This is a genomic window from Streptomyces sp. NPDC000345 (genome assembly GCF_042898825.1).
Classification (GTDB): domain Bacteria; phylum Actinomycetota; class Actinomycetes; order Streptomycetales; family Streptomycetaceae; genus Streptomyces.
This window is the reverse complement of the sequence record NZ_JBIAZE010000015.1, coordinates 1-56651: the sequence shown is the minus strand read 5'-3', so window position 1 is coordinate 56651 and position 56651 is coordinate 1. Positions and strand designations below refer to the sequence as shown.

Genomic DNA, 56651 nt, shown 5'->3' with positions numbered 1-56651 from the left:
GACGTGGAGGAGCGGGGCAAGCTGTGGCGGACCGCGACCGCGGGCAGGCGGCTGCTGGTGATGCTGGACGACGCGGCGTCGGCCGAGCAGGTGGAGCCGCTGCTGCCCGGCTCGGGGAGCTGCGCGGTCCTGGTCACCAGCCGGTCGCACGGGCTCGCCGGAGCCGCGCTGGTGTCCGTCGAGCCGATGGAGCCGGCCGACGGCCTGGATCTGCTGACGCATGTGCTCGGCACCGGGACGATCACGCGGGACCGGGCGTCCGCGAAGCGGCTGGTGGAGCTGTGCGGGGGGCTGCCGCTCGCGCTGCGCGCGGTCGCCGCGCGGGCTTCGGCCACCGGGGGACGGTCGCTGCGCTCGCTGGCCGACCGGCTGGCCGCCCCGGAGACCCTGTTGAGCACATTGCGCTTCGGCGGGCTGGACGTGTCCAGGAGTTACGACCTGGAGCGGGGCCGGCTCGCGGACTCCGAGTGGTCCGCACTGCGGCTGCTGAGCCAGCTCCCGGAGCACACCTTCACCGCTCGGCAGGTCGCCGAGGCGTTCGGCTGCAACGACAGCACGGCGGAACAACTGCTGATCCGGCTCGCGGGGAACCATCTGATCCGGGTCGAACCGCGGCACGACCGCCGTCCTCACCTGCGGTACACCATCCACCGGATCACCCGGGCGTACGTGGCCCAGCGGGTCCGCCCGCCGGTTCCGCAGGCCGCGTGAGTCACCTGTAGGCGGGCAGATGGGCGTCGAGGACCCGGCGGGCGTACTCCTCGTCCGCCGGGCGGGAGGCCAGCTCGGGGACCAGCCGGTGGAGCCGGTCGACGCAGACCCGGTGCGGCTGCGGGCGGTCCGCGTACTCCCGTACGGCCAAGACGCCCAGGCCCGCGGCCAGGTGGTCCACGATCAGCTCGACGGGGACGGCGACTCCCGAGGCCACGTTCACGACCGTGCGCGACGTGCCGCGGGCCATCAGCCGGTCGACGGCCGTCACCACGTCGGCGACGTCGACGAGGTCCCGCCAAGCGCCCCGGTGCACCCGCACCCGGCCCGAGCGGAGCTGCCGCACCAGCGCGGGGAGCAGCTGGTGCGGTGGCTGGCCCGGGCCGACGACGTGCGAGAGGCGCAGGATCAGATGGTCGGCCCCCGAGGCCGCGACGACCGCTTCGAGGCCGAGCTTGTGGCGGCCGTACGCGTTGGCCGGGAAGACCGGCCCCGACTCGCGGCCGGGCTCGTGCGGATCGGTGTACATCGCGGCCGAGGCGGTCGAGAGGAACAGCAGCTTGCGCCCCTCGCGCAGGCACTCGCGCAGGAGCCGGTGGACGAGTTCCGCCTCCCGGGCGTAGGCCCGTTCGGGGATGTCGCCGGTCCCGGAGACTCCGGCGGCGACGGCCACGACGTCGGGGTACGCGCCTTCGAGGGGAGCCAGCGCACCGGCCAGGAAGCCGGTCCCGACGATCTTCATCGGTGGGCCACCGGTACCCGGCTGTCGCCCAGCACCAGGCTGAGACCGCCCGCGCCCGCGCTGCCGGCCGAGGCGCCGTACGAGCCGCCGATCAGCAGCCGGGAGACGCCGTGCACCTGCCGCACGGAGGCGCCGTCCAGCACGATGGACTCGTCCAGGCAGGCGCCCTCCAGCAGACAGCCCGCGCCGACCGTGGTGAACGGGCCCAGCGTGCTGTCCCGGACCACCGAGCCCGGGCCGACGATCGCCGGACCGTGTATCTCCGAGCCGAGGATCCGGGCCCCCTCGCCGATCAGGACCGGGCCGGTCAGTTCGCTGGCGGCGTCCACCGAGCCCTCGACGCGCGGCTCCAGCGGGGCGAGCAGGGTGCGGTTGCACTCCAGCAGGTCGTCGGCGTTGCCGGTGTCCTTCCAGTAGCCCTCGTAGGTGCTGCCGCGGACGTCGTGGCCGGTGGAGATGAGCCACTGGATGGCATCGGTGATCTCCAGTTCGCCCCGTGCGCTGACGTCGACGGCACGCACGGCTTCGTGGATGCGCGGCCCGAACAGGTAGACGCCGATGACGGCCAGGTCGCTCGTCGAACGCTGCGGCTTCTCCTGGACGCCGGTCACCCGGCGCTCCGCGTCGAGCGTCGCGATGCCGTACTCGCTGACGTCGGTGACCTTGCCCACCGCCAGTTGCGCGTCGGGGCCGACCGTGGCGAATTCCGCGACCAGTTCGCCGATCCCGCCCGCGAGGACGTTGTCGCCGAGGTAGAGCACGAAGTCGTCGTCGCCGAGGAAGTCCCGGGCGATGAGCACCGCGTGCGCCAGGCCGCGCGGCGCGTCCTGGCGGAGATAGGTCACGCGCAGGCCGAAGGCACTGCCGTCTCCGACGGCTCCGCGGATCACGTCCTCCCATTCGCCGACGACGATCCCCACGTCCGTGATCCCGGCGGCCCTGATGTTCTCCAGGCAGTGGAAGACGACCGGCCTGCCACCGACGGGGATCAGCTGTTTGGGCATGGTCCGGGTGATCGGCCGGAGGCGGGTGCCGCTGCCGCCGGCGAGTACGAGGGCCCTCATCTTGTCTCCTCACCACCGGGTGGCTCCGGCCGCCCTGCGTGAACGACGCCGTGTGGACGCGGAGAGCATGGCCACGGGCGCTTGACGGCTGCTCGACCACCGGCTGAGGGGGCGGCCGCGGGGCCTCGGGCCTCACTCGACGCGGGACGTCAGGGAACCGCCCGGAGCGGGCCGCCCCGGCCGTCCGGCACACGCCGGATCCCGCGACGCCGCCTGCGGACCGCCGCGCGTCCCGGCCATGCCGTGTGCTCCGCCGGCCCCGACGTCGCCGAGCCCGCGCTGTCGGCCCACGCCCACGGCAGCGGAGGGCCGGCGACCGGCTGCCCCGGCTGCGGCGCCGCGCGCGTCCCGGTCGACTCCGGTGTCCCTCCGAGCCGGTGCCTTCGTACCGCTCGCCGTCGGCGGGGGCTCGGTCCGGGTGCGGAGGCCGTCCGCCGGACGCGTCCGGCGGCACGGCGCGGGGCGCCGGCCAGGCGGCTCTCTCACGAGCGCCCCCGAGCCGACCGCCGCAGGCGTGCCCGAGCCCGGAAGCCACCCCCGGACCCGCTACCGGCGCACTCCGCAGCTCGACGGCGAGCCGGCCTCCGCAGGCGCCGCCGTCGGCTGGGAGGACAAGCCCCCGGCGGGCGTCAGTCCTCGGCCACGCCGGAGGGAGCAACCGGGCCCGGCCCGCCGCCCACCCTCGCCCGCCCGCTCACACGCGCCGTCCAGCGCCGCGACAGGGACCGCCCTCATGGACCACCCCGGATCCGGCGGGACGCCCGGCCTGGCGTCCTCCCCGCAGGGGAAGCCCTCCGGGTACGAGCCGCCCCGCCGCCCGGCGTTCCGCGTACGAGTCCGCCCGCACCGCCCGCGTCCCGCACACGAGCCGCCCGCACCGCCCGCGCGTCCTGCCCCCGGGGTCCGGCACCGAAGTCCCGGGGCTCCAGCGCCGACGGAGCGGTCCCCGCGCCGAGGGACCGTGGTCCGGCGCCGAAGGACCGGGGTGCCGCGCCGCAGGCCCCGCCCCTGCGCCGAAGGACCGGGGTGCCGTGCCCCCCGCCCGCGCGGCACTGCCGGTGGTCACCAGACGGGGTTGAGGCGGGCGAACTTGTCGGCGAGCCGCTCGGTGGCGTAGAGGCGGGCCAACGCGGAGTAGCCGAAGCGCACTTGTGCCTCGGTCGAGAGCACCGGCTCGATCAGGTGCTGGTCGAGGATCGACTCCAGTGCCGACTCCACGGTGGCCAGGTCCCAGCCGAGGAAGTCGGCGGCCATCTCCGCGGTGAACTCCGCGCTGGGCAACATGCTCAGCAGCCGGAAGGCGGCCTGCTCGCTGCGGGCCAGCGACTCGTAGCTGAGGTCGAACATGGCACGGACGTCGTGGTCGCCGTAGCGCAGCTCGCTCAGCGGGGTGCGGGAGCGCACCAGTTGGTCCGCCATCTCGGCGAGCGGGAACTGCGGCATGACGGCCAGTCGGCTGCCGAGCGCGCGCAGTGCCAGGGGCAGCGCGCCCGCCAGGTCGACGAGGCGCTCGGCGGCGGGGCGCTCGCGCTCCACCCGGTCACGGCCGAGCACCTTGGCCAGCAGTTCGACGCCCTCCTCCCGGGTGAGCGCGCCGAGTTCGAGCGTGGTGGACCCCCCGTAACCGTGCAGCCCGCGGCGGCTGGTGACGATGACGCCGCAGTGCGGGTCGTTGGGCAGGAGGGCACGCAGCAGGCCGATGTCCGGAACGTCGTCGAGGACGATCAGGATCCGCAGTCCGACGGTGACCGAGCGGAAGAGTTTGGCTCGTTCCTGCTCGCCCTCGGGTATCTCGCCGTTCGGTACGTGCAGGGCGCGCAGGAAGTTCCCGAGGATCCCGCAGGGTTCGGCGGGTCCGGCACCCGACGGCAGACGCGCGTAGAGCTGGCCGTCGGGGAACCGGTCGCGCAGCCGGTGCGCGGCCCGGGTGGCCAGTGCGGACTTGCCGCAGCCCGGGGCGCCGGAGATCACCACCAGGGGCGCGGTGGTCCGGCTGTCGTCGGGGCTGAGGCGCCGGGTCAGCTCCTCCACGTGCTCGGCACGGCCGACGAAGTCCCAGATGTCGCAGGGAAGCTGGGACGGCGGGGTGAGCACCTCCGGCTCGGCCGTGTCGGGCGGGAGCGCGCCGGCCGGGGAGGGGGCGGGGACGGAGTCGGAGGACAGCATCTTCTGGTGCAGCGCGGTCACCTCGGGCCCGGGCTCCAGTTGCAGCTGCCTGACGAGATTGGCCCGCAGGGTCCGGAACACCTCCAGTGCCTCGTAGCGGCGGCCCGACTGGTGCAGGGCCGTCATCAGCGCGGCGTGGAACCACTCGTGCAGCGGGTGCTCGGAGACCAGCACCTTCAACTCGCTGACCAGCTCTATCTGCCGGCCCGTGCGCAGGTCGGCGTCGATGCGCAGTTCCAGCGCCTGGAAGCGGACCTCCTCCAGCCGGACGGCGTAGGCGTACAGCAGCTCGCCGGACTCGACGTCCATCAGGGCCGTACCGGTCCACATGTCCAGGGCCTGGGCGAGCCGGGCGCCGGCCTCCTCGGCGCGGCCTTCGGCGAGCAACCCCTTGCCCTCGTCGACGAGTTCACCGAAGCGGTGGACGTCGGTGGCGGCGTCCGGGATCGTCAGGGAGTACCCGGCCGCGCTGGTGCGCAGCAGCTCGTCGGCGCCCTGCTCGGCGAAGATCCGGCGCAGCTTGTAGATGTAGGTCTGGAGCGTGGTCATGGCGCTGCTCGGGGGATTGTCCCCCCACAGTTCCGTGATGAACTCGTCCACCCGCACGATGCTGTTGCGGCGCAGCACGAGCAGTGCGAGGACCTGCCGCTGCTTGGGTGCGGTGGGCGTGATGTCCTGGTCGCCCGCGAGCACCTGGAGGGATCCCAGCACCGTGAAGCGTAATCGTGCGGCGACCGGAGAAGTAGCCCCGTTCATATCGTGCCCCCTTCAAAGCTAGGTCAGTCCGTAGTAGATCAGTCCCGGGCCACCTCCGGCAGTTCGAGCGGGCGACCCCAGCCACCGACGTCGCTCCGGGCGTACGGTCCCCGTGGCGCAAAGTGCGAACCCCCTGGCCGGCAGCCGTCACAGGACCGACGCACGAGCCCGGACGGCGTCCACGACGCGGGCCTGTTCGGTCACCGCCCACGGGTCGCTGCACCGCGCTCCGCGCACCGCGCGCACGAACGCGCTGGTGCTGCCGTCGAACTGATCGAAGGCGTTCAGTATCAACTCCTCAGTATGGTCCTGTCGTTCGAGGCGCACGACCGGTCGCAGGGTGCCCGGCGGGCTGTAGACCCGGTCGACGCTGAGCCGGCCCTCCGAACCCCACAACGCGTACGTGTTCCGGTATGCGTGAGCGAAGCCGAAACTCACCTGCGCGGTCACGCCGTCCTTCCGCGCCAGCAGCGCCCCGCCCGCCACGTCCACGCCGCTCGCCGGGTCCGTGCGCAGCACCGCGCCCGCCACCTCAAGGCCCGCGCCGAGGAACTCCAGCGCGGCCCGCACCGGGTAGACCCCGACGTCGAGCAGCGCGCCCCCGCCCAGCTCCGGGCGGTAGCGGACGTCCTCGGGGGGGCGTGGCGGAATGCCGAACGCCGCCGACAGTTCGCGCAGTTCGCCGATGGCGCCGCTCTCCAGCAGCCGGCGGACCTCGGCGTGCAGGGTGTGATGGGGGAAGGTCATGTTCTCGTGCAGCACCAGCCGTCGTTCCCGGGCGAGCGCGAGCAGTTCCTCCGTCTCCGGCCGGCTGACCGTCGTCGGCTTCTCCACCAGGACGTGCTTGTCCGCCAGGAGCGCCCGCTCGACCCACTCGCGGTGCAGTCCGGTCGGCAGCGGCACGTACACGGCGTCCACGTCGTCCCGCTCCAGCACCGCCCGGTAGCCGTGGACGGGTGCGCCGCCGAAGCGCTGCGCGAAGTGCGCGGCCCGGTCGGGGTCACGGCTGCCGATGGCGGTGATGCGCGCCTGCGGTGCGGCCGCCAGCACGGGCAGCGTGCGCCGCCAGGCGATGTCGGCGCAGGAGATCACCCCGAACCGTACCGGCCGCTCACTCATACCGCGCCTCCGTCGCCTGCAGGCACGCCAGCAGGGTGCGGGCCTGCATGTTGAGGTGGTACCCGTACTGGACGAGTCCGGTCAGTTCTCCCAGGCCGGTCCACCGGAAGCCCTCCCCCGGCTCGTCCGGCCCGTCGGCCGCCTCCACCAGCAGGAAGCGCTGCACCGCGTGGTGGAATCTGCCGCCCTCGTCCGACAGCCGGGTGTCGAACCGGATCCGTGCGGGTCCGGCGGCCAGCACCTCGTCGAGGAAGCGGGGCGGCCGGGTGTAGTTGGTGGGGGTGCACTGCACGGTGGGGGCGAGTTCGAGCAGGTCCAGCGACCCCGCCTCCGCCCTGGCCTGCACCAGCACCTGGGTCTCGCCGGCCCGTTCCCGCACCAGGAACGCCACCAGTCCCTCGCCGGCCGGGCGCAGCAGCGGCTGGGTCCAGGCCGGGACCTCGCGGCTGTCGGCGCGCACGTCGGCCGCGACGATGGAGAAGTAGCGGCCCTGCTCGTGGGCGATCGCGTCGGCCGTGCGGTGCCAGCCGGGCAGCCCGGCGAGCGGCACCCGGCGGCGCCGCACCAGCGTGGCCGCCTTCCTGCCGGTGAGCCAGCGGCGCAGTTCCGCGGTGTCGCGCCGCCCGGCGAACGGGAAGCAGGACAGCACGCTGCGCGCGTTCATGTTGACGACGTTGTCACGGTGCAGCAGGGCCCGCAGCTCGCCCGCGGTGAGCCAGCGGAAGTCCTCGTGCTCGGGCACCTCGCCGGTCGTCTCGACGACCATGTTGCGGTTGCGCTTGCCGAGGAACCAGGAGCCCGGCTCGGACTGGAGGACGTCGACCAGCACCCTGTCGCGCCCGGGGCGGAAGTGCTCCAGGTACCGCACCCCGCGGCCGCGGTGCACCCCGGTGAAGTTGCTCCAGGTGGCCTGCACCGTCGGCGAGAGCTGGACCGAGTTGATGTTGCCCGGTTCCATCTTGGCCTGCATCAGGAAGTGCAGGACGCCGTCGAACTCCTTGGCCAGGATGCCCAGTACGCCGATCTCCGGCTGGTCGATGACCGGCTGGCACCACTCGGCCGCCGGGGTGCTCACGGCCAGCCCGCGCACGCCGAAGAACTGGCCGCTGCGGTGCACGAGATCCCCGTACGAGGGCTCGAACGACCAGCCGTCCAGGTCCGCGAAGGGGATCAGGCAGACATCGGCGCGCTGTTGCGCGGACCGCTGCCGGAACCACGCGTCGAAGTCCCCGGCGGTTCCCCGCGCGAGGGCCGCGGACTCCTCGAAGCGGCGGACGGTGTCCAGGACCGGTGCCGGTCCCGGCGGCGGAAGGGAACGGGTCGTGGGCATGGCACCTCCAGTGACGAACCGGGCAGGCCTGCGGTGACCGATCAGGTGATCGAGCCTCGGTCGAAGGGCTCAACGGTCACTTGACGCTCCCTCCACACCCGCACCGGGCGCCCGCTCCGGTGGCGAGGCCCTCAAGGGCTCTTCGAGACGGCGCGGCGATCCTGCGCCGGACCAGAGGCTCTCTCAGGGAGGCATCGGCCATGCGATTCCGCCGGCTCGGCAACAGCGGTCTCCAGATCAGCGAGATCATCCACGGCACCATGCGGCATCCCGCGGGCGCGGTCGACGAGGCCGAACTGGCCCATCACGCACGTGCCGCGCTCGACGCGGGCATCACGACCTTCGACACGGCCGACATCTACGGCATGCACGCCTGCGAGCGGTCCCTCGGCAAGGCCCTCGACGGCGTACCGCGCGACACCGTCGAGCTGATCTCCAAGGTGTCCATGCCCGTCAGTCTGAGCCCCAACGGGCAGGGCCTGTCCCGCAAGCACATCATGGAGTCCATCGACGGCTCGCTGCGCCGGCTCGGCACCGACCACCTCGACGTCTACGTGGCGCACCGCTACGACTACGCGACCCCGCTGGAAGAGACCATGCGGGCCTTCGCCGACCTCACCCGCGCGGGCAAGATCCTCTACATGGGCTGCTCCGAGTGGCGGCCCGAGGAGCTGCGCCGCGCGGTGCCGCTGGCGCGCGAGTACGGCGTGCAGCTGATCGCCAACATGATGCGCTACTCGATGCTGTGGCGGCTGCCCGAGCAGGAGACGATCGGCGTCTGCCGGGAACTCGGCCTGGGCGTGGTGCCCTACTTCGGGCTCGAACAGGGCGTGCTCACCGGCAAGTACCGCCCCGGCGAGCCGTATCCGGACGGCAGCCGCGCCCACGACGCCAAGGGCGGGCGGGCGGCGCTGATGCGGCAGATGCTGAACGAGGACGTGCTCTCCCGGGTGGCCGGGCTCGGGCCGGTCGCCGGGGAACTGGGCATCACCACCGGACAGCTCGCGACCGCCTGGCTGCTGAGCCGTCCGGCGGTCTGCGGCGTCACCGTGGGCGCCACCCGCACCGAGCATCTGCAGCAGGCCGCCGCGGCCTCCGGCGTCGTCCTGGAGCCCGGGGTGCTGGAGCGGATCGAGGAGATCCTCGGCCCCGTGGTGGTGCGCACCGAGGCCGATCTGCCGCGGACCGAGGGGGCGTGACCGCGATGACGGACGTCCTGATCGCGGGGGCCGGTCCGGTCGGGCTGACCCTCGCGCACGAACTGCTCCGCCGCGGTGTGCGGGTCCGCCTCGTCGACGCGGCGGCCGGCCCGTCCCCCACCAGCCGCGCGCTCGCCACGCACGCCCGGACCCTGGAGATCTACGACCAGATGGGCGTGGTCGGCGGCATCCTCGCCCGGGGCCGCAAGGCGCAGCACTTCAGCATCCACCGCGGCGGACGGCGGCTGGTCCGGTTCGGCCCCGAGTACTCACGGCTGCCCACCCGGTACCCGTACACCCTGGTCATCGACCAGGCGCTGACCGAAGAGGTGCTGCGGGAGGCCGTGGCCCGGCAGGGCGTACGGGTGGAGTGGGGCACCCGGCTGGTCTCGCTCGACCAGGACGGCACCGGCGTACGGGCCGTCCTGCGGCACACCGACGGCACCGAGGAGACGGCGGACGCGGCCTGGCTGGCGGGCTGCGACGGCGGGCACAGCACCGTGCGCGAGGAGCTGGGGCTCACGCTGACCGGCGACTCCACCGAACGCTGGCTGATCGCCGACGCCGTGGTGGACATGGAGCTCCCTCCCGACAGCCTGCATCTGATGCACGTGGGCGGCGGCACCGTGATGGCGGTGCCCTTCCCCCAGGCGGGCAGGTGGCGGCTGCTGGACACCGTGGACACCGACCACGCCGACGATCCCCGGCTGGTCGCGGCGCGCTTCTCGCGCAAGATCACGGCGGGCAGCGGGATGCGGGCCCGGGTGCACCAGCCCACGTGGGTCTCGGTGTTCGACATCCAGCAGCGCATGATCGACCGGATGCGGCTCGGCCGCTGCCTGGTCGCCGGGGACGCCGCGCACGTGCACAGTCCGGCCTCCGGGCAGGGCCTGAACACCGGTGTGCAGGACGCGTTCAACCTGGCCTGGAAGCTGGCCATGGTGGTGCGCGGCGAGGCCGCCGAGACCTGCCTGGACACCTACGGCGCGGAGCGTGTGCCGGTCGGCGCGCGACTGCTCAGGGCCACCAGGACGGCGACCGGGCTGGTCGCGCTGAAGAACGCGGTGCAGGCGATGGCGATGCCCGTGGCCTTCGCGGTGATCCGGAACGTGCCGGGGCTCCAGGCGGGCATCGAACGCAAGATCATGCGGAGCATGACCGCGCTCGCCCTGGACTACGCGGACGGTCCCCTCACCCGCCCGGCCCCCGACGGCCCCGGCCCCCGGCCGGGGCAGCGGGCCGCGCAGGTCACCGAGGAGGAGGCGCGCGCCCCGGGATGGCAGGCGTTCCTGGAAGAACTCCGCGACCCCCGCTGGACGTTGCTGACGCACGGCGCGCCGGAAGGTGACTGGCTGGAGCGCGCCGCGAAGGAGCACGGCGGCTGGCTGTCCGTGCGCACCGCCGGCGAGGACGCGGCCACGGGCCCCGGCGCGCTGGCCGACCCGGGCGGCGTCGCGCGCCGCGGTCTCGGGCTGGAGCCGGGGGGCTGGCTGCTGGTCCGGCCCGACGGCTATCTGGCGGCCCGGGGCGACCGGCTCACCGAGACGGGGTGGGGCTCCGCGCTCGGCGCGCTGCCGCTGGCGGAGCACGCCTCGTGAGGGGCGCCGCCGTGCCGGGAGCCGCCGTGCGGACCGTGGCGCGCGAGTGGTCGTCGAGCGGTCTCCTCCAGGACGGGGGGCGGGCGTGGATCTGGGTCTGAAGGACAGGACCGTGCTCATCACCGGCGGCAGCCGGGGCATCGGCCGGGCCGTGGCGCTGGCGTTCGCCGGGGAGGGAGCCCGGGTGGCCGTCACGTACGACACCGGGGCCGCGGCGGCGCACCAGGTGGCCGCGCGGCTGGGCCCGGACGCTCTGGCGCTGCGCCACCCGCTCACCGACCCCGGCGCTCCCGAACGGACCCTGCGGGAGCTGCGCGAGCGGTGGGGAGGCGGCCCGGACGTGCTGGTCGCGAACGCGCTGCGGCGCACCCGGCGGCGCGCGCCCGGGGAGCACTTCGAGGACGTACCGCCCGCCGAGTGGACCGCGTTCCTGGACGACAACCTGGTGCGCACGCTGCGCACGGTCCAGCTCGCGCTGCCCGGTATGCGGGAGCGGGGCTGGGGCAGGGTGGCGCTGATCTCCTCGCACATCGCCGCCGGCGGCGCCGCGGGCCAGGAGTTCTACGGCGCCGCCAAGGCGGCCCTGCACGGCCTGGTCCGGAGTCTGGCGTGGGACGTACGGGAGGCGGGGGTGCTGGTCAACGCCGTGTGCCCGGGGCTGACCCTGACCGAGGGCGTACGGACCGAACTGCCGGAGCGGGTGCGGGCGGAGGCCGCCGCGCGCACCCCGGGCGGCCGGCTGAGCCGCCCGGAGGACGTCGCCCGCACGGTGCTGTTCCTCTGCTCAGCGGCCAACGGGAACGTCAGCGGACAGTCGGTCACGGTCGACGGCGGCCGCTGACGTCCCCGCCCGCACGGGCCCGGCTCTCACCGCAGCGTGGAGCAGCCCTCTAGCGCAAGGCGCCATCGTCACACCGGGAGCCGGCAGCCGCCGGTCCGGAGCCCGACAACAGGTGGAGGAACCGCGCATGGAGCCGCGGATCACGGTGAGCCTGGTGCAGCAAGGTGTATGGGACATGCCCCTGGAGTCCATGCCTCTCGCGGCCGGCTACATCACATCGACAGCGCTGGCGGACGACCGCATCAGTGAGCGCGTGACCATCGACATCCACAACTACAAGGGTGAGGTGACGCTCGCGGCCATGGCGAGCGACCTGCTGGAAGGGCAGCCACCCGACATCCTCGCCTGCTCGGTGCTCGGCTGGAACGTGCGCACCTTCGGACTGCTCGCCGAGACCTACAAGCAGCTCAACCCCGACGGTCTGGTCGTGTTCGGCGGCACCCACGTCGCCAACCAGGCCGAGCGCATCTTCCGCATGTACCCGCACGTCGACGTCATCGTCAACGGCGAGGGGGAACTGACCTTCCGCGATCTGATCCACGCCCGCCTCGACGGCCGGGACGGCACCGGCCTGCACGACGTCCAGGGCATCTCCTTCCGGGACCGCGAGGGCACCGTGGTGACCACCGAGGACCGGCCCCGGATCGAGGACCTGGACATCATCCCCTCGCCCTTCCTGACCGGCGCGATCCCGCTCACCGACGACGACGGCCGGTTCCGGTACGACGTCGCGCTGATGGAGACCAACCGCGGCTGCCCGTACAAGTGTTCCTTCTGCTACTGGGGCGGTGCGGTCGGCCAGCGGGTGCGGGCGTTCTCGCGTGAGCGGCTGCGCCAGGAGCTGGAGCTGTTCGCCAAGCTGAAGGTGCACACGATCGTGCTGTGCGACGCGAACTTCGGGCTGCTGCCGATCGACGAGGAGTTCGTGGACGACCTCATCGAGGTGCGCAATCTGTACGGCTATCCCCGCGCGCTGGAGACCTCCTGGGCGAAGAACAAGTCGAAGGTCTTCTACTCGATCGTGCACAAGATGAAGGAAGCGGGCATGCGCAGTTCCTTCACCCTGGCACTCCAGACGCTCAACCAGGACGCGCTGAAGCTGATGAACCGGCGCAACATGAAGGTGAACGCCTGGGAGGACCTCGTCGAATGGCTCGACGGGGAAGGGCTGGACTGCTACGCGGAGCTCATCTGGGGCGCGCCCGGCGAGACCGTCGAGACCTTCATGGAGGGATACGACCGGCTGTCGAAGCACGTCTCGCGCATCGCGGTCTACCCGCTTCTGCTGCTGCCGAACACGGAGTACGCGGAGCAGAAGGACGTGCACGGCATCATCTCGGTGCGCGGCGATCACGACGACTTCGAGTACGTCCTCGCGCACCGCACCATGAGCTACGAGGACAACCAGCGGATGCAGAGCTTCCTGTCCTGGTCGCGCATCCTCTGCGAGAACGCCGTCTTCCGGCACATCTGGGTGGCGCTGCGGGAGTTCGCCGGCCTGCGCCAGTCCGAGGTCCTCCTCGACATCGGGGCCTGGATGGCGCAGACCGACGACCCGGCGGCCGAGCCGCTGCGCAACACCTTCGAGAAGATCGCGGGCGGCGCCGACCTGTACGGCATCGCCGTGAGCTACCTCTACGGCTCCCCGGACGCCAAGCGGATGCTGGGCCGCTGGTGGAACGAGTCCATCCGTCCCCGGGTGCCCGAGGAGCACCGGGAGGTGCTGGACGAGGTGTTCCGCTACGACATCGTCACCCAGCCCGTCTTCCCGCAGGAGGAGACGGCCCCGGCCGAGGAGGAGCTGCCGACGGTCGTGCTGAACGGCGAACCGTTCTTCCTGCGGGAGGGCATCCCGTTCCGCTACGACGTCCGCCGGATCGTCGCCGACCTGCGGGCGGAGCGCACCCCCGACCTCACCCCCGGCTCCCACCTCGTGGACCTGCACTACCGCAAGGGATTCGAGAACTTCGCGACGTCCACCAACCACGAGGAGATCGTGCACTTCATGGGCATGACCCGGGCCCAGGTCGACCTGGAACTGGCCGGTGCCGCCGCGGACGGACAACCCGAGGTCGCGGCGCTGCTCGGCGACCGGGGCGGCTGCGGCTGAGGACGCGGCGCCCCCCGAACCCACTCACCGATCACAGGAGGAGCCGAGACGTGCCGAACCGTCGGAGGACCATCGCGCGGACGGTGACCGTCGCCGCGCCCGCGGCCACCGTGCACGGCGTGCTGCGCGACGTGGAGAGCTGGCCGCAGTACCACGCGCCGGCCGTGCACGCCGAGTACGAGGAACGCGGCCAGGAGCAGGACACGGTCCGGATCTGGTCGCTGCACGGCCGGGACGCGGTGCGCAGCCGGCGGATGCGGCGCACCTTCGACCCGTCGGGGCTGCGCATCACCTTCGAGCACCTGGACCCCCGGCCGCCCGTCACCGCGGTGTCCGGCGGCTGGCGGCTGACCGCGCGGGGCGAGGAGTCCACCGAGGTCGAGATGTGGCACGACATCGAGGTGGCCGGGGACGAGGCCGCCGTCGAGGAGACGGCCGCGGCGATCACCGAGGGCACCCGCGCCCATCTGGAGACGCTCACGGCGACGGCGGAGAACTGGAAGGAGCTGGAGCAGCGGGTCGTCGACTTCGAGGACCCCCTGTTCATCGCGGGCTCCGCCCAGGACGCCTACCAGGTGCTGTACGAGGCCGACAAGTGGCCCGAGCGGATGGCGCACGTCGACGCCATCGACATGACCGAGGACGAGCCGAACGTGCAGTTCTTCGACATGGAGACCAGGACCGCCGACGGCTCCTCCCACACGACCCGCTCGGTGCGGCTGTGCTTCCCGCACCATCTGATCGTCTACAAGCAGATCGAACTGCCCGCGCTGCTGGACGGGCACCGGGGCTCCTGGACGTTCACCACCACCCCGGAGGGCGTGGTGGCCGCCGCCCGGCACATCGCCACCGTCAAGCCGTCGGCACTGCATGTGCTCGGCGAGGGCACCACCGTGCCGAAGGCCAGGCGGTACCTGCGCCGGGTGCTGAGCGCCAACAGCGTGAGCAACCTCTACGTCGCCAAGAAGTACGCGGAGGAACGCGCCGATGACTGAGCCGGGCCCGCCGCCGCCCGCCGTGGTGCGCGGACCGCTGCCGGCCACGGCGGAGCGGCTGGACGGCCTGGTCCGGGACGCCGCGCGCCGGCATCCGGACCGGGTCGCCGTCCGGGGTGTCTCCGGCGCCGTGACCTTCGGCGAGCTGGACCGGCTGGTGAGCCGGTGCGCCCGGGCGCTGACCCGGCTCGCCGGCGGGCCGGGGGCGGTGATCGGCCTGACGGCGGCGCTCGACCCGGCCTGCGCGGTGGCGTACTACGGCATCGCGCGCGGCGGTTGCACCGTCGCGCTCGTCAACCCCCTGCTGGGCGACGACGAGTTGACGCGGGCACTGCGGGTCGCCGGGCCGCGGGTGCTGGTGGCGCCCGAGCGGGTGGCCGGGCGGCTGCGGGACCTGACCGGGCGGCTGGACGGGCCACCCGCGGTGGTGACGCTGCACCAGGGTCTGTCCGGCCTGATGGCACGGGAGGAGGACGCGGCCGAGCAGGTGGCGCCGCCCGCGGAGCGCGCCTGCGTCCAGTTCACCAGCGGCACCACGGGCGAGCCGAAGGCGATCGTCCTCAGCCACCGCAATCTGTGTGTCAACGCGGCGCAGACCGCTCAGGCGCACGGCCTGGACACCACGTCGGTCACGCTCAACCACCTTCCCAACTACCACCCCATGCACCTGAATTCGGCGATGTGCGCGGGCGCGGAACAAGTGCTGTGCACCTCCCCGGACAGTGCCGACGCGATCGCGCTGGCCAACCGGCACCGGGCCACGCACTACTACAGCCTGCCCGTACGGCTCGCCCGGCTGGCCGCGGACCCGGGACTCGGCGGGCTCGCGCTCGACACCGTCCGGGCCGTCTACTCCGGCGGCTCCGCGCTGCCCGTCGCCGCCGCCGAGAAGCTCTCGGGGCACTTCGGGATCCCCGTGGTGCAGGGGTACGGGCTGGCGGAGACCTCGCCGCTGGTCCACTGCGACCTGCCGCAGCGGTCCAGACCGGGCTCGGTGGGCGTGGTGGTGGCGCAGACCGAGTGCCGTGTCGTGGACGTCACCACCCGGGCCGAGCTGCGAGCGGGCGAGGTGGGTGAAGTGCTGGTGCGCGGACCCCAGTTGATGACCGGCTATCTGGACGGCCCGGGCCCGGTGGACGCGGACGGCTGGTTCGCCACCGGGGACGTGGGGCGGGTCGACGAGGAGGGCTATCTGTTCCTCGTCGACCGCCTGAAGGACGTCTTCAAGCACGGCAACTGGCTGGTCTCGCCCACCGAGATCGAGCGGGTGCTGCTCACGCACCCGCAGGTGGCGGACGCGGTCGTGGTGGACGGGCCGGACGAGTTCGCCGGCTCGGTGGCGCACGCGTACGTGGTCGTGCGCGGTGACGCCTCGTGCGCGTCGGTGCGCGACCACGTCAACGAGCGGGTGGCGCCCTTCCAGCGGCTGCGGACCGTCACCGCCGTGGCGGAGATCCCCCGCACCGCGACCGGCAAGATCCGCCGCCGCGAGATCCGGGACGGCCTGCTGGGCCGCCCGGACCCGAGAAACCCCAGCATCCTGTCGACCAGGGAGGAGACAGCGCCGTGATCACGCTGATCAACCGGTTCACCGTGACCGAGGGCCGCAACGCCGAGTTCGAGGACATCCTGTCCGGGATCACCGCCTACATGACCAGCCGTCCCGGGTTCCTGGGACACACCCTGTACCGCTCCACCAAGAACCCCGAGGTCTATGTGGAGACCGCGCGCTGGACGGACGCCGCGTCGCACCGCGAGGCGATGAGCGCGGAGGACTTCCGCTCGCGCGCCAAGTACCTGATCCAGGTGGCGAAGCCGGACCCGGACCTCTTCGAGGTCGTCGACGAGAACTGACACGGCACGGTGAGGGGGCCGGTCCCGTGGGACCGGCCCCCTCACCGTGTGCCGCCGTCCCTCAGGACAGGTCGTCGCGGGTCACCGTGCGCCGGCGGATCAGCCAGCCGCCCGCCGTGTGGTCGCGCACCATCTCGTCCTCGCACACACAGGTGCGGTGGAGCACGGGCGAGCCGCCCCGGACGGTGAGGAACACCAGGGCGTAGCAGCGGACCCGCACCGTGCGCCCGTCCGGGTCCGGGCGCACGCAGACCATGCCGTGCCAGTGCCGCTGGATCTCACCGCGCTCGGCGCGCTCGGCGGCCGCGCGGGCGACGGCGGTCGTCAACGCCTCGCGGCCGCGGGCCGGTTCGGTCATCAGCGGCAGCAGCACCTCGGCGTCCTCGGTGAAGGTCGCCGCCCATTCCCCGGCGGCGCCGGCGTCGAGCAGGTGCATGTGGTGGGCGTAGAACTGCTGCACCTCGGCGTAGAGCCGCTCGAAGGCGACGGGTGTGGTGGTGGAAAGCATCGTGTGGCCTCTCTTCGGGGCAGGGGTCGGTCAGTTCTCGGGGATCTCGGCGACCGCCCGGCACCAGCCGGCGCCCGCGCCCGCGACCTTGACCGGATAGCAGCTGACGGTGAAGCCGTACGGGGGCAGCGCGTCGAGCCCCGTCAGACGTTCGATCTGGCAGAACTCGCGGTCCCGCCCCAGGAAGTGCGCGGGCCACAGCACTCCCCGGTCGCCGGACTCCTGGTAGCGGCGGATCATGTCGGTGAACGGGGCGTCCAGGCTGAAGGCGTCGGTGCCGATGACGCGCACGCCGAGGTCCAGCAAAAACGCGGTGGCGCCGCCGTCCAGGCCGCGGAAGTCGGTGAAGTACCGCTTGGTGCCGACCAGTTCGTCGGCGCCGGTGAGCAGCAGGGCGATGTCCAGCGGCTGCGGGGTGTACCCCGTGCGGGCGAGCTCGGCGCGCAGGTCGTCCGCGCCGGCCGTGCTCGCCTCGACACCGCGCACGTCGAGCACGAACGCGGGCCGGTGGAACCAGTCCAGCGGCAGCTCGTCGACGGTGCGCGGCGGCCGGCCGGCCGGTCCCCGCGTGCCGTAGTGCGAGGGCGCGTCGACGTGCGTGCCGGTGTGGGTGGTGAGGCCGAGGGTGTCGATGGAGAGCAGTTCGCCGTCGGGCAGCACGGTGTGGTCGAAGTCGAGCCCGAAGTGGAGCTTCATCTCCTCGCTCATGTGCCGGGCGCCCTCGGCGGGAGAGACGATGTCGTGGGTGACCTTCTCCGGTTCCCACTGCCCGGCGTCGATGGGGGTGGACAGGTCCAGCATGCGCATCACGCACCTACTTCCTGGTCAGGCTCTCTCGACGGTGGTGAACAGTTCCTCGGCGACCCGGACGGGCCGCCGGCCGTAGGCGATGGAGCGGGTGATCCGGTCGAAGAGCGGGGTACGCCGCAGGAGCGCGGTGACGCGCGGCCGGATGACGTCCTGGAGCCCGCCGCGCGACAGCATCCCCTTGCTCTGCATGACCTGGGTGCGCATCACCGCGTCGATGTCGGGGCGCCGGTCCGTCTCGTACGGGCGGAGCACCTCCGCGCGCGCGTCGCCCCGGCGCACCGCCTCCACCAGGAAGGGGTGGGCGAGGGCCGCGTCCTGGAGGGCGAGGTTGATGCCCTGGGCGCCGAGCGGTCCGTGGGTGTGCGCGCTGTCGCCGAGGAGCAGCAGCCCGTCGCGGGTCCACTCCTCGGCGCGGGCGGCGAAGGTGTCGAGCAGCGAGAGGTCCGTGAGGCTCGTCAGGTGTGCCTCGATGCTCTCGGCGTACTGCGGCACGGTGGCCGCGACGCGCTCCTTCACCCGCTCGACGCCCGCCGCCGCGATCTCGGCGTAGCGGCCGTGCGGCAGGGTCCAGCCGAGCTGGACCCTGCCGGGCCAGGAGCGGTAGGCGAGGACGGGGCCGCCCGGGCCGCGGTGGATGGTGACGTCCTGCGGCGGGTCGCCGTCCGGGGGCAGCCGGAACCAGAGCAGGTCCAGGTCGAACACGTCGGACCGGTGGTTCTCGATCCCGGCCAGGTGCCGCACCTTGGAGTACCGGCCGTCCGCCCCGACCGTCACCGGAGCGTGCACCTCCCAGGGACCCTCACGCCCCTCACCGCTCACGCCGCGCACCGCCCCCCGCTCGGTGAGCAGTCCGGTGGCCCGGCACCCCGCGAGGTACGCGAAGCCGTCGTGGCGGTGGCAGTGCGCGAGGAGTTCTTCGAGGAGATGGCGTTGCGGAAGGCTGAGCAGATGGCCGTACGGCGCGGGGAGGCGACCGTAGTCGACGTCGAGCAGCGGCCGCGCGCCCTCCACCAGCCGGAACCGGCGCAGTTCGTGGGCGCCGCGCTCCCGGGCGCCCGCGAGCACCCCCACCTGGTCCAGCAGGGCCTGACCGCCCGGTTGAAGGATCTCGCCCCGGTACGAGCGGTCCAGGGACGGCGAGCGCTCCAGGACGGCGACCCGCACCCCTGAGCGCAGCAGCAGCAGCGCCGTCATCAGGCCGGCGGGGCCACCGCCGACGACGCAGACATCGGTTCTGAGCTCACGCACGCGCGCCTCCGGTCTCGGGCCTGCTCCTGGCGGTGCGCCCACCCTCGCCGGGCCGCTTCGAGTCCGGCTCGACCTGCGGACAAGAGCCGGTGCGCGCAAGCGCGGGTGGACCGGGCGTCCAACCACGGTTGAGCGGCGCGCGGGAGGATCCGCCGCATCCGCCGGCCACGAGGGGAGAGACCACGTGACACCTTCGCAAGCGCCCTTTCTCACCAGGCAGGAAATCGTCGGCACGCTCATGGAGGTACGGAAGGCCGCGGTGATCCGCGCCGCCGTGGAACTGGGGGTCTTCGAGCATCTGGCCGGGGAGCCGGTGGACGCGGCGACGGTGGCCCGGGCCGTGGGGGCCGATCCGCGCGGGACGCGGATCCTGCTCTGCGCGCTGGCCGCGATCGGCGTACTGCGCGGCGAGGGCGGCCGGTTCACCCTTCCGCCCGACCTGGTCAAGGCCCTGGTGCCGGCCGAGGGCAACTACGAGTACATCGGCGCGGCCGTCAGGCTCACCTCGACCGACGCCGAGTGGCAGGGGCTCGCACGGCTCGCCGAGGCGGTCCGACACGGCGGCTCGGTGCTGGACATCGGCCTGGAGAACCCGGAGGCCGCCTATCTGGAGGAGTGGGCGGAGCTGGCCGCGGGCGGCAGCGACACCATCGCCCTGGCCGGTCGCACGGCGGAGGTGCTGCGCCCCTGGACCCGCACCCGGCCGCGGCTGTCGGTGCTCGACCTCGCCTGCGGTCCCGGCTGGTACGGGTACGCGCTGGCCGCCGCCAACCCCGGATCGCGCGTGCACGGCGTGGACTTCCCGCACATCCTGCCGTACGCCGAGCGCAACGCCCGCGAGCGCGGCATCGCGGACCGGGTCACGTTCACCGCGGGCGACATGTTCGAGGTGGAGCTGGGCGGCCCGTACGACGTGGCGCTGGTGGCGGGCGTGCTGCACCACTTCTCGGCCGGGCGGGTGCGCGCGCTGCTGGGCAGACTGGCCGAGGCGGTGGTCCCCGGCGGCCGGCTGGTGATCTCCGCGCCCGTCATCTCGGACAGCGATCCGGCGCGCGATCCGCGCGCCCATCTGTTCTCGGCCCTGATGCTGGTGCTCACCCGGGAAGGCCAGGTGTACACGCTGGACGAGTACACGGAGATGCTGGCCGGCCACGGCTTCGGAGCACCCGAGCTGCACTCCAAGCCGGGGTCGTCGATCCGGATCCTGGTCGCGGAGCGGCACTAGACACGCAGGGCGCGGCGGTGCCCCGGGTTTCGGACCCGGGGCACCGCCGCGCGCCGGCCTCAGCCCACCAGTTCCTCCAGCACCCGCACGATCCGCACCGGTGAGGGCTGCTGCTCGATCTCCGCGCGGATCCGCCGCGCGGCTCGGTGGTACGCGGGATCCCCGCGCAGGGCCTTGAGCGCGTCCCTCAGCTCCGGTACGTCGGCGCGCTCGGCGGGCAGACAGATGCCCGCGCCGGTCGCCGCGTGCGCCTCGGCGTCCTGGATCTGCTCGTTGAGGTGCGGCACGGTCAGCTGCGGAACCCCGTAGGAGGCGGCGGTCAGCATGGTGGAGGCGCCGCCCGGGTGCACCAGGAGGTCGCACGAGGGCATCAGGAAGTGCAGCGGCACGTTCTCCACCAGCCTCACCCCCGGCGGCAGTTCGCCGACGAGCGCGCGCTGCTTGCGGCCGACCGTGATCACGGTCTCGCCGTCGCTGTCCGCCAGCGCCTCGACGACCTGCGGGATGCGCACCGTGTGCTCGCCGGCCGACCAGGCCGAGGAGGTCCCCCAGGTGACCACAGTCCGCGGCCGCTCCGCCGGCTCCAGCAGCCAGGGGGGCAGCTCCGCCGGGCCGTTGTACGGGATGTACCGCATCGGCAGCCGGGCGGGGGCGGCGGGCTGCATGCTCGGCGGGAAGGGGCTGAGCGTGAGGTGCGCCGGGTCACCGGTGGCCTCGACGCCGTACTGGCGGAACCTGTCGTGGTAGCCGGGCAGCATGCCGAGCAGTCCTTCGCCCGCCTCGGTGCCCAGGATGTCGATGCCGAACAGGTGCCGCACCGCCGGGACTCCGACGGCACGCCCCGCCACCAGGCCGCCCGCCACCAGGGAGTCGCTGACCACCAGGTCGGGCCGCCAGGAACGGGCGAAGCCGACCAGGTCCTCGGTGGCGGAGAAGGAGATCTCCTGCCACACGGCCATGATCCGGCTGCCGTCCTCGCCGGCCAGCCGGTTCCTCACCTCGTCCTCGTCGGCCGGCTTCTCGTTGCCGGCCGTCTCATAGCGGGCCGCGCGCCTGCGCAGCTCCAACAAGTCGATGTCGGGGCCGAGTTCGACGGCGGGCAGTCCGGCCCGGACGACGGCGTCGATGCCGGAGGGCGGGCTCGCCACCCGCACCTCGTGGCCCTGCACGCGCAGCGCCCAGGCCAGCGGGACGATCATGAAGACGTGGGTCGGCCAGCCGGGAGTGACCAGAAGTACCTTCATGCGCGGCGTCCTTCACACGGTCGGGGTCAGGGTCGGGTTCTTCAGGGCGAGCGCTTCGAGCATGCGGACGACGTCCGCGAGGGGGGTCTGGGCCCGCATCTCCGCCCGCAGCCGGGCGGCGGCCCCGGTGTGTTCCGTGCGCAGCGCGCGGACGGCCGCGCGCAGGGTTGCCACGGTGGCCCCGGCGGCGGGCAGACAGCGCCCGGCGCCGGTCGCCGCGTACGCCTCGCTGTCCGTGACCTGCTCGGGCAGGTGCGGGAGGCACAGCTGGGGAACGCCGTGCAGGGCGCCGGTGAGGATCGTCGCCGAACCCCCGTGGTGCACGAGGAGTTCGGTGTGCGGCAGCAGCAGATGCAGGGGGAAGTTCTCCAGCAGCCGGCCTCCCTCGGGCACGCCGTCGGGCAGGAAGCGGTCCTGTCCGGTGCCGAGGGTGACCACCGGGTCGAGGCCCTCCGCGGTGAGCGCCTCCAGTACCCGCGGCACCAGGAAGGTGCTCTCCCCCGCCGCCCAGACGGAGGACGCGCCCCAGGTGACCACGGCACGCGGCCCGGCGGGCGGGTCGAGCAGCCAGGCGGGCACGGTGCCGGGGCCGTTGTAGGGGACGAAGCGGATCTGCCTGCGGGTGGGCAGGGGAGGCCGCTGCATGCTGGGCGGGCAGGGGTCCAGGGTGAGCGCGGCCGGGTCGCCGTCGAGCGTGACCCCGAACTCGGCGAAGTGCTCGGCGAAGCCGGGCAGGATCTCCCACAGCCGTTCGCCGCCCGGGCTGCCCAGGATGTCCACGCCGAACAGGTGCCGCACCGCCGGGACGCCGGTCCGCAGGGCCGCGACGAAGCCGCCCACGGACATCGGGTCGGCGACCACGATGTCGGGCCGCCACGCGGTGGCCAGACGCACCACGTCCTCGGTGGGCGCGAAGGTGGACTTCTGCCACTCGGCGAGCACGGAGCCGTCGTCGTCCTGCCCGGACCGTTCGTCCTCCACGGTGCGCCGCCGTACCTCGGCGAAGTCGATGCCGGGTCCGACGGGCACGTACGGCAGCCCCGCCTCGAGCACGGTCCGGGCGCCGGACGGGGGGCCGGCGACGCGTACGTCGTGTCCCGCGGAGCGGCAGGCCCAGGCCAGCGGGGCCACCAGGAAGAAGTGGGTGCGCCAGCCGGAGGTGACGAACAGAACTCTCATCGGGGGTCCTTTCCGATCGTGGCCAGCCGCGCGACGAGCTGCGCGGGCGCGGGCCGGGACAGCGCCTCACGGCGCAGCTCCTCGGCGGCCTTGCGGTAGGCGGGCTCCGTCAGCAACGCCCCCGCCTCGTCGCGCAGCGTGCCGATCGCGTGCGGATCGTTCTCGACCCGGCTGTGGGTCAGGTGCCGTCCGACTCCGGCCGCCGCCAGCCGCTCTCCGGCCAGCCCCGGCTCGGGACGCCGGGTCACGGTCAGCTGGGGCACGCCGAAGTTCACGGCGGTCATCGCGGTGCCGGAGCCGCCGTGGTGCACGATCGCGGCGCAGCCGGGCAGCAGCGCGTGCAGGGGCAGGGAGAGCGCGGCACGGGTGTTGTCCGGCAGGTCGCCCAGTTGCCCGGCCTGCTCCGCGGTGGTCACCAGGACCACCTCGGCGTCCAGTTCGCCCAGGGCGCGCACCGCCTTGCCGAACACGGTCAGGCCGCCCCGGCCGAGCAGCTGGGCCGTGGTCTGCCCCCAGGTGAGGCAGATGCGCGGTCGCTCCGGCCGGGCGAGCACCCAGGGGGGAATGCGGGCCGCCCCGTTGTGGTGGACGTACCGGGACTGCCAGGCCGGCAGCGTGTGCGCGTACTGGAGACTGCCGGGGCAGGGGTCGATCCAGGCGACGGGATCCACGACGGGGGCGCCGAACCGGGCGAACAGGTCGGCGTACCCGGGCAGCGGCTCGGTGCCGAGCCCGCGCATCTCCAGCCGGTGCACACCGGGGCTGCCCCACAGCTGGCTGACGCAGGGCACTCCCAGGACGGCGGCGGCCACCGGTCCCGCGTACGTCACCGCGTCGTTCACCACGACGTCGGGCCGCCAGACGCGCGCGAAGGCGACGAGGTCGGGGGCCATCGTCGCGGCTATCGCGAACTGCAGTCCGGCCAGGTTCTCCAGCAGCTCCAGCCGCCTCGCGCCGAGGAGTCCGGGCCGCTCCGTCCAGCCCTGCGGCCAGCCGTCCGCGTCGTGCCAGGCGGCGAGCCGCGTCCCGGTGGACAGGGCGGCGAGGTCCACGTCGCGGCCGACCGGTACGGCGGGCAGGCCGCAGGAGACAATGGCCGGCGCGAGCGCGGGGGTGGAGGCGACGATCACCTCGTGGCCGGCGGCCCGGCACGCCCAGGCCAGGGGGACCAGCGCGTGGAGGTGCGACTCGGAAGGAAAGGTCGTGAACAGCACGCGCATCAGGTGACTCCCGTCCGGTCGGCTGCGGTGCGCCGCCATGCTGCGCCGCGCCGTTGGACTTCCGCTCCAGCGCCGGTGGAGTCAGCCGGCCAGCTCCTCCAGGACGGTCACGAGCCGGTCGGGTCCCGGCAGCCGGGCCAGATCGCGCGAGGCCCGCGCGGCGGCGGCCCGGTGGCGCGGGTCGGTGAGCAGCGGGACGGCGTGCGCGCGCACGGCCTGTGCGGTTGCCTCCGCGGGGTCGAGTCCGCGGCCCGCGCCCAGTGCGGCGAGCCGGTCGGCGTGCTGGGCGTCATGGCCGGCCAGCGGCAGACACAGCTGCGGCACCCCGTGGTGCAGCGCGGTCAGCAGGCTCCCGATACCGCCGTGGTGCACCACCAGGGCGCAGTGGGGCAGCAGCAGGTCCAGGGGCAGGCGTCCGACGGGACGCACCCCGGGCGGGCAGCCGTCCGCCGTCTCGGCGGTGACCAGGATCTCGGCGTCCAGCCCGGCCAGCCCTGCCAGGACGGCGTCGAGCAGCGCGCGGTGCGACGCGGCGGCGGCGAAGCTGCCCAGGGTGACGCAGATCCTGGGCAGGGCGCTCTGCTCGCCCAGCCAGTCCGGAGCCGTCGCACTGCCGTTGTACGGGACGAAGCGCATCGGGCGGGAGCGCGCGCGGGGTGCGGTGGTCCCCCTGATCCCGGGCGGGCAGACGTCCAGCCGCAGGTGGGGCTCGGGCATGGCGGCGAGTCCCCGTCGCGCGCGCTCGGGCGTGAGTTCGTCGTGGGCGCCGGCGGTGAACGCGGGGAGCACGACCGGCCCCCAGTCCAGTTCGGCCCACGGGACGCCCTCCTGGGCCGCGACGAGTCCTCCCGCGAACTCACTGGGCTCGCTGACGATCAGCGCGGGCCGCCACGCGCGGACGAGCGCCGCGGTGGCGGGCAGGGCGTGCGCGGCGAGCCGCCCGAAGCCGTGCCCGGAACGGCGGGCCTTCTCCTCGGGGCCGGCCACCCAGGGCACCGGGCGGCCGGCCCGGTCCCGGCCGATCATGTCGGGCAGGGCGGCGCCCGGCGCGAGCGGCGCGGCCGGCAGTCCCGCGGCGGTGACCTGCGCGGCGAACTCCTCCTGCGCCGCGACGAGGACCTCGTGTCCCGCGGCGCGCAGGGCCCAGGCGAGCGGCACCAGATGGAAGAGATGACTCGGCAGGGGCGCGGTGGTCAGCAGAATGCGCATGCACGGCACGGTAACCCGGTGTCCGTGACGTACGGGAAAGCACCGGAGCCGCCCGCGAGCGAGCCTCGAATTCCTCTTCTCCCACCGTCGCTCCAGTGGTTGTCGAGACCGGCCCGGCACGCTGGAACGGCCATCACGTCGGTTCCGTCGAACACATTGAGGGGCGACCGAATGCCGGAAAGCGTAATTGCCTCGGAACGGGTCTCCGCCGCACGGTCCATGAACCGGGTGAGCACCGCGTACTGCCAGGCCCGGGTGGTGCACAGCGCGGTGGAACTCGGCCTGTTCCCCTTCCTCACGGGCCGCTCGGCGACCGCGGCCCAGATCGTCGAGGGGCTCGGCCTGCACCCCCGGTTGACCGGGGACTTCCTCGACTCGCTGGTCGGGCTCGGCTTCCTGGAACGGGACGACGCCGGGGGCGGCTACTGCAACAGCGCCGGCGCCGAGGAGTTCCTGGTTCCCGGCTCGCCGCTGCACCTGGGCGGCAGCATGTACAGCCACGCCACCATTCACTACCACGTATGGGGAAAGCTCACCGAGGCGCTGCGCGACGGCCACGCCAAGTCCGGTGTCATCGCGGACGCCTCGTTCCAGCGCTCGTACAAGGACCCCGACCACATTCGGCAGTTCATGGACCACATGGACGGCTACACCAGTTTTGTCGGCCATGAACTGGTGAACTGCGTCGACTGGGCCTCCTATCAGTCCTTCGTGGATTTCGGCGGCGCGCGCGGCAATATCGCGATGCGACTGGTCAAGGCCCATCCGCATCTGGCGGGCGGTGTCTTCGACCTGCCGGAGATCAAGCCGTTGTTCGACGAGCACATGGAGAAACACGGCACGGCCGACCGGATCGCCTTTCACGAGGGGGACTTCTTCGAGAGCCCGCTGCCCGCGACGGACGTGGCGGTCGTCGGGCACGTGCTGCACGACTGGCCGCCGGCGGCGCGGGAGAGGCTGATCGGGCGCCTCGGCGAGGCGGTGCGCCCCGGGGGCATGCTCGTGATCTACGACGCGATGATCGACGATGCCCGCCGCGACCCCGAGTCCCTGCTGCAGAGCCTGCGCTGCCGCATGATGCGCGAGGGCGGCTCCGAGTACACCGCCGCCGAGTGCGGCGCCTGGGTGGAGGCCGCCGGGTTCGAGGTGCGGCGGCTGCTGCCGGTCGACACGCTGACCGACGACCGCATCCTGACGGCCGTGAAGGTCGCGGCATGAGCGAGGAGCCCGCCTACGACGTGATCGTCGCGGGGGGCGGCCCGGTCGGGCTGATGACCGCCGCCGAGCTGTCGCTGGCCGGTGTGCGCACCCTCGTGCTGGAGCGGCTGACCGAGCCGAGCCTGCACGACCGGGCGGGGGTGCTGCACACCCGGACGGTCGAGACCCTCGCCCTGCGCGGCCTGCTGGACCGCTTCCGCGAGGGGCACGCCACGACGGACGGACTTCCGTTCGCCGGCATCTTCAGTCACGGACTGCGCTTCGACCAGCTGGACACCCGGCACCGGTACTCGCTGCTGGTGCCCCAGTCCCGTACCGAGCGGCTGCTCGCCGAGCGGGTGGCCGAGCTGGGCACCGAGGTGCGCCGGGGCCACGCGGTGGTGGGACTGGCCCAGGACGACGACGGGGTCACCGTCGAGGCCGACGGGCCCGACGGGCGGCGTTCGCTGCGCGCCCGCTACCTGGTGGGCTGCGACGGGGGCCGCAGTACGGTGCGGTCGCTGCTCGGCGTGCCGTTCAGCGGCACGGACGCCTCGCTGAGCGCGGTGATCGGCTACGTCACCTGCCACGAGAAGAACCTGCCGATGAAGTGGGAGCGGGCCGAGAACGGCATCATCATTCTCGGTTTCCCGCCCGAGGGTGGGATGGGCCGTGTCGTCACGATCGAGTACGGCAGGGCCCTCGCCGACAGGGACGCGCCGGTCACCCTGGAGGAGATGGCCGAGTCGGTGCGCCGGGTCTCGGGACGGGAGATCGAGTTCACCGAGCCCGTCCACTGGATGTCCCGCTTCAGCGACATCAGCCGTCAGGCCGAGCAATACCGCACCGGTCGGGTGTTCCTCGCGGGCGACGCCGCGCACATTCACTTCCCGGTGGGCGGCCAGGGGCTCAACACGGGCCTCCAGGACGCGGTCAACCTGGCCTGGAAGCTCGCCGCCCGGGTGCGCGGCTGGGGCACGGAGGAGCTGCTGGACTCCTACCACGCGGAGCGGCATCCGGTCGGCGAGCGCGTCCAGATGAACACCCGGGCGCAGCTCGCCCTGATGAACCCCGACCGGCAGCACATCACCCCGCTGCGCGCGCTGTTCGAGGAGCTGCTGGCCCTCCCCGAGGCCAACCGGCACATCACCGAGATGATCAACGGGCTGAGTGTCCGCTACGACCTGGGGCGCGCGGGGGACACTCCGGCGCATCCCCTGGTCGGCCGGTTCGCACCCGACCTCACCCTCAAGTCGGCCGACGGGGACACCACCGTCGCGCAGTGTCTTGCGGACGGCCGGGGCGCCCTCTTCGTCCTGGCGGACCGGGCCGACCTGGCGGCCGCCGCGCTGGGCTGGGCGGCCCGGGTGCGCACGGTCACCGCGGCGGCGGGCGACCGGCCGGCCGCCGCGATGCTGGTCCGCCCCGACGGCTACTGCGCCTGGGCCACCGACACCGAGGACGCCTCCCCCGAAGACCGCGCCTCCCTCATTTCATCCCTGACCCACTGGTTCGGCCCCCGAACCTGACCCCCACACTGCCGACCCCACCCGCCCCGACACACCCGCCCGCCGCCCCCGTTATCTTCTTCGCGGTCCTGCAAGAGGTCCGCTGGCCTCCGGGCCCGCCCCCCTGGCCCAGACCGGCCACGGGCACGGGCACGGGCACCCGTACCGGCCCGGGACCGCCGGGCCAAGGGGCCACGGGGCCGGGGGCCAGGACCTCCGGGCCGACGCGCGGCCGACGGGCTCGGTGTCTCCCGTCCCCGGCCGAGCACGGGCGCAGTGGCTCCCGTGCTCGGCCGACGGGCCCGGTGGCTCCCGTGCCCGGGGTCCTCGGGTCAGGGGCGTCTCACAGCAGGGCGCGCAGGTACGGGGCGGTCGGGCTCTCTCCCTGGGCCACCTGGTGGGGTGGTCCCTCGTTGATGATCCGTCCTCCGCTCTCCCCCGCGCCGGGGCCCAGGTCCAGGATCCAGTCCGCGCTCGCCGCCATGTGCGCGTCGTGTTCCGCGATCACCACCGTGTGGCCCTGGTCCAGCAGCAGGTCGAAGACGCCCACCAGGCGCTGGGCGTCCGCCGGGTGAAGTCCGGTCAACGGCTCGTCCAGGACGACGAGTCCGCGTTCCCCGGACGTACGCCCCGCCGTGAGGGCCCTGGCCAGCTTCAGCCGCTGCGCCTCACCCCCGGAGAGGGCCGTCGCGCTCTCCCCGAGCGTCAGGTACTCCAGTCCGACGTCGGTCAGCGCGCGCAGGATCCTGTCCAGCGCGGCGTGCCCGCGGAAGTGCTCGGCGGCGTCCCCGATGGTCAGCCCGAGCACCTCGTCGACGGCCAGCCCCCGCTGGGTGACGGCCAGCACCTCCGGCAGGAACCGGCGCCCCGCGCACGTCTCGCAGGTGAGCCAGGTCTCCCCCAGGAACGCCAGATCCGTCCTGACGCTGCCCAGCCCGGCGCACTCCTCACAGCGTCCGCCCGCGGAGTTGAACGAGAAGGCGCCGGCCTTCAGCCCGCGCCGCCGCGCTTCCTCGGTGCGGGCGAAGAGTTGGCGTACCAGGTCGTACGCCCCCGTGTACGTGGCCGGGTTGGAGCGCGGGGTGCGCCCGATGGGGTCCTGGTCGACGACGGTGACCGACCGCAGCGCGGCCAGGCCCGAGATCCGGCTCACCGTCTCCGGCCGCCGCCCGGCGAGAGCCGCGGCCACCGAGTCGGCGAGGATCCGGTGCAGCACGCTGCTCTTGCCGCTCCCGCTGACCCCGGTCAGGCATGTGAGCCGGTTGAGCGGGACGCGGATCCGCTCCTCGCGCACGTTGAGCACGGCGGCGTCGTGCAGCACCAGCCAGTCCCGCGGTGCGCCGCGCGCCGCCGTACGGGAGGGCACGTACGACGGGTCGGCGAGGTAGCGCCCCGTCACCGAGTCGGGGTGGGCGGCGATCTCGGCGGGTGTGCCCGTCGCGACCACCGTGCCGCCCTTGGTGCCCGCGCCCGGCCCCAGGTCGACAACCCAGTCGGCCCGTGCGACGAGGTCCGGGTCGTGTTCGACGAGCAGCACCGTGTTGCCCGCGTCCCGCAACTCCCGCAGGATGGCGAACAGATGCTCCTTGTCCGCCGGGTGGAGCCCGGCCCCCGGCTCGTCGAGCACGTAGGTGATCCCGGTCAGCGAGGCGCCGATCTGCGCGCAGAACCGGGCGCGTTGCAGTTCTCCTCCGGACATCGTCCGCGCGCTGCGCCACAGTTGGAGGTGGCCGAGTCCGAGGCGGGTCAGCAGACCGACCCGGCTGCGCAGGTCGGGCAGGATGACGGCCGCGACCTCGCGCTGCGCGGGCCCGAAGTGCTGCCCGGCCGACTCGGTCCACGCCGTGATCCGGTCGACGCGCAGGTCCACCACGTCGCGGAAGGTCAGTCCGCCCAGCGTGACGGTCCGGGCGATCTCACCGAGCCCGGTGCCCGCGCACTCCGGGCAGGGGCGCTGCCGTACGAACTCGGCGTAGATCTCGCGGCTCTTCTCGCTGTTCGCCGTGGCGTAGAGCCGCTCGGCCTCGGCCAGCGCGCCGTTGAGCGCCTTCGAGGCCGTGTAGGTCACCTGGGACTTCTTGCCCGCGCCCGCGATGGTGATCTCGATCTCGGTGCCGCCGGTGCCGTACAGCACCGCGTGCCGGAACGCCTCCGGCTGTTCCTGCCAGGGCAGGTCCAGGTCGGTGCCGTGGTGCCGGGCGAGCGACGGCAGCGCCGCGGCCTCCGTGGACCTGCGCCGCTCGAACCACGGTGAACCGCCCGCCAGCAGCGGCAGTCGCGGCCTGGGCACGATCAGCTCCGGGTCGGCGGTCGCCTTCTCGCCCGATCCCTTGCAGGCCGGGCACATGCCCTCGGGCGAGTGCGGGTCGAACTGCGCGGGGCGCAGCGCCCGTGACGGGCCGCCGCCCAGCGGCGCCAGGCGGGAGAACAGCAGCCCGACCACCGCGTCCAGCCCGGTCAGCGTGGCGAGGGTGGAGCGCGGGTTGCGGTTGAGCTTGCGCTGGTCGACGGCGAGCGTCGCGCCGAGCCCGCGGATCCGGTCCACCTGGGGCCGGTCCCCGGGGGCGAGCAGCTTGCGCGCGTAGGGGTCGAAGCCCTCCAGGTAGCGCAACTGCGCCTCGGTGTGCACGGTGTCGATGACCAGTGAGGTCTTGCCGCTGCCGCTGACGCCGGTGAAGGCCGTGATGCGGCCGTGCGGGACCGTGACGTCGATTCCGCGCAGGTTGTGGGTGCGGGCCCCGGTCACCTCCAGCGGCCCCGGTACGGGGGTGGCGAACACCCCCGTACCGGCATCGGTGGCGCTGCTCACGCGTGCTCCTTCCGGAAGCTGCGGGCGCCCAGCACCAGGGAGAGGACCGCCAGCGCGAGGGCCACGCCGAGTCCCGCGTACAGTCGAGGAGCGCCGAAATCGCTGCGGAAGGCGAACCGCATGCCGTCCACGATGTGCCGGAACGGGTTGGCGTACGACACCACCTGGAGCCAGCGGGGCGCCAGGTCCATCGGCAGCAGGATCCCGGACAGCAGCATGATCGGGAGGGTGAGGCCGCTGATGAACGGCGCGTACGCGTACTCCATCTTCAGCCGCAGGGCCAGCGTGTAGGACAGCGAGGCGCAGGCCACGGTGATGAGCACGACGAAGAGCATCCCGACGAGCAGCCCGCCGGCCGAGACCCGGAGCCAGAACAGCACCGAGATGACGAGGATCAGTGCGGCCTGGAGGGACTGCACGACCACGTCGTGCGCGATCCGGCCGAACAGCAGCGCCTCGCGGCTGACGCGGGTGACGCGGAGCCGCTCCTGGAAGCCGGAGTGCAGGTCGGGGAAGATGGCGAAACCGGCGAAGCCCGCGCTGAACAGGCCGAGCATCACGAGCATGCCGGGCACGTACAGCTGCCACGCGGTGCCGCCGTGCAGGTCGGCCCCGGTCAGCACGTTGTTCATGAGCGGGCCGAACAGGACGAGGAAGAGCACCGGCTGCAGCAGGCCGATGACGAGGCCCACGCGACTGCCGACGGTGAGCCGGAACTGGCGCTGGGCGAGAACTGCGGTGTCACGAACGAGGTCCATCGGCTCTCCTATTCGGGCACGGCGCCGGACGCGACCCGGGCCGTGGACAAGTGGTCGTCGGCCGCCGGGCCGTCCGGTTCGGCCGGCTCCGCGGGCCGTTCGCCGGTGACGGCCAGGAACACGTCGTCCAGGGTGGGCCGGGTGACCTCGACGAAGGTCGGGTCGACGCCCACCGCGTCCAGCGCGCGCACGACCTTGGGGATGACCGCCTCGTCGTGCACGGCGGAGAACCGCAGGGAGGTGCCGGTGAGCGTCAACTGGTGCACGCCCCGCTGGGCTGCGAGCGCGGCGCGGGCCTCCTCCGCGTTCCCGGAGACGCGCACGGTGACGATGTCACCCGCGACCTTGGCCTTGAGCGACTCGGGGGTGTCCTCGGCGACGACCTGCCCCTTGTCGAGGATGAGGACGCGGTCGCACAGCGAGTCGGCCTCGTCGAGGTAGTGCGTGGTGAGGAAGAGGGTGAGGCCCTCCTCGTCGCGCAGCCTGCGGATCTGCTGCCACAGCAGGGCGCGGCTCGGCGGGTCGAGGCCGGCGGTGGGCTCGTCCAGGAAGAGCAGTTTCGGCCGGTGCACCAGGCCGAGGGCGATCTCCAGCCGGCGCCGCTGGCCACCGGAGAGGGTGGCTCCCGGCCGGTCGAGTAACTCCGTCAGGCCGAAGATGCGGGACAGTTCCTCGGCCCGTGCGGCCGCCTCCTGCTTGGACAGCCGGTTGAGGCGGCTCTGGAGCACGAGTTCCTGGCGGACGGTGGCGCTGGGGTCCGCGCCGCCCTGCTGCGCGACGTAGCCGATGTCGCGGCGGACCGCGGCGGGGTCGGCGAGCAGGTCGTGGCCCGCGACGGTGGCCGAGCCGGAGTCCGGGCGCAGCAGGGTGCCGAGCATCCGCATGGTGGTGGTCTTTCCGGCACCGTTGGGGCCGAGGAAGCCGAAGATCTCACCGGTCCGCACGGCGAACTCGATGCCCCGGACGGCTTCGACCTTCTGCTCGCCCGCGACGAAGCTGCGGGCGAGGCGGCGGGCTTCGATGGCGTGGTCAGGCATATGCGTGTCCTTCTTCCGTGGTGTCCCGGCCGGTCGAGGTGTCCTGGCCGGTCGAGGTGTCCTGGCCGGTCGAGGTGTCCCCGCCGCCGGAGACCTGCTCGACGAGCACCGGGTCGAACTCCTCGTGCCAGCGCAGCTCGGCCTCCAGGAGCATCGCCTGGCGCCGGAAGAGGGCCGCGTCCAGCGCGGTGATGCTGCCTTCGGATAGGTGCTGTTCGCGTTCCGCGTCGATGCCCGCGGCCATCTCGGCGAGCCGCTGCCGTCTGCGGCCGAGCAGCCGGGCCATCTCACCGGCGTCCTGGACGCGGCCGAACATCAGGGCCACGGCGAAGGAGTCGGGCCCCAGGCGCAGGTCGCAGATGGCCTTCTCCTGGAGGTCGCGGAGCGCTTCGCGGCCGGCGTCGGTGATCTCGTAGACCGTGCGCTGCGGACGGTTGCCCACCTGGGTGACGGAGACCGTGCGCACCAGGCCGTCCGTGTTCATCTGGCGCAGTTCCCGGTAGAGCGCTCCGACGCTGATGCCTCCCCAGCTCTCCACCTCCGTCCGCGTGGCCGTGAGCTTGATCTGGTGGCCGTGCTGCGGTCCGTGGTTGGCCAGCAGGCCGAGGACCATGAGTCTGCTTAGGGACATGCGATTAGTCTCATGTTTCTAGTCGCATGTTGTCAATCTGATCCGGACGCGGCTGCCCGGCCTCCCGCGGCGGCGGGTACCGGCTACGCGCGCCGCGACGCGGTGACGTACCAGAACTTCAGCTCCTCCCAGATCCTCGGCACGGGCGAGGAGTCGACCGTGTAGCCGTGCCCGCGCAGCAGCCGTTCCACCTCGGCCAGCCGCCCGTCCAGGTCCGCCACTTCGAGCTGGAGCGCGCCGATACGCGGCCAGTCCGCCGCGTCGATGCCCGCCAGCACCTCGGCCTCCGCACCCTCCACATCGACCTTCAGCAGGTCGATCGCCCCCTGCGGACACGCCTCCCGCAGCACGGACGACAGCCTCTCGACGCGCACGGGGATCTCCTCGGCCGTGAACAGCTCGGCCGCCTCCGCCACCCCAAGCCGCTCCTCCATCAGCCGCCGGTGCAGCACCTTCTCCTCGGGGTGCAGCGTGGAATTCCCAGACATCCCCGGGTAGTAGGTGAGCTTCGCCCGCGCCACCTGCTCGGCCCCCAGCCCGCACTGACGTACCGTCACCCCGTCGGCGGCTCCGTGCAGCCGCAGATTGCGGTGCAGCGCCTCCGCGTTGCCGGGCGCGGGCTCGAAGGCGAGGATGCGCGCGTCCGGGTGCCGCCGCTTCATCCACAGGCAGTACAGACCGATGTTGGCGCCGACGTCCACGACGAACGGCGCCTTCGGCAGGGCCGGCAGGTCGTACGTGCCGTCCTCGAAGATCTCCGCGTAGATGAACGCCGCCTCCAGCTCGCCGGTCACCCAGCAGCTGAACCCCTCCGCCAGCTCCATGAGACGCAGACCCATCACTCGCTCCCCTCTCCGCCGGGCCGCGGCCGGCCGGCCGTCGCTACGCAGCCTCCGGCCCGGCGCTCGAACCTCGGACCAGCGCCGCTCCACCGGGCCGCGAGCCACGTCCCGCACCCTGCCGCCCAGGAGGTGCGTGATGCGCGGGTGGTGGATGTCCCTCCGGCGGTGCTTCCTGGGCCGGCGGGCGGCGGTGGCCGAGGCGAAACGGGCCGTCTGGCGATGGGGCGGCGACTGGTTCGGGGCCGCCCAGTTCCATCCCGAGGCGCTGGTGGCGCACAGCTGGTACGTCCCGCCGGCGCCCGAACCGCCGGAGCCCGCGGCCCGGGAGCAGGTGGCCCCGCCCCGGTCCGCGCCGCCGCCGTGGTCCGCTCCCCCGCCCGGCTCCCCCGAACGACTGCGGCCCGACCAGCCCCTGACCGCCCTGGAACGCGCCCTGGCCCGCGAGATCTGGCCGGGCTGAGGGCCCGTGCCCAGCCCGCCTCGACCGGCAGTTGACGACCGGGGCCGACCATGCGGCCATGAGGATCTTCGTCACGGGCGGTGCCGGCTTCATCGGCTCGCACTTCGTCCGCACCCTGCTCGCCGACGGCTACCCCGGCCTGGAGAACTCCCGCGTGTGTGTGCTGGACAGCCTCACCTACGCGGGCAACCCGGCCAACCTCCCCCCGGACGCGGAGCGGCTCGCCTTCGTCCGCGGTGACATCACCGACCCGGACCTGCTGCACCATCTCCTCCCCGGGCACGACGCGATCGTGCACTTCGCGGCCGAGTCGCACGTGGACCGTTCCGTGCGGCCGCGCGGCGGGTCCGCGTTCGTCCGGACGAACGTGCTCGGCACCCAGACCCTGCTGGAAGCCGCGCTGCACACCGGCATCGGGACGTTCCTGCACGTCTCCACCGACGAGGTGTACGGCTCCATCGACGAGGGGTCGTGGACCGAGGAGCACCTCCTGGAGCCCAACTCCCCCTACGCCGCCTCCAAGGCGTCCGGCGACCTGCTGGCCCGCGCCTACCACCGCACCCACGGCCTCGACGTGCGCATCACCCGCTGCGCCAACAACTACGGCCCCCACCAGCACGTGGAGAAGCTCATCCCGCACTTCGTCACCCGCCTGCTGCGCGGTCTCGACGTACCGCTGTACGGCGACGGCGGCAACATCCGCGAGTGGCTGCACGTCGACGACCACTGCCGGGCCCTCGCCGCGGTGCTCACCCGCGGTGCGCCCGGCCGGATCTACAACATCGGCGGCGGCACCGAGCTGACCAACAGGGAACTCACCGGAATGCTCCTGGAGCTGTGCGGTGCCGACGCCGGCCGCGTCCGGCACGTGGAGGACCGCAAGGGCCACGACCGGCGGTACGCCACGGACGACACCCGGATCCGCACCGAACTGGGATACGCGCCCCGCTGGTCCTTCCCCGAGGGCCTGGCGCGGACCGTCGCCTGGTACCGGGACCACCCGCAGTGGTGGAAGCCCCTGGTCGCCTCGTGAACCCCGGGCTCCAACGGGGCGTGCCCCGTCGTCGACCGGGAATCGAGCGGCACCGGCGAACGTCGTGCCCCGCCACCCGAGGGCACACGGAGGGAGCTGACATGCAGGACGGCCGGCCGATGAGGCTGTACTGCTTCCCGCACGCCGGCGCCGGCATCGCCGCTTTCGGCCGCTGGTCCCACGGCACGGGCCCCGGCATCCGGACCGAGCCGGTGCTGCTGCCGGGACGGGAGGCCCGCCGCCGCGAACCGCGGATCACCTCCGTGCGCCCGCTGCTCGTGGATCTGCTGCGCCGCCACGGCCGCCCGCCCGACGGGCGGTACGTGCTGTACGGCCACAGTCTGGGCGGTCTCGTCGCCTACACCGTGGCCCGCGCCGTGCACCGGGCCGGTCTGCCGGAACCCGCGCTGGTGGCCGTGGGCGCCTGCCCGCCGCCGGACCGCGACCCGTTCCCGGACGGCCTGGCCGACGACCGGCTGCCGGAGCTGCTGACGGGCCTGGGCACCAGGCTGCCGCGGACGACCCCGCACAGCTCGGTGTGGCAGCGGACCGTGCTCGGCGTGCTCCGCGACGACCTGTGTCTCGCCCGCGCGATGCGCCGTGGCGCGGACGCGCCGCTGTCCGTACCCCTCCTGGTGGTGTCGGGCCGGGACGATCCGCTGGCCGGGCCCGAGGTGATGGCCGGCTGGGCACGCTGGGGGACCGACCGCGTGGTGCAACGCACCCTGCCGGGTGACCACTTCTTCGTACGGGGCCCGGAGCTGCCCAGGCTGATGGGCAGGGCGTGCCGGGTCATGGGCCGCGCGGCGTGCGCGGCGCGGCCCGCCGTCGAAGGGACCGTACAGAGAGGGAGTCGATGAACCGCCGCGTCGTCATCACCGGGATCGGAGTGGTCGCCCCAGGCGGCCTGGGTACCAAGGAGTTCTGGTCCCTGCTGACCTCCGGCCGGACCGCGACCCGCGCCATCTCGCTGTTCGACGCCGGGCCGTTCCGCTCCCGTGTCGCCGCGGAGGTGGACTTCGACCCGGCCGCGCACGGGTTCTCCCCCGAGGAGGCCGAACGCCTGGACAGGGCGGCGCAGTTCGCCGTCGTCGGCGCCCGCGAGGCGGTGGCCGACAGCGGTCTCGCCGGGGAGGCCGACCCGCTGCGCACCGGCGTGGCGCTGGGCAGCGCGGTGGGCTGCACCACGGGCCTGGACCGCGAGTACCGCACCGTCAGCAGGGACGGAAGCAGCTGGCAGGTCGATCACCGGCTCGCGGTCCCCCACCTGTTCGACTACTTCGTCCCCAGCTCGATGGCGGCCGAGGTGGCGCACCGCTGCGGTGCCCAGGGCCCGGTGTCCCTGATCTCCACCGGCTGCACCTCCGGCATCGACGCGGTCGGCCACGCCGTCGGCCTGATCCGCGAGGGCAACGCCGATGTGATGGTCGGCGGCGCCACCGAGGCGCCCATCTCCCCCATCACCGTCGCCTGCTTCGACGCCATCAAGGCCACCTCACCGCGCAACGACGATCCCGCGACGGCCTCCCGGCCCTTCGACGCCACCCGCAACGGCTTCGTGCTCGGCGAGGGCTCCGCGGTGCTCGTCCTGGAGGAGTACGGGCACGCCCGGCGTCGCGGGGCGCACGTCTACGCCGAGATCACCGGCTACGCCACCCGCTGCAACGCCTACCACATGACCGGCCTGACCAGGGACGGGAAGGAGATGGCCGAGGCCATACGGGCCGCGCTCGACGAGGCACGCACCGACCCCGGCGACGTCGACTACGTCAACGCGCACGGCTCCGGCACCCGCCAGAACGACCGGCACGAGACCGCCGCCTTCAAGCTCGGTCTCGGCCATCACGCCTACGACGTGCCGGTCAGCTCGGTGAAGTCCATGGTCGGGCACTCGCTCGGCGCGATCGGCTCCCTCGAGATCGCCGCCAGCGCCCTGGCCATCGAGCACAACACCGTGCCACCGACCGCGAACCTGCACACCCCCGACCCCGAGTGCGATCTGGACTACACCCCGCTGACCGCGCGGGCGCAGCGCACCGACACGGTGCTGAGCGTGGGCAGTGGCTTCGGCGGCTTCCAGAGCGCCATGGTGCTCACCGCTCCGCGCACGGGGGACGCCGTATGAGCACCCGTCCGGCAGCCGCCGTCACCGGCATCGGGGTCGCCGCGCCCAACGGTCTGGGCACCGCCGCGTGGTGGCGCGCCGTCCTGGCCGGGGAGAGCGGCATCCGTCCCGTCAGCCGCTTCGACGCCGCCCGGTACCCGGCACGGCTCGCGGGTGAGGTGCCGGGCTTCGAGGCGGCCGAGCACGTCCCGGCCCGGCTGCTGCCGCAGACCGACCACATGACGCGGCTCGCGCTGGCCGTCGCCGCGGAGGCCCTGTCCGACGCGGGCGCGACGCCCACCGGGGAGGGCTACGACACCGGTGTCGTCACCGCCTCCTCGGTGGGCGGCTTCGAGTTCGGACAGCGCGAGTTGCAGGCGCTGTGGAGCAAGGGCGGCCGGTACGTCAGCGCGTACCAGTCCTTCGCCTGGTTCTACGCCGTCAACACCGGCCAGATCTCCATCGCGCAGGGCATGCGCGGCCCCGGCGGGGTGCTCGTCAGCGAGCAGGCGGGGGGTCTGGACGCCGTCGCCGAGGCCCGGCGGCAGTTGCGCAGGGGCACCCGGCGGATGCTCTGCGGCGGCGTGGACTCCGCGCTGTGTCCCTGGGGCTGGGCGGGGTACCTCGCCGACGGCCGGCTCAGCACCTCGGACGATCCGGCCCGCGCCTTCCTGCCGTACTCGGCGCAGGCCGGCGGCCAGGTGATCGGCGAGGGCGGTGCGCTGCTCGTCCTGGAGGACGCGGCGCGCGCGGAGCACGCGTACGGGGAGATCGCCGGCCATGCTGCCACCTTCGATCCGCCCGCCGGGCCCTCCCGGCTGCGCGCCGCCGCGGAACTGGCCCTCGCCGACGCGGGGGCCGTCCCCGCCGACGTGGACGTGGTCTTCGGCGACGCGGCGGGCGTACGGGCCGACGACGTGGCGGAGGCCGAGGCGCTGGCCGGGATCTTCGGCCCGTACGGCGTTCCGGTGACCGCGCCCAAGACGATGACCGGACGGCTCTCCGCCGGGGCCGCCTCGCTCGACCTGGCCGCCGCCCTCCTGGCCCTGCGCGACCAGCTGATCCCGCCCACCGTGCACGTCGGGGGCGTCGCCGACGACTGTCCGATCGACCTGGTGACCGACGCTCCCCGCCCGGCCCGGCTGCGTACCGCGCTGGTGCTGGCGCGCGGCCGGGGCGGCTTCAACTCCGCCATGGTGGTGCGCTCCCCGGGAGGCGCCGCCGCATGCCCGTCCCCCCGACGAGAGGAACCACGATGACCGCACTGCGCCTCGACGACCTGACGCGGCTGCTCCGGGAGTGCGCGGGCAGCGACGAGTCCGTCGACCTGGAGGGCGACGTCCTCGACCTGACGTTCGCCGACCTCGGCTACGACTCCCTCGCGATCCTCGAGCTGACCGGGGTCGTCGAGCGGGAGCATCACATCCGGCTGGACGAGGAGGCGGTGCCCGAGGCGGACACCCCCCGCCGCTACCTGGACCTGGTCAACGCGGCACTCGCCGCGCGACGCTGAGCATCCCGCGACGCGCCGGCCGGCGGGTCTCCGCGGAGCCGACGAGAGCACGGCGCCGGTACCGGGAGCCGCGCGGCTTCCGGTACCGGCGCCGCCGCCCGACCGCCCGTCAGCCGACGGTCACCTTGAGGATCATGTCCTGCCGGTCGCCCCGTCTGTCCGTGGCCAGCCACAGTTCACTGGCGCCGGGCACCTTGGCGATGGCGCGGAACCGCCCGTACACACCGCCGTAGTACTCGGTGGGGGTGCCCACGCTTCGTCCGTCGCCGCTGATCGGCAGGCGCCACAGGCGCTGGCCCAGCATCGACGTCACGTACAGGACGTCGCGGTTGACCGCGACCTGACCGGGGACGCCGCCCCGGTCCGGGTTCCAGACGAACTGCGGGTTCGTCATGCCCTCGACTGCGCAGGAACCCTCGCAGACGGGCCAGCCGTAGTCGGCCCCCGGCTCGATGAGGTTGAGTTCGTCCCACGTGTCCTGGCCGATCTCGGTCTCCCACAGCCGGCCCCGGTCGTCCCACACGAGGCCCTCGGGGTTGCGGTGGCCGAGGCTGTAGACGGGGTTGCCGAAGGGGTTGCCGGGCGCCGCCTCGCCGCTCCTGGTGATGCGCAGGATCTTCCCGTTGAGCGAGTTCCTGTCCTGAGCGCGAGCGCCGGTCTGGCCGTCGCCGGTGGCGACGTACAGGTAGCCGTCGGGGCCGAAGGCGATCTTTCCGCCGTTGTGGTCCCCGCCCCGGGCGATCCCGCCGAGCACGACGGCGTAGTCGCTGAGCGAGGTGCCGTCGAAGCGCATCCGCACGACCCGGGTCTCGTCGGCGGCCGTGTGGACGAAGAAGACGTCCTGGTCCGTGGTGCCGTTCCAGGTCGGGGAGGGGGCGACGCCCAGCAGCCCGCCGTTGCCCACCCCGGGCCCGGTGGTGCCGTTGACCGTGTCCGGCACCGCGCCCACGGCCTTCTTGGAGCCGTCCCGCGCCACCCGCCACACCTGCGAGGTGTGCCGCTCGGTCACCAGCGCCGTGGCTCCGTCGGGCAGGAAGGAGATGGCCCAGGGTTCCGTCAGCTCGCCCGAGAGGGTGGCGACGGTCTGCGGAGCGCTGTCGTCGGACGGGACGCCCGTCCGGAGGTCCGCCGTCCGGGGGGCGGGGTGCCGCGCCGCCCCGGCCGCCGTCGCCGGCTGCAGGGCGCAGACGGTGAGGAGAGCGGTGGCGGCGGTGATCGCGGCTGCGCCCGGTCGGACGCGCCGCAGCGCTGCTTGCGCCAAGCGTGACATTCGGAGGGCCTTTCCTGTCGTGGGGGGAGCCGCGTGAGCCCTGGCCAGGGGCGTCCACCGCAAGCTGCGGCCCAGGAGATGTCCCGAGTATCGAGCGCCCGGCGACGGGAGAGCCACTCGGATACGTCCGTCCTGCTGACGGGTGCGCCGCGGCGTGATCGGCGGCGCGGCCCCGGGCGCCGGACCCGTCCCGGCCGCGGGACGCCGTCAGCACGTCGTCGCGAGGTCCCTGAGCGCGATGTCGAGCTCCAGGACGTCGACGCGCGGCTCTCCTGGACGAGCAGCTCCGATGTGCCCCGCCGGGTCTGGCCGTCTTCGCTGACCCGGACGCATGACGGACGATCTTGGCAGGCAGGCATCATGGGAGTCCGACCATGAAGGAGTGACGCCCGTGAGACTGGTCTCCGACCCCGGGTACGGCGAAGTGGATCTCTCCGCATCGGCGGAAGAACTGATGCACTTGGCACGCGCGGTGGCCCAGGGCGAGGGACGGTTCAGCTCCACCGCTTCGCCGGGCAGCAACGCCCTGGCCGGGGTCGAGGTCAGGAAGACTTCCGGCCCGGGGGTCCTCGTCCACCGGGACGCCGAGCGGCGGATGCTCGTGATCAGTGGTGACTCCGCCGGCAGGGCCGTGCTCGCGGAGAATCTTCAGGCCATGGCCACCGCCGAGGACGGCGGTCACCTTCACATCGACTACTTCCCCGGGCATTTCTACCTCGCCGAAGGGTCGCTGCCCTTGGTGGTCAACAGCCCGCACGGAGGCATGCCTGCCCGGTGAGTGGGCAGTTGGTCGTCGCGATCAGTGACCGTGGGCGACCAGCGATCGGGGAACCGGTGCGCCGCGGGGGTCGAGCGGGAATCCCTCGTCCGAGACCGCGTCCGGGCTCCGGGCGCTTCCGAACACGCTCCGCGAGGGGGCGGGCGGTGTGCCGGACACGCCACCGGGGCGGACCGCGGTGCGCGGTCCGCCCCGGTGGGCGGGTTCGGTTCGAGAACGGTCGGCCGCTCAGCCCCTGATCTTGGCCCTGACCCAGACGCCGTTGGGCGAGAGCGCCTTGGTGCCGGCGAACTTGCCGGTGCCGCAGACACCCTTCTTGAAGACGGACAGATCCTTGTGGTTGTCGGAGAGACTCCAGTTCGTCCAGCCGATCTTCTTCTTGGCCATGACGTCGATGAACTTCTGCGCCATGGGGTAGTCGGTGCCCCAGCCGTTCCAGGAGGCGACGGCCCACTCCGTGACGAAGATCGGCAGCTTGTCCGAGGCGCGGTCCAGCAGCCTCAGGAACTGCTCGCGCCCCGCCGTCGCGTAGAAGTGGAACGTGTACATGACGTTCTTGTCGCGTACGGGATCCGCGACGATGATCTTCTCGTTGGTCGCCTCCGCCGCGCCGAGCGTCGCCCAGCCCCTCGTCGGGATGAGGATCACGCTGCCGGGAACGCGGGAACGGATCACCGGCATGATCTTTTTCGCGTAGTCCTTGATCGTCGGCCAGCTCACGTGGTGCGGCTCGTTGGCGATCTCGTAGATCACGTTGGTCTTGTTCCGGTGCCGTTCGGCGATCGTCTTGAAGAAGGTGCGCGCGTTGGCGAGGTCCTGGTGCGGATCGCCCGGGTGGATCGTGTGCCAGTCGACGATGACGTACATGCCGCGGGCCGTCGCCATGTCGACGAGCCTGCTCGCCATGTCGGTGTACTTCTTCGGGTCCGCGCGATAGCCGCCCTCGCGGGCGTACGTCGAGACGCGCAGCACGCTCGCCTTCCAGTCGTAGGCGACGGCGTCCAGCGCCGCGCCGGTCAGGCAGTCCGGGTACCACTGCGTGCCGTGGGTGCTCATGCCCCGCAACTGGACCGGTCTGCCGGACTGGGAACACAGCTGCGTGCCGCAGACGTGGAGCTTGCCCCACGCCTGGACCGGAGTCCTGGCCCTGGGGGCCTTTCCGGTGTCCTGTGCGTGCGCCGGGCTCGCGGGGAGAACGCCGAGCGCCGCCGCGAGGGCCAGCGAGGTCCAGGCCGCGCGACGGCTGCGGGACGTCAGTGAGGGCACTGCTGCCTCCAGTTCCTTGGGGGTGGCCGAATCGCAAATATGACGAATCATCACTTCATATGTGATGCAGCGTCACCGTGATTCGTCCGAGCCGCAGGAATGTTCACCCGTGTGCACAGAGTCCGGGCCCGCGTTCGCCCTCCGATGCCCCGCGCGGTCCGCTCCCTGGCGGCTGCCACTCCGGCGAATCCTTCCTTCGAGCGACCCGTGCAGCAATCAGCCCAGCCAAAGGCGCAGGTCACACCCCTCCGTGGCTAGTGGTGGAGATGACCATCCCCTTCAAGGAGCACACCTTGAGCCTTGATTCCTTTGACACCACCATGGAGACGACCCGGCACCAGGTCCCACAGATAACCCACCGGTCCGGGCACGCCGCCACCTCCGTACTCCCCGAGCCCCCGGACGACGAGGAGAAGTACTCCTACGCCCGACGTCACCTCTGGGTGCTCACGGGTGCCTCGCTGCTCAGCATGGGCTGCCTCGTCTTCAGCCAGTTCAGGCTCATCCAGTCCTCGCCATGGTTGTTCGCGCTGCTGCCGTGCCTGGTCTTCAGCGTTCTCTACTACGTCGCTTCACTGCGCGTGAACGGCTTCACCCCCGACTTCGATCTCAAGGCCCATCGCCAACTGGTCCGGGAATGGCGCCCCGAGACCTATCCGACCGTCGCCGTCTTCCTGCCGGTGTGCGGCGAACCCCTCGACGTACTGGAGAACACCTGGACGCATGTGCGCCAACTCGCCGACCGTTACCCCGGTACGGCCACCGCTTACGTGCTCGACGACTCCGCGTCTCCCGAACTCGCCGACCTGGCGAAGGAGTTCGGCTTCGTCTACGGAAGCCGGCCGAACCGGGGCTGGTTCAAGAAGGCCGGCAATCTGCACTACGGGCTCGGCATCTCCGACGAGGAGTACATCCTCATCCTCGACGCCGACTTCGCCCCGCGCGCGGATCTGCTGGAGGAACTGCTGCCGTACATGGAGCGCGACCCGAAGACGGGCATCGTCCAATCGCCGCAGTTCTTCCGGGTGACCGGCCGGCAGACGTGGATCGAGCGGGGCGCGGGGGCCGTCCAGGAGCTGTTCTACCGGGCGATCCAGGTGTCCCGGCAGCGCCACGGCGGCGCCATCTGCGTGGGCAGTTGCGCCGTCTACCGGCGGGCGGCCCTGGAGGCCAACGGCGGCACCACCCTGATCGAGCACTCTGAGGACGTGCACACCGGTTTCGACCTCGGCCGGCTGGGCTGGGCCCTGCGCTATGTGCCGATCCCCCTCGCCACCGGCAACTGTCCCGACAACGTGAGCGCGTTCTACCACCAGCAGTACCGCTGGTGCTCGGGTTCCATGAGCCTGCTGGGGAGCAGGAAGTTCTGGAGCACGAAGCTCCGGCTCACCACCCGGCTCTGCTACTTCTCCGGCTTCCTCTACTACATCCACACGGCGCTCTTCACCTTCGTGGCACCGCTGCTCCCGATCGTGCTGCTGCTGACGATGCCCGAGAAACTCAAGGTCGAGTACACGTTGCTCGTCCTGCCCAGTGTTCTCTACACCCTGGTGATCTTCCCGCTGTGGCACAGGTGCCCGTACCGGATCGAAGCGTGGGCCGTGCGCCTGATGTACGGGTGGGCCCACCTGTTCGCCATCTGGGACATCGCACGGGGCAGGCGTCAGGCCTGGCGGCCCACCGGCTCGGCGGCCGCGGGCCGGAACAGGAACCGGCGCCTGTGCGTCGGCGTCCGGCTCTGGAACGGCGGGACGGCGATCCTGTGGGTGGGCGTCGCGGTCTGGCGCATGGCCACCCTGTACGCGCCGGACTTCGCACTGGTGCTGGCCTCCGGCCTGTTCTACACCGTGATCGTGGGCCGGGTCGTCCTTCCGCACCGCGGCACCGCGGAGGAGACCGTTCCCACCGCCGCGCCCAGGAGGCTGGAGCCGGCGGAGACCCTCTGAACCACCACGAGACCGGAAGAGGTCCTCGGTGCCGCGCCGACACGGCCGCCGAGGACCTCTTCCGCGTCCTGGCCGGGGCGCCCGGCCGTCCAGCCGAACACCGCCTGCTCCGGGGCGGTGGTCACCCGGGGCAGGAGGGGCACTCGGAGGTCGTCGACAGGGTGCGGAGGCTGGAGGGACATGATGACCGCGACAGCGCAGAGTCCGGGCGACGGACCGACGCGGGAGAAAATGCTGGACGTCTACCTCAACGATCACCTGGCCGGGGCGACAGCCGGTACCCGGCTCGCCAGGCGCATGGTGCAGGAGCACCACGACACGGAGTACGGGGTCGAACTGGAGAAGCTCGCGGCGGAGATCGCGCAGGACAAGCGGTACCTGCTGCGGATCCTGTCCGACCTCGAGATGCCCGTGCAGCACTACAAGCAGTACGGAGCGCGGCTGGGCGAGAAGCTCGGGCGGGTGAAGCCCAACGGCCGGCTGCTGCGCCGCTCCGGCCTCACCGTGCTGGTCGAGCTCGAAGCCGTGCGGCTGGGAGTACAGGGCAAGGCGTTGCTGTGGCGCGCCCTGCTCTCCGTCTCCGCCGAGGATCCACGCCTGGACGCCGACTGGCTGCGGAAGCTGCAGCAGCGGGCGGAACAGCAGCTCAGGACGCTGGACGCGTTGCACCAGAGGGCCGCGGCCACGCTGCTGGCCCCCGAAGCGGACGTGATGGCGTCCGCGTGACGCCGGCCGGGCGGCGCGCGTGACGGCTCCCCCCGGGCCGGCGGCCTGCGCGACCCGGACGGGTACGGACCGGGCTCATCCACGGGGTGGATGAGCCGGATCGGGGATTGCGATCGCGCCGAGGATGGCGGCGGGGCGGGCGACCGCCCATAGTCGTCCCTACCCGCACGCCGCTGTCCGCATCAGCCGCCCCCGTGCGGCCGTCCCCGGCATGCCGTGTGCCCCGCGAGGCCCGGAAGGCATGCCCGCTCCCGTACACCGTCCCTGGAGTCGCCATGCCCGGTTCCGCCCTGCCGCCGTCTCCCACCGCGGTCGACGACGCCGCTCCGTCTCCCGTCGCCGTCTCGGGCCCGGCCCATCTGCTGCGGGTGACCCTGCTGATGGCGGGCAGTTGTCTGCCGATCCTGGGGGCGGTGCTGATCGCCCCCGTGCTGCCGAAGATGCAGGACCACTTCGCCTCCGTGCCGGGGGCCAAGGCGCTGGTCCCGCTCGCGCTGACCGTTCCGGCGCTGGCGCTGGCCCTGCTCGCCCCGTTCGCCGGCGTGATGGTGGACCGGCTGGGCCGCAAGCGGCTGCTGATCGTGGCGACGGTGCTGTACGCCGCGTTCGGCACGGCCCCGCTCTGGCTGGACTCCCTCGGCGCCGTCATCGCCAGCCGCGCCCTGGTCGGCGTCGCCGAGGCCGCGATCATGACCTGCTGCACGACCCTCATCGGCGACTACTACTCCGGTCGGCGGCGGGTGAAGTACCTCGCGCTGCAGACCATGTGCGCGTCGGCTTCGGCCACCGTCTTCTTCGTCCTGGGCGGCGCCGCCGGTTCGGCCGGGTGGCGGGTGCCCTTCTGGGTGTACGCCGTGAGCCTGGCGCTCGCCCCTCTGATGGCCACCGCCCTGCCCGGCTCCGCGCGCCGCGACGACGCCGACGGGGCCCCGGCCCCGGTGGAGACGCGGCGCCCGTTCCCCTGGCGGCAGCTGGCGGGCATCTGCGCCCTGACGTTCTTCGGGGCGATGGTCTTCTACACCGTCCCGGTGGAGATGTCGTACCTGCTGGACGACCTCGGGGTGGAGAACTCCGGGGTGATCGGCCTGGCCACCGCGGTCGCGAGCGCCGCCACCGTGGGCGGGGCGGTCACCTTCGCCCGGCTGAAGCGCTCCCCCGACCCGATGGTGCCCGCCGTTCTCGCGGTCTGCGCGGCCGGCTTCGGGGTGATGTTCCTCGCGGGCAACGCCCCGCTGCTGGTCGCCGGTGCGGTGGTCAACTGCGTGGGCACGGGCATGCTGCTGCCCGCCCTGCTCACCAGCGCGATGTCCCGGCTGGCCTTCGAGGACCGCGGACGCGGGACGGGGCTGTGGACGGCGGCCTTCTTCGGCGGCGAGTTCGTCTGCCCGCTGGTCCTGCTCGCCCTGGAGTCGGCGGTCGGCAGCCTCGCCGCCGCGGTGGGCGTCCTGGGGCTGGCCGCCGCCCTGGTCGCGGCGGGACTGACGACGGCCCGCCGTCGCACGGCCACGGCCGACCCGCGGCCGCTGCCGGAACAACTGGCCTGAGCACCCGCCTCCGCCTCCCCCGGCAACCGGCCCGCCTCCGCCTCCCCCGGCAACCGGCCCGCCTCCGCCTCCCCGCGGGGACGGGCCGGTTGCCATCCCCCAGTCCCGCCCGCCCCCGGCCTGGAGACGCCCCGCAAGGGCACGCACGCCCCGCAAGCCGCCCCGCGCCGGGCCTGGAGACCGCCGCGGGGGTGGTGGGGTGCTGCTCGCCGGGCCCCGCCGCCGCGGGCCACCTGCACGCCGACCACGCTCGGCACCCCGTGCGGCCCACACCCCACAGGCGGCCTACGCCCCCGCCACGGGCTGTGCGGCGGAGGTGGCGTCGGGGAGGCCCGTCAGGGTGGCGCCCACCTCCACGGCCTTCTGGCGGAGCCAGATGTGGGCGGCGTCCTGGGCGTGGACGGGGTGCCACCACAGGGCCTCCTGCACCGGTACCGCCTCGAAGGGGCAGGGCAGGACCCGGACCGCCGCCGAGCGGACCGCTCTGCGGGCCAGGCGCTCCTGGATCATCGCGATGCGGCGGGTGCCCTCGACCATGTGGGGCAGCAGCTGGAAGGTCTGTACGGAGACCTCCACCCGGGGGCTGATGCCGAGCATGCTGAGCTGCCGGGCGGCCGGCGCGTCGTAGGGCCGCTGGTAGACCGCCCAGGGCAGGCTGGCCAGCTGGTCCAGGGTGAGCTCGTGGCCGACCTCGGGGTGGTCGTCGGCGACCAGGCACAGCCAGCGGTCCTGGTGGAGGTCGACGCAGGGGAAGCCGTCGATGACGCCGTGCGGCATCAGCAGCCCGTCGACGGTGCTCAGCACGGTCGCGGTGTTCTCCACGACGGAGGGCGCCGGATGCTGGAAGGTGAACCGGATCCCGGGCGCCTCCCGGTGCACGGCGCGGGCGAGTTCGGCGCCGAAGACGGCCGCGCCGTAGTCGGAGGCGAGCAGGGTGAACTCCCTTGTCTCGGCGCCCGGGTCGAAGTCCGCCTGGCTCGAGAAGACCCGCTCCAGCAGGTCGCACGCGGTCGCGCTGCGGTCCCGCAGTGCGACCCCGAGCGGGGTCAGTTCGTAGCTGTTGCCGGTGCGGGAGAGCAATTCGTCGTCGAAATGGCGGCGCAGCCGGGCCAGTGCCGCGCTCATCGCGGGCTGGCTCAGCCCGATGCGCTCGCCGGCCCGGGTGACGTTGCGTTCCTCCAGCAGCGCACGCAGCGCGACCACCAGGTTGAGGTCGAGTCGGGACAGGTTCACCGGGCACCACCCAAGGAGCGAAGAGCCATCCATGCCGTGGATCCAGTGCATCCACAGGATTGATTTCCGTGATCAGCGGATCGGGTTCAGAGTAGACCGCAACCCAGCGGGAGGAAATCTCATGGCAACGCTCGCGCAACCTGCCGGCCCGTTCGCGCTCGGCACGTTCTCCGCTCAGGACGGGGACCCGTTCCCCGGTCTGCTGGCCCGGGAACGGGTGCTCGACCTGCGCGGGGCGCTGGACCGGGCGCCGTCCGACGTGCGGGCCGTGGTGGAGCGGTGGGAGGAGACCCTCCCCGTGCTGCGCGCCCTCGCACAGGACGACGCCCTCGACTGGCGGCCGCTCAAGGAACTGCGGGTGCACGCCCCGCTGGAGCCCCGGCAGATCTTCCAGTCCGGCGCCAACTACCGGCAGCACGTGATCGACCTGGAGGTCGCCCACCGCTCCCCCGACGACCCGCGCACGGTGGAGGAGGCCCGTGCGGAGATCGCCGCGATCATGGACCGCCGGGCCGCCGAGGACCTGCCGTACGTCTTCATCGGTCTGCCCAGCACGATCGCCGGACCGTACGACGACGTCGTCCTCCCGTCCTGGGCCGCCCAGCCCGACTGGGAGCTGGAGCTGGCGGCCGTCATCGCCCGGCCCGCCCACCGGATCTCCGTCGAGGAGGCCCTGGACCACGTCGCCGGGTACACGATCGCCAACGACCTCACCGACCGCGCCACCGTCTTCCGGCGGGACATGCCGGCCATCGGCACCGACTGGCTGCGCTGCAAGAACGCGCCCGGCTTCACCCCGCTCGGCCCGTGGCTCGTGCCCGCCGAGTCGATCGCCGACCCCGGTGACCTGCGGGTCACGCTGAAGCTGAACGGCGAGACCATGCAGGACGAGTCCACCAAGGACATGCTCTTCGGGGTGGCACGGCTGGTGTCGTACATCTCGCAGACCGCCCGGCTGCTGCCCGGCGACCTGGTGCTGACCGGCAGCCCGGCCGGCAACGGCATCCACTGGGGGCGGCTGCTGCGGGACGGCGACGTCATGGAGGGGTCCGTCACCGGTCTCGGTGTGCAGCGCACCCGCTGTGTGCAGGAGGGCCCGGCATGAGCCCGGACCGTCACGACCCCGAGGGCGCGATCGCCGAGGCCGCCAAGGCGTACTCCAACTGGGGGCGCTGGGGCGAGGACGACGTGCTGGGCACCCTGAACTTCCTCGACGAGGCCAAGCGACGCGAAGGGGCCGCCCTGGTGCGCCGCGGCGTCAGCTTCTCGCTCTCGCAGTCCTTCGACATGAACGGCCCGCAGAAGGGCTGGCGCCGGCGCACCAACCCGGTGCACACCATGCTCGACACGGGCACCGACGCCGCCCTCGGCAACCAGGGCTTCCCGCACGGCATCGGCGGCGCCGACGACGTGATCGCGATGCCCTTGCAGTGCTCCACCCAGTGGGACGGACTCGGGCACATCTTCGACCACGGCAGGGCGTGGAACGGGCGGGCGGCCGAGAAGGTGGTCACCTCCGACGGCGACCTCGTCACCGGCATCGAGCACATGGCACCGTACGTCGCGGGACGCGGCGTGCTGCTGGACGTGGGCCGGGTCGTCGGCACGGGCGGCGAACTGCCCGACGGCTTCGCCGTCACCGAGGAGCACCTGGAGCGGACCGCACGGGCGCACGGCGTCACCGTCGGCCGCGGCGACATCGTCCTCGTACGGACCGGGCAGCTGACCCGGGCGCGGCGCGACGGCTGGGGCGACTACGCGGGCGGCCCCGCACCCGGTCTGTCCTTCACCACCGCCGGCTGGCTGCACCGCACCGAGATCGCCGCGATCGCCACCGACACCTGGGGTTTCGAGGTGCGGCCGAACGAGTTCGACGACGCCTTCCAGCCGCTGCACCAGGTCGTCATCCCCAACATGGGCCTGCTGATCGGCGAGATGTGGGACCTCGACGCCCTCGCCGCGGACTGCGCGGCCGACGGGGTGTACGCGTTCTGGCTGACCGCCGCGCCGCTGCCCATCACCGGCGCCGTCGGCTCCCCCGTCAGCCCGATCGCCGTCAAGTAGCCCCGCCGAGCCGCCGGATGCGCCTCTCCCCGGACAGCTGCGGCGCATCCGGCCCCTTCCTCGCCCCGCCCGCTCCCGGGCGGGCCCGCCCTCCGCATGCCGTCCGCCTCCACGGCGGAAGAGCCGCACTCGTACCAGCCGCCCGAAGCCGTGCGGCCCGAACGGGAGGTATCCCCGACATGACCGACCCCCGAAGCCGCGCCGTCCTCGTCATCGGCGGGGGCGCCTCCGGCAACGCCGTCACCCTCCTGCTGCGCCGCGCGGGCGTCGCCGTGGACCTGATCGAGGCCAAGCCGGACTGGAACGCCACCACCGGTTCCGGCATCACCCTCCAGGGCAACGCGCTGCGCGTCCTGCGTGAACTGGGCGTCTGGGAGCAGGTGAGCGCCTCCGGGTTCGCCTTCGGCTCGCTGGGCGTGACCGCCGCGGACGGCACCGTGCTGTTCGTCGCCGAGGACATCCAGACCGGCGGCCCCGAACTGCCCGCCACCGTGGGCATGCAGCGCCCGCGGCTCCAGCAGATCCTCATCGAGGCGGTCCGCGCCTGCGGTGCCCGGGTCCGCCTCGGCACCACCGCCGAGAGCCTGGACCAGGACGACGACGGCGTCTCGGTGCGCTTCAGCGACGGCACCGAGGGCCGCTACGACCTGGTGATCGCCGCCGACGGCCTCAACTCGGCGACCCGCGCCATGATCGGCATCACCGACCGGCCCGAGCCCACCGGCATGGCCATCTGGCGGATCGCCGCCCCGCGCCCCGAGGGCGTGACCCGCACGGACCTGGCGTACGGCGGCCCGGCGTACATCGCGGGCTACTGCCCCACCAGTGAGAACACCATCTACGCCTATGTCGTCGAGGGGTGCCGCGACCGCGCCTCGATCCCCGCTCGGTCGTACGCGGACGAGATGCGCGCGCTCGCCGAGGGCTACGGCGGCTTCTGGCCCGAGATCGTGAAGCACATCGACGACCCGGCCGCCGTCAACTACACCTGGTTCGACCGCCACCTGGTCGAGGGCCCGTGGCACCGGGGCCGGGTGGTCCTGGTCGGCGACGCCGCCCACTGCTGCCCGCCCACCCTCGCGCAGGGCGCGGCGATGTCCCTGGAGGACGCCTCCGTCCTGGCCGAGCTGCTCACCACCCGCGACACGTGGGACGACCGGCTCCTCACCGACTACCGGGCCCGGCGGATGCCCCGGGTGCGCATGGTCGTCGACGCCTCCGTCCAGCTCGGCCGGTGGCTGCTCGACGGGGTGCGCGACGCGGACGTGCCCGGGCTGATGAACCGGACCATGAGCGCCCTCAAGGAGACGCCGTGACGGTCCCCACCGTGGACGTGCACGCCCACCTGCTGCTGCCGGAGGTCGAGGAGGCCGTCGCCGGCCGGGCCGGCCTCGCCGAGGCCCGCGCCCTCGACGTCCGCCGCAACGGCCCGGCGGCCCTCGCCGTGAACGGTCCCATGGTCGGGGAGCGGGTGCCCCGGCTGACGGACGTCGCCGCGCGCCTGGCCGCGATGGACGCGCACGGCGTGGACGTGCAACTCGTGAGCCCCTCGCCGTCCCACTACCACTACTGGGCCGATCCCCGGCCGGCCGAGCGGGTGTGCCGGTCGGCCAACGAGGGGACGGCGGCGCACTGCGCGAAGGCCCCCGACCGGCTGTACGGCCTCGGTCTGGTGCCGCTCCAGCACCCCGGCCTCGCGCCGGCCCTCCTCGACCACGCGCTGGACCAGGGACTGCGGGGCGTGGAGATCTCCTCGCACGCCCCGGGCCCGGCCGGGACCCGGGAGACGGAGCTGTCCGACCCGCGGCTCGCGCCGTTCTGGGCGCGGGCCGAGGAGACCGGCGCCCTGGTCTTCCTGCACCCCTTCGGCTGCACGCTCGACGAGCGCCTGGACCAGTGGTACCTGTCCAACACCGTCGGCCAGCCCACCGAGAACGCCGTCGCGCTCTCCCATCTGATCTTCTCCGGCGTCCTGGACCGGCATCCCGGCCTGAGACTGATCGCGGCGCACGGCGGCGGCTATCTGCCCACCCACATCGGGCGCTCCGACCACGCCTGGCGGGTCCGCCCCGACGCCCGGGGCTGCGCACGGGAGCCGAGCAGCTATCTGCGAAGGCTGTACTTCGACTCCCTCGTCCACGACCCGCACGTGCTGCGCGAACTGATCCGCGCCGTCGGCCCGGACCGGGTCCTGCTGGGCTCCGACTTCCCCTTCGACATGGGCACCGAGGACCCGCTGGGCGCACTGCGCGCCGCGGGCCTGCCCGACCACGACTTCCACGCGGTGCGGGGCGGCAACGCGGCCGCCCTGCTCGACCTCGTCTGAGGAGGACCCCCCATGAACAACCGCCTGCTCACCCATCTGCGGCACGTCGACCTCGCCGTGCCCGACTACGCCAAGCAGCTTGACTTCTACGCCGGCGTCTGGGGCCTGACCAAGGTCGCCGAGGACTCCGGCATCTCCTTCCTGGCCGCCGAGGGCAGCCCCGAGCAGTACGTCGTCCGGCTGCGTCAGTCGGAGGAGAAGCGTCTCGACCTCGTCTCGTACGGGGCCGCGAGCGCGGCGGACGTGGACACGCTCGCCGAGCGACTGCTCGGCGGAGGCGTCCAGTTGATCTCCCAGCCGGGCAGGATCGACACCCCCGGCGGCGGCTACGGCTTCCGCTTCTTCGACGTCGACGGCCGCACCGTCGAGGTCTCGTCGGACGTCGAGGTCCGGCAGCACCGCAGGATCGAGGAGAAGGAGTCGATCCCGGTCAAGCTGTCGCACGTCGTCCTCAACTCGCCGGACCTCGACAAGACCCGTGAGTGGTACGAGCGTCACCTCGGCTTCCGCCACTCCGACACGCTCAGCTCGCCGTACGTCGGCGACGTCATGCACTTCATGCGGATCAGCAACCAGCACCACTCCATGGCCATCGCCAAGGGCCCGCACACCTCGCTGCACCACGTCTCCTTCGAGATGCGCGGCCTCGACGAGTACATGCGCGGCTCCGGCCGGGTGATGCGGGCCGGCTTCAGGAAGGTGTGGGGCCCGGGCCGGCACATGGCGGGCGACAACACCTTCACGTACTTCCTCGACCCGCACGGCAACACCGTCGAGTACACGACGGAGCTGGAGCTGCTGGACGAGGACACCTGGCACCCGCACGTCTACGACTTCTCCCAGCCCGAGGTCACCGACCAGTGGGGCACGGCGAACCCGATGAACGAACTGGTCGCCAAGGAGTCGTTCAACGACGTCGACCCCGGTGTGTTCGTCGCCCCGCCGGTCTGATCCCCCTCGAGTTCCGGGGGTGCGGCGATCCCCTGTCATGCCCTGACTGCCCGCCGCGTCCCCGGGCCACGGCCCCCGCCCCCGCCTTCCCTCCCCCGCCTTCCCCGCCGCCGACAGGACCTCCCCATGCGCTTCGCCACGTACGAGTACGACGACCGGCACCGAGTGGCCGTCGTCGAAGAGGACGGCACGCTCCGCCCGCTGCCCGGTGTGGGCTCGCTGACCGGGCTCCTCGCCGAGGGCGCCGGTCTGACCGCACTGCTGGAGGCGGGCACCGCGACGCTCGGCGTCCCGGCCGGCCCCCATGTCTCGGAGGTACGGCTGCTGCCCCCGCTCCAGCCGCCCACCGTGCGGGACTTCGTGGCCTTCGAGGAACACGTCGAGGGCGTACGGCGGTCGGTGGACGGCGCCGGCGGGGTGCCCGAGGCCTGGTACGACGCCCCGACCTTCTACTTCACCAACCCCTACGCGGTCACCGGCGCCCATGACGACGTGCCGGTGCCGCCGGGCAGCACGGTGCTCGACTTCGAGCTGGAGGTCGCCGCGGTCGTCGGCCGTGCCGGGCGTGATCTCACCCCGGAGCAGGCCCGTGAGCACATCGTCGGCTACACGGTCCTCAACGACTGGTCGGCCCGCGATCTGCAGTCCCGCGAGATGCAGGTCCGGCTCGGCCCCTGCAAGGGCAAGGACACCGCCACCACCCTCGGGCCGTACCTGGTGACGGCCGACGAACTGGAGCCGTACCGGGACGCCGAGGGGTTCCTGCGGCTCGCGCTCACCGCCTCGGTGAACGGCGAGGTCGTCGGCGAGGACCTGCTGTCCAACATGAGCTGGACGTTCGAGGAGATGGTCGCCTACGCCTCGCGCGGCACCTGGGTGCGTCCCGGCGACGTCCTGGGGTCGGGCACCTGCGGCAACGGCGGCTGTCTCGCCGAGCTGTGGGGGGTACGCGGCAGGCGGGACCCGGCGCCGCTGCGGCCCGGCGACACCGTGACGCTCACCGTCGAGGGGCTCGGCAGTGTCTCCAACACGGTGGTGGCCGGTCCCGAGCCGGTGCCGCTGCCGGCCGCCCGCCGCCGCTCGCGGGAGCGGCCGTGAGCGGCGGCGGCCCGCGTCCCCGGGACCTCCCTGCTCGAGCACGGCCGGGAGCAGGGGGGAGGCTTCTCGGGAAGGTCGTCGTGGTCACGGGCGCGGCCGGCGGCCAGGGCGCCGCGGAGGCCGGGGCGCTGACCCGGGAGGGCGCCCGGGTGATCGCCACCGATGTCACCGAGGCGCCTGGGTGCCGTCGGCTCGACGTGACCAGCGAGAAGGACTGGACCGAGCTCGCCGCCGAACTGCGTGAGACGTACGGGCAGGTGCACGGGCTGGTCAACAACGCGGGCGTCACCTGGCGGGCCCGCATCGACGCCGTACGCCCCGAGGACATGGCCCGGGTCCACGCCGTGAACGTCACCGGTCCGCTCCTGGGCATCCGGACGCTGGCCCCCCTGATGCGGCCGGGTGCGTCGATCGTGAACGTCGGCTCGTCGGCGGCGCTGACCGCCCACTACCCGGTCGCGTACACGGCCAGCAAGTGGGCGCTGCGGGGCCTGTCGAGGACCGCCGCGACGGAACTGGGCCCCCGTGGCATCCGGGTGAACATCATCCATCCCGGCTTCGTCGAGACGGAGATGACCGCCTCCGCCGCCCCCGCGTTCCGGGAGGCGAACCTCCGGGAGACACCGCTCGGCCGCACCGGGACCGTCGAGGACGTCACGCCCCTCGTCGTCTTCCTCCTGAGCGACGACTCCGCCTTCGTCACCGGCGCCGAGATCCCGGTGGACGGCGGCCTCACCGCGCACGGCGGCGCCAAGTCGATCTCGGACGCCCTCCGCCCGTAGCGGCACGAAACCCGTCACCGCGGCGGGCCCGCGTCAGAAGGCCGGAGCAGGAATCCCGCGGCAGAGGCCCGCGGCACAAAGCCCGTAGCAGCAGAAAGGCCCTCCCACCCATGGACAAGGTCCGCCCGAGCGCCGCCGAGGCGGTCGCCGACATCCCCGACGGCGCGTCGCTGGCCGTCGGCGGCTTCGGCCTCAGCGGCATCCCCGACGTGCTCATCCAGGCCCTCCACGCCCAGGGTGCTTCCGGCCTGGAGGTCGTGTCGAACAACTGCGGAGTGGACGGTCGCGGGCTGGGCGTCCTGCTGGCCGACGGCCGGATCACCCGTGTCACGGGCAGTTACGTGGGGGAGAACAAGGAGTTCGCCCGCCAGTACCTGTCGGGCGAACTGGAGGTGGAGCTGGTGCCGCAGGGCACGCTGGCCGAGCGGCTGCGCGCGGGCGGAGCGGGCATCCCGGCCTTCTACACCCCCGCCGGCGTGGGCACCCAGGTGGCCCGCGGCGGTCTGCCCTGGCGCCACACCGCCGACGGCCGCGTGGCCGTGGCCTCCCCGCCCAAGGAGACCCGCGACTTCGCCGGCCGCACGTACGTCCTGGAACACGGCATCACCACCGACTTCGCCCTCGTACGGGCCTGGCGCGGCGACCGCCACGGAAACCTGGTCTTCCGCAGGTCCGCCGCCAACTTCAACCCGCCGGCCGCGATGGCGGGCCGGATCACCGTCGCCGAGGTCGAGGAGCTCGTGGAACCGGGCGGGTTGCGACCGGACGAGGTTCATCTGCCGGGTGTCTTCGTCCAGCGGGTCGTGCCCCTCACCCCGGCCCAGGCGGTCGACAAGCAGATCGAGAAGAGGACGGTACGCGCATGAGCACCGCCACCACCGCGCGGGCCGGCTGGACCCGCGACCAGATGGCCGCCCGCGCGGCCGCCGAGCTCACCGACGGCTCCTACGTCAACCTCGGCATCGGCCTGCCCACCCTGATCCCGGGCCACCTTCCGCCCGGCGTGCACGTGGTCCTGCACTCCGAGAACGGCATCCTCGGCACCGGCCCCTATCCGGCTGAGGACGAGGTCGACCCCGACCTGGTCAACGCCGGCAAGGAGACCGTCACCGTGCTGCCCGGGGCCTCCTTCTTCGACTCCGCCCTGTCCTTCGGCATGATCCGCGGCGGCCACATCGACACGGCCGTGCTCGGCGCGATGCAGGTGTCGCAGCGCGGCGACCTGGCCAACTGGATGGTCCCCGGCCGGATGGTCAAGGGCATGGGCGGTGCGATGGACCTGGTCCACGGTGCCCGCCGGGTCGTGGTGCTGATGGAGCACACCGCGAAGGACGGCAGCCCGAAGATCGTCCGGGAGTGCACCCTGCCGCTCACGGGCGAGGCGTGCGTCCATCGCGTCGTCACCGATCTCGGCGTCCTCGACGTCACCCCCGAGGGCCTCGTGCTGGTGGAGTGCGCGCCGGGCGTCTCCGCGCGGGACATCGCCGCCCGCACGGACGCGCCGTTGCTCCGGCAGCCGTAGGACCACCGCACGTCGGGGGGGGGGGGGGCCGGGGGGGGCCCCCCCCCCCCCCCCCGGGGGGGGCCCGCCCCCCCCCCCCGCGGGGGCCCGCGCTTAGGGGAAAAACCCCCCCCCCCCCCCCCCCC

Annotated in this window: 50 protein-coding genes (1 of these 50 running past the window's edge); 30 read left to right on the top strand and 20 right to left on the bottom strand. The window is 73.0% G+C overall.

From position 1 onward, the window contains the following. Positions 1-711, top strand: the 3' end of a protein-coding gene (locus ACFY30_RS30195; protein ID WP_390848315.1) for a BTAD domain-containing putative transcriptional regulator. Its footprint begins 1164 nt before the window's first position; the window shows 711 of its 1875 coding nt (coding positions 1165-1875); its start codon lies beyond the left edge, outside the window; it ends in the stop codon at positions 709-711. Position 712: 1 nt separating this feature from the next. Here the strand turns inward: ACFY30_RS30195 and ACFY30_RS30190 are convergent, their stop codons facing one another. The 5 genes from ACFY30_RS30190 to ACFY30_RS30170 form a co-directional block, all read right to left on the bottom strand. After that, a complete protein-coding gene (locus ACFY30_RS30190) occupies positions 713-1453 on the bottom strand; it encodes an NAD-dependent epimerase/dehydratase family protein (RefSeq protein WP_390848314.1) in 741 nt (246 codons plus the stop codon). Continuing rightward, positions 1450-2517 carry a glucose-1-phosphate thymidylyltransferase gene (locus tag ACFY30_RS30185; protein WP_390848313.1) on the bottom strand — a complete coding sequence of 356 codons (1068 nt, stop codon included), beginning with the start codon at positions 2515-2517 and terminating at the stop codon, positions 1450-1452. Before ACFY30_RS30185 ends, ACFY30_RS30190 begins: the two co-directional genes overlap by 4 nt. Before the next feature lie 1062 nt (positions 2518-3579). After that, entirely contained in the window at positions 3580-5394 is a 1815-nt protein-coding gene (locus ACFY30_RS30180) for a BTAD domain-containing putative transcriptional regulator (protein ID WP_390848312.1), read from the bottom strand. 192 nt (positions 5395-5586) lie between these two features. Next, positions 5587-6558 carry a Gfo/Idh/MocA family protein gene (locus ACFY30_RS30175; RefSeq protein ID WP_390848311.1) on the bottom strand — a complete coding sequence of 324 codons (972 nt, stop codon included), beginning with the start codon at positions 6556-6558 and terminating at the stop codon, positions 5587-5589. After that, the gene (locus ACFY30_RS30170) at positions 6551-7888 is read right to left on the bottom strand and encodes an NDP-hexose 2,3-dehydratase family protein (protein WP_390848310.1); all 1338 of its coding nucleotides are present in this window, start codon (positions 7886-7888) and stop codon (positions 6551-6553) included. Before ACFY30_RS30170 ends, ACFY30_RS30175 begins: the two co-directional genes overlap by 8 nt. A 200-nt stretch (positions 7889-8088) precedes the next feature. Between ACFY30_RS30170 and ACFY30_RS30165 the strand changes: the two genes are divergently transcribed. The 7 genes from ACFY30_RS30165 to ACFY30_RS30135 all read left to right on the top strand — a co-directional run bounded on the left by ACFY30_RS30165 (position 8089) and on the right by ACFY30_RS30135 (position 16485). Continuing rightward, entirely contained in the window at positions 8089-9087 is a 999-nt protein-coding gene (locus ACFY30_RS30165) for an aldo/keto reductase (protein WP_390848309.1), read from the top strand. A gap of 5 nt (positions 9088-9092) precedes the next feature. After that, positions 9093-10685, top strand: coding sequence for an FAD-dependent monooxygenase (locus ACFY30_RS30160; protein WP_390848439.1), 1593 nt, complete (start codon positions 9093-9095; stop codon positions 10683-10685). An 85-nt stretch (positions 10686-10770) separates the two neighbouring features. Beyond that, positions 10771-11526 carry an SDR family NAD(P)-dependent oxidoreductase gene (locus ACFY30_RS30155; protein WP_390848308.1) on the top strand — a complete coding sequence of 252 codons (756 nt, stop codon included), beginning with the start codon at positions 10771-10773 and terminating at the stop codon, positions 11524-11526. Positions 11527-11653: 127 nt separating this feature from the next. Beyond that, on the top strand, positions 11654-13636 hold the full coding sequence (locus ACFY30_RS30150) for a KedN5 family methylcobalamin-dependent radical SAM C-methyltransferase (protein WP_390848307.1): 1983 nt from the start codon (positions 11654-11656) through the stop codon (positions 13634-13636). 50 nt (positions 13637-13686) lie between these two features. Continuing rightward, positions 13687-14631 (top strand): aromatase/cyclase, encoded by a 945-nt coding sequence (locus ACFY30_RS30145; protein ID WP_390848306.1) that lies wholly within the window; start codon positions 13687-13689, stop codon positions 14629-14631. Beyond that, positions 14624-16201: a class I adenylate-forming enzyme family protein gene (locus ACFY30_RS30140; protein WP_390848305.1), complete on the top strand. Its 1578-nt coding sequence runs from the start codon at positions 14624-14626 to the stop codon at positions 16199-16201. The genes ACFY30_RS30145 and ACFY30_RS30140 overlap by 8 nt, the downstream gene beginning before the upstream one ends. Beyond that, positions 16198-16485 carry an antibiotic biosynthesis monooxygenase family protein gene (locus ACFY30_RS30135; protein WP_390848304.1) on the top strand — a complete coding sequence of 96 codons (288 nt, stop codon included), beginning with the start codon at positions 16198-16200 and terminating at the stop codon, positions 16483-16485. Before ACFY30_RS30140 ends, ACFY30_RS30135 begins: the two co-directional genes overlap by 4 nt. Positions 16486-16546: 61 nt before the next feature. Here ACFY30_RS30135 and ACFY30_RS30130 read toward each other — a convergent pair whose 3' ends face one another. From ACFY30_RS30130 to ACFY30_RS30120, 3 genes are read right to left on the bottom strand one after another with little or no spacing between them, the layout of a single operon-like run. Continuing rightward, entirely contained in the window at positions 16547-16993 is a 447-nt protein-coding gene (locus ACFY30_RS30130; RefSeq protein ID WP_390848303.1) for a nuclear transport factor 2 family protein, read from the bottom strand. Positions 16994-17023: 30 nt separating this feature from the next. Beyond that, positions 17024-17800, bottom strand: a complete 777-nt coding sequence (locus ACFY30_RS30125; RefSeq protein WP_390848302.1) for a cyclase family protein — start codon at positions 17798-17800, stop codon at positions 17024-17026. A gap of 18 nt (positions 17801-17818) precedes the next feature. Then, positions 17819-19051: an FAD-dependent oxidoreductase gene (locus ACFY30_RS30120; protein WP_390848301.1), complete on the bottom strand. Its 1233-nt coding sequence runs from the start codon at positions 19049-19051 to the stop codon at positions 17819-17821. A gap of 184 nt (positions 19052-19235) precedes the next feature. On the opposite strand from ACFY30_RS30120, the gene ACFY30_RS30115 reads away from it, so the two are divergent. After that, positions 19236-20276: a methyltransferase gene (locus tag ACFY30_RS30115; protein ID WP_390848300.1), complete on the top strand. Its 1041-nt coding sequence runs from the start codon at positions 19236-19238 to the stop codon at positions 20274-20276. 59 nt (positions 20277-20335) lie between these two features. Here the strand turns inward: ACFY30_RS30115 and ACFY30_RS30110 are convergent, their stop codons facing one another. From ACFY30_RS30110 to ACFY30_RS30095, 4 genes are all read right to left on the bottom strand, one after another. Continuing rightward, positions 20336-21520 (bottom strand): nucleotide disphospho-sugar-binding domain-containing protein, encoded by a 1185-nt coding sequence (locus ACFY30_RS30110; RefSeq protein WP_390848299.1) that lies wholly within the window; start codon positions 21518-21520, stop codon positions 20336-20338. Positions 21521-21532: 12 nt separating this feature from the next. Continuing rightward, a complete protein-coding gene (locus ACFY30_RS30105; RefSeq protein ID WP_390848298.1) occupies positions 21533-22699 on the bottom strand; it encodes a nucleotide disphospho-sugar-binding domain-containing protein in 1167 nt (388 codons plus the stop codon). After that, positions 22696-23919 (bottom strand): nucleotide disphospho-sugar-binding domain-containing protein, encoded by a 1224-nt coding sequence (locus ACFY30_RS30100; RefSeq protein WP_390848297.1) that lies wholly within the window; start codon positions 23917-23919, stop codon positions 22696-22698. Before ACFY30_RS30100 ends, ACFY30_RS30105 begins: the two co-directional genes overlap by 4 nt. Before the next feature lie 81 nt (positions 23920-24000). Beyond that, the gene (locus ACFY30_RS30095; RefSeq protein ID WP_390848296.1) at positions 24001-25128 is read right to left on the bottom strand and encodes a nucleotide disphospho-sugar-binding domain-containing protein; all 1128 of its coding nucleotides are present in this window, start codon (positions 25126-25128) and stop codon (positions 24001-24003) included. 228 nt (positions 25129-25356) lie between these two features. On the opposite strand from ACFY30_RS30095, the gene ACFY30_RS30090 reads away from it, so the two are divergent. Continuing rightward, a complete protein-coding gene (locus ACFY30_RS30090; RefSeq protein WP_390848295.1) occupies positions 25357-26346 on the top strand; it encodes a methyltransferase in 990 nt (329 codons plus the stop codon). Further along, positions 26343-27854 carry an FAD-dependent monooxygenase gene (locus ACFY30_RS30085; protein WP_390848294.1) on the top strand — a complete coding sequence of 504 codons (1512 nt, stop codon included), beginning with the start codon at positions 26343-26345 and terminating at the stop codon, positions 27852-27854. The genes ACFY30_RS30090 and ACFY30_RS30085 overlap by 4 nt, the downstream gene beginning before the upstream one ends. Before the next feature lie 322 nt (positions 27855-28176). Here ACFY30_RS30085 and ACFY30_RS30080 read toward each other — a convergent pair whose 3' ends face one another. The 5 genes from ACFY30_RS30080 to ACFY30_RS30060 all read right to left on the bottom strand — a co-directional run bounded on the left by ACFY30_RS30080 (position 28177) and on the right by ACFY30_RS30060 (position 33907). Beyond that, positions 28177-30642: an excinuclease ABC subunit UvrA gene (locus ACFY30_RS30080; protein ID WP_390848293.1), complete on the bottom strand. Its 2466-nt coding sequence runs from the start codon at positions 30640-30642 to the stop codon at positions 28177-28179. Next, entirely contained in the window at positions 30639-31400 is a 762-nt protein-coding gene (locus tag ACFY30_RS30075) for an ABC transporter permease (protein WP_390848292.1), read from the bottom strand. Before ACFY30_RS30075 ends, ACFY30_RS30080 begins: the two co-directional genes overlap by 4 nt. Positions 31401-31408: 8 nt before the next feature. After that, complete coding sequence (locus tag ACFY30_RS30070; protein WP_390848291.1) at positions 31409-32437, bottom strand: ATP-binding cassette domain-containing protein; 1029 nt, start codon at positions 32435-32437, stop codon at positions 31409-31411. Further along, entirely contained in the window at positions 32430-33068 is a 639-nt protein-coding gene (locus tag ACFY30_RS30065) for a PadR family transcriptional regulator (RefSeq protein WP_390848290.1), read from the bottom strand. The genes ACFY30_RS30070 and ACFY30_RS30065 overlap by 8 nt, the downstream gene beginning before the upstream one ends. An 83-nt stretch (positions 33069-33151) precedes the next feature. Further along, the gene (locus tag ACFY30_RS30060) at positions 33152-33907 is read right to left on the bottom strand and encodes an FkbM family methyltransferase (protein WP_390848289.1); all 756 of its coding nucleotides are present in this window, start codon (positions 33905-33907) and stop codon (positions 33152-33154) included. A 139-nt stretch (positions 33908-34046) separates the two neighbouring features. Between ACFY30_RS30060 and ACFY30_RS30055 the strand changes: the two genes are divergently transcribed. From ACFY30_RS30055 to ACFY30_RS30030, 6 genes are all read left to right on the top strand, one after another. After that, entirely contained in the window at positions 34047-34370 is a 324-nt protein-coding gene (locus tag ACFY30_RS30055) for a DUF6059 family protein (RefSeq protein ID WP_390848288.1), read from the top strand. 58 nt (positions 34371-34428) lie between these two features. After that, positions 34429-35403, top strand: a complete 975-nt coding sequence (rfbB, locus tag ACFY30_RS30050) for a dTDP-glucose 4,6-dehydratase (protein ID WP_390848287.1) — start codon at positions 34429-34431, stop codon at positions 35401-35403. Positions 35404-35504: 101 nt separating this feature from the next. Then, positions 35505-36263: a thioesterase II family protein gene (locus ACFY30_RS30045; RefSeq protein WP_390848286.1), complete on the top strand. Its 759-nt coding sequence runs from the start codon at positions 35505-35507 to the stop codon at positions 36261-36263. Then, complete coding sequence (locus tag ACFY30_RS30040; protein ID WP_390848285.1) at positions 36260-37528, top strand: beta-ketoacyl-[acyl-carrier-protein] synthase family protein; 1269 nt, start codon at positions 36260-36262, stop codon at positions 37526-37528. The genes ACFY30_RS30045 and ACFY30_RS30040 overlap by 4 nt, the downstream gene beginning before the upstream one ends. Then, positions 37525-38766 carry a beta-ketoacyl synthase N-terminal-like domain-containing protein gene (locus ACFY30_RS30035; protein WP_390848284.1) on the top strand — a complete coding sequence of 414 codons (1242 nt, stop codon included), beginning with the start codon at positions 37525-37527 and terminating at the stop codon, positions 38764-38766. Before ACFY30_RS30040 ends, ACFY30_RS30035 begins: the two co-directional genes overlap by 4 nt. Further along, the gene (locus ACFY30_RS30030; protein WP_390656331.1) at positions 38763-39020 is read left to right on the top strand and encodes an acyl carrier protein; all 258 of its coding nucleotides are present in this window, start codon (positions 38763-38765) and stop codon (positions 39018-39020) included. The genes ACFY30_RS30035 and ACFY30_RS30030 overlap by 4 nt, the downstream gene beginning before the upstream one ends. Before the next feature lie 109 nt (positions 39021-39129). Here the strand turns inward: ACFY30_RS30030 and ACFY30_RS30025 are convergent, their stop codons facing one another. After that, the gene (locus tag ACFY30_RS30025) at positions 39130-40290 is read right to left on the bottom strand and encodes a PQQ-dependent sugar dehydrogenase (RefSeq protein WP_390848283.1); all 1161 of its coding nucleotides are present in this window, start codon (positions 40288-40290) and stop codon (positions 39130-39132) included. Positions 40291-40681: 391 nt separating this feature from the next. On the opposite strand from ACFY30_RS30025, the gene ACFY30_RS30020 reads away from it, so the two are divergent. Beyond that, positions 40682-41068: a hypothetical protein gene (locus ACFY30_RS30020; RefSeq protein WP_390848282.1), complete on the top strand. Its 387-nt coding sequence runs from the start codon at positions 40682-40684 to the stop codon at positions 41066-41068. A gap of 228 nt (positions 41069-41296) precedes the next feature. On the opposite strand, the gene ACFY30_RS30015 is transcribed toward ACFY30_RS30020, so the two are convergent. Beyond that, positions 41297-42334, bottom strand: coding sequence for a glycoside hydrolase family 5 protein (locus ACFY30_RS30015; RefSeq protein WP_390848281.1), 1038 nt, complete (start codon positions 42332-42334; stop codon positions 41297-41299). Between the two features lie 470 nt (positions 42335-42804). On the opposite strand from ACFY30_RS30015, the gene ACFY30_RS30010 reads away from it, so the two are divergent. From ACFY30_RS30010 to ACFY30_RS30000, 3 genes are all read left to right on the top strand, one after another. Beyond that, a complete protein-coding gene (locus ACFY30_RS30010; protein WP_390848438.1) occupies positions 42805-44280 on the top strand; it encodes a glycosyltransferase family 2 protein in 1476 nt (491 codons plus the stop codon). A 180-nt stretch (positions 44281-44460) separates the two neighbouring features. Next, the gene (locus ACFY30_RS30005) at positions 44461-45006 is read left to right on the top strand and encodes a hypothetical protein (protein ID WP_390848280.1); all 546 of its coding nucleotides are present in this window, start codon (positions 44461-44463) and stop codon (positions 45004-45006) included. 275 nt (positions 45007-45281) lie between these two features. Beyond that, the gene (locus ACFY30_RS30000; protein ID WP_390848279.1) at positions 45282-46550 is read left to right on the top strand and encodes an MFS transporter; all 1269 of its coding nucleotides are present in this window, start codon (positions 45282-45284) and stop codon (positions 46548-46550) included. Positions 46551-46835: 285 nt separating this feature from the next. Here the strand turns inward: ACFY30_RS30000 and ACFY30_RS29995 are convergent, their stop codons facing one another. Then, positions 46836-47783, bottom strand: a complete 948-nt coding sequence (locus ACFY30_RS29995) for a LysR family transcriptional regulator (RefSeq protein WP_390848278.1) — start codon at positions 47781-47783, stop codon at positions 46836-46838. Positions 47784-47904: 121 nt separating this feature from the next. On the opposite strand from ACFY30_RS29995, the gene ACFY30_RS29990 reads away from it, so the two are divergent. The 9 genes from ACFY30_RS29990 to ACFY30_RS29950 all read left to right on the top strand — a co-directional run bounded on the left by ACFY30_RS29990 (position 47905) and on the right by ACFY30_RS29950 (position 56526). Further along, positions 47905-48888, top strand: a complete 984-nt coding sequence (locus tag ACFY30_RS29990) for a fumarylacetoacetate hydrolase family protein (protein ID WP_390848277.1) — start codon at positions 47905-47907, stop codon at positions 48886-48888. Continuing rightward, positions 48885-49847, top strand: coding sequence for a cyclase family protein (locus tag ACFY30_RS29985; RefSeq protein ID WP_390848276.1), 963 nt, complete (start codon positions 48885-48887; stop codon positions 49845-49847). The genes ACFY30_RS29990 and ACFY30_RS29985 overlap by 4 nt, the downstream gene beginning before the upstream one ends. Positions 49848-50026: 179 nt before the next feature. Beyond that, a complete protein-coding gene (locus ACFY30_RS29980; RefSeq protein WP_390848275.1) occupies positions 50027-51163 on the top strand; it encodes an FAD-dependent oxidoreductase in 1137 nt (378 codons plus the stop codon). Beyond that, on the top strand, positions 51160-52173 hold the full coding sequence (locus tag ACFY30_RS29975) for an amidohydrolase family protein (RefSeq protein ID WP_390848274.1): 1014 nt from the start codon (positions 51160-51162) through the stop codon (positions 52171-52173). The genes ACFY30_RS29980 and ACFY30_RS29975 overlap by 4 nt, the downstream gene beginning before the upstream one ends. Before the next feature lie 12 nt (positions 52174-52185). After that, positions 52186-53124, top strand: a complete 939-nt coding sequence (locus ACFY30_RS29970) for a VOC family protein (RefSeq protein WP_390848273.1) — start codon at positions 52186-52188, stop codon at positions 53122-53124. 126 nt (positions 53125-53250) lie between these two features. After that, the gene (locus ACFY30_RS29965) at positions 53251-54222 is read left to right on the top strand and encodes a fumarylacetoacetate hydrolase family protein (protein WP_390848272.1); all 972 of its coding nucleotides are present in this window, start codon (positions 53251-53253) and stop codon (positions 54220-54222) included. A gap of 80 nt (positions 54223-54302) precedes the next feature. Beyond that, the gene (locus ACFY30_RS29960; protein ID WP_390848271.1) at positions 54303-55004 is read left to right on the top strand and encodes an SDR family NAD(P)-dependent oxidoreductase; all 702 of its coding nucleotides are present in this window, start codon (positions 54303-54305) and stop codon (positions 55002-55004) included. 110 nt (positions 55005-55114) lie between these two features. Further along, positions 55115-55870 (top strand): CoA transferase subunit A, encoded by a 756-nt coding sequence (locus ACFY30_RS29955; RefSeq protein WP_390848270.1) that lies wholly within the window; start codon positions 55115-55117, stop codon positions 55868-55870. Beyond that, entirely contained in the window at positions 55867-56526 is a 660-nt protein-coding gene (locus tag ACFY30_RS29950) for a CoA transferase subunit B (protein ID WP_390848269.1), read from the top strand. Before ACFY30_RS29955 ends, ACFY30_RS29950 begins: the two co-directional genes overlap by 4 nt. Positions 56527-56651 lie beyond the last annotated feature (125 nt).

Coding starts and splice junctions, on each gene's coding strand:
- ACFY30_RS30190 (WP_390848314.1), bottom strand. CDS start 1,453: ATGAAGATCGTCGGGACCGGCTTCCTGGCCGGTGCGCTGGCTCCCCTC.
- ACFY30_RS30185 (WP_390848313.1), bottom strand. CDS start 2,517: ATGAGGGCCCTCGTACTCGCCGGCGGCAGCGGCACCCGCCTCCGGCCG.
- ACFY30_RS30175 (WP_390848311.1), bottom strand. CDS start 6,558: ATGAGTGAGCGGCCGGTACGGTTCGGGGTGATCTCCTGCGCCGACATC.
- ACFY30_RS30170 (WP_390848310.1), bottom strand. CDS start 7,888: ATGCCCACGACCCGTTCCCTTCCGCCGCCGGGACCGGCACCGGTCCTG.
- ACFY30_RS30165 (WP_390848309.1), top strand. CDS start 8,089: ATGCGATTCCGCCGGCTCGGCAACAGCGGTCTCCAGATCAGCGAGATC.
- ACFY30_RS30160 (WP_390848439.1), top strand. CDS start 9,093: ATGACGGACGTCCTGATCGCGGGGGCCGGTCCGGTCGGGCTGACCCTC.
- ACFY30_RS30150 (WP_390848307.1), top strand. CDS start 11,654: ATGGAGCCGCGGATCACGGTGAGCCTGGTGCAGCAAGGTGTATGGGAC.
- ACFY30_RS30140 (WP_390848305.1), top strand. CDS start 14,624: ATGACTGAGCCGGGCCCGCCGCCGCCCGCCGTGGTGCGCGGACCGCTG.
- ACFY30_RS30130 (WP_390848303.1), bottom strand. CDS start 16,993: ATGCTTTCCACCACCACACCCGTCGCCTTCGAGCGGCTCTACGCCGAG.
- ACFY30_RS30125 (WP_390848302.1), bottom strand. CDS start 17,800: ATGCGCATGCTGGACCTGTCCACCCCCATCGACGCCGGGCAGTGGGAA.
- ACFY30_RS30110 (WP_390848299.1), bottom strand. CDS start 21,520: ATGAAGGTACTTCTGGTCACTCCCGGCTGGCCGACCCACGTCTTCATG.
- ACFY30_RS30105 (WP_390848298.1), bottom strand. CDS start 22,699: ATGAGAGTTCTGTTCGTCACCTCCGGCTGGCGCACCCACTTCTTCCTG.
- ACFY30_RS30100 (WP_390848297.1), bottom strand. CDS start 23,919: ATGCGCGTGCTGTTCACGACCTTTCCTTCCGAGTCGCACCTCCACGCG.
- ACFY30_RS30095 (WP_390848296.1), bottom strand. CDS start 25,128: ATGCGCATTCTGCTGACCACCGCGCCCCTGCCGAGTCATCTCTTCCAT.
- ACFY30_RS30085 (WP_390848294.1), top strand. CDS start 26,343: ATGAGCGAGGAGCCCGCCTACGACGTGATCGTCGCGGGGGGCGGCCCG.
- ACFY30_RS30075 (WP_390848292.1), bottom strand. CDS start 31,400: ATGGACCTCGTTCGTGACACCGCAGTTCTCGCCCAGCGCCAGTTCCGG.
- ACFY30_RS30070 (WP_390848291.1), bottom strand. CDS start 32,437: ATGCCTGACCACGCCATCGAAGCCCGCCGCCTCGCCCGCAGCTTCGTC.
- ACFY30_RS30065 (WP_390848290.1), bottom strand. CDS start 33,068: ATGTCCCTAAGCAGACTCATGGTCCTCGGCCTGCTGGCCAACCACGGA.
- ACFY30_RS30060 (WP_390848289.1), bottom strand. CDS start 33,907: ATGGGTCTGCGTCTCATGGAGCTGGCGGAGGGGTTCAGCTGCTGGGTG.
- ACFY30_RS30055 (WP_390848288.1), top strand. CDS start 34,047: ATGCGCGGGTGGTGGATGTCCCTCCGGCGGTGCTTCCTGGGCCGGCGG.
- rfbB (WP_390848287.1), top strand. CDS start 34,429: ATGAGGATCTTCGTCACGGGCGGTGCCGGCTTCATCGGCTCGCACTTC.
- ACFY30_RS30045 (WP_390848286.1), top strand. CDS start 35,505: ATGCAGGACGGCCGGCCGATGAGGCTGTACTGCTTCCCGCACGCCGGC.
- ACFY30_RS30040 (WP_390848285.1), top strand. CDS start 36,260: ATGAACCGCCGCGTCGTCATCACCGGGATCGGAGTGGTCGCCCCAGGC.
- ACFY30_RS30035 (WP_390848284.1), top strand. CDS start 37,525: ATGAGCACCCGTCCGGCAGCCGCCGTCACCGGCATCGGGGTCGCCGCG.
- ACFY30_RS30030 (WP_390656331.1), top strand. CDS start 38,763: ATGACCGCACTGCGCCTCGACGACCTGACGCGGCTGCTCCGGGAGTGC.
- ACFY30_RS30025 (WP_390848283.1), bottom strand. CDS start 40,290: ATGTCACGCTTGGCGCAAGCAGCGCTGCGGCGCGTCCGACCGGGCGCA.
- ACFY30_RS30010 (WP_390848438.1), top strand. CDS start 42,805: ATGGGCTGCCTCGTCTTCAGCCAGTTCAGGCTCATCCAGTCCTCGCCA.
- ACFY30_RS30005 (WP_390848280.1), top strand. CDS start 44,461: ATGATGACCGCGACAGCGCAGAGTCCGGGCGACGGACCGACGCGGGAG.
- ACFY30_RS30000 (WP_390848279.1), top strand. CDS start 45,282: ATGCCCGGTTCCGCCCTGCCGCCGTCTCCCACCGCGGTCGACGACGCC.
- ACFY30_RS29990 (WP_390848277.1), top strand. CDS start 47,905: ATGGCAACGCTCGCGCAACCTGCCGGCCCGTTCGCGCTCGGCACGTTC.
- ACFY30_RS29985 (WP_390848276.1), top strand. CDS start 48,885: ATGAGCCCGGACCGTCACGACCCCGAGGGCGCGATCGCCGAGGCCGCC.
- ACFY30_RS29980 (WP_390848275.1), top strand. CDS start 50,027: ATGACCGACCCCCGAAGCCGCGCCGTCCTCGTCATCGGCGGGGGCGCC.
- ACFY30_RS29970 (WP_390848273.1), top strand. CDS start 52,186: ATGAACAACCGCCTGCTCACCCATCTGCGGCACGTCGACCTCGCCGTG.
- ACFY30_RS29965 (WP_390848272.1), top strand. CDS start 53,251: ATGCGCTTCGCCACGTACGAGTACGACGACCGGCACCGAGTGGCCGTC.
- ACFY30_RS29955 (WP_390848270.1), top strand. CDS start 55,115: ATGGACAAGGTCCGCCCGAGCGCCGCCGAGGCGGTCGCCGACATCCCC.
- ACFY30_RS29950 (WP_390848269.1), top strand. CDS start 55,867: ATGAGCACCGCCACCACCGCGCGGGCCGGCTGGACCCGCGACCAGATG.